The sequence below is a fragment of the Streptomyces sp. NPDC020845 genome, from assembly GCF_044334165.1.
Lineage (GTDB): Bacteria > Actinomycetota > Actinomycetes > Streptomycetales > Streptomycetaceae > Streptomyces.
The window spans coordinates 1-55,088 of record NZ_JBIRSJ010000007.1; the positions used below are offsets into that span (position 1 = coordinate 1).

Here is a 55,088-nt window from a genome sequence, read left to right on the forward strand (position 1 = left end):
ACACCGGCAACTTCACCCGGAAGCAATAGCCGACGGAACCTCCACCAGCGACCTTGCGCCCACCCCCAGCCGGAAACGGACATAGCCTTACGAACTGCCCACTGAGAGCTTCGCGGTTGGGAGTGACCGCGAGTGGGCGCCACCCGGATTCTTGGACGCCTGACGGCCCAGGCGGGTCGAGGCCGGCGACTCTCTCGCAGGACCACGGAAAACACAACGGAGCGAGGGAGCCGGGGGGACCTCGCCTCCCCGGCCCCCTTCATCCTCTTTCTCCTTCCTGCAACGTCACCTGCCTACCGCCCAAGGCCCCTAATGGGCCATCAGCGAATTCGCGGGGACCGTACGGCTCGTGCCGTCCTTCAGGGTGATGGTGAAGGTGCCGGTGAGCAGGCCGTCGGGCTTGCCGCCGGGCCACCAGGCGGTCATGCGGCCATCCTCGACCGTGGCCCGGACGGTCTTCCCGTAGTCGCGTACGACGACCTCCTGCACGTCGGCGCCCACCGCCCCGACCACGTAGTTGAACTCGCTGTCGCCGCTGCCCCGGGCGCCGTAGGTGTCCAGATCGAGCCCGTCGGCGGGCAGCTTCACCACCGGGGAGATCGCCATCGCGAAGCCCGTCCCGTCCGAACCGGCCAGGCAGTACGACGCGTCGCCGGACCGGGTGACGACCATTGAGGCCACGTCGCCACGGATATCCGCGTTGCTGATCCGGGCGGTGCCGGTACCCTGTCCGGCCGTCAGGTCGAGGCACTGGTCCGCGGCGGCGGAGCCCTTGCCCTCGGCGGTGTCGAGCGCCTTGGGCGTGCCGGTCCAACTGACCAGCTCCGCCGAGGACACCGGTCCGTTGTCGCCCTGGTCCGGCAGCCCCCCGGTGACGAAGGTGAAGGCCGCGCCCGCGGCGCACGCGCTGGCCAGGGTGAAGGTCACCCGGCGCACGAGCGGGCGGCGGAAGACGGCGCCGGCCGAGCGGGCGGGCCGGCCGGTGTCGCCGAGGATCGTCCGCAGCAGGGTCTCCTCACGGTCAATCTCGTCGGCGGTCGGCTCGGTGCGCGGGGCGGCGTCGAGTGCGGTGAGGCGGGAGAGCAGGTCGTTGTTGTTCATGGTGGTCACGGACTCCTGTCAGTGGTTCGCGGCGAGCACGGGAGAAACAGCGGTGGCGGAGCCCAGGCGGGCGGCCAGCCGCCGCCTGGCCCTGGTGAGCCGCATCGCGTAGGCGGCGCGGCTGCACCCGAGGACCCTCGCGGCGTCCTTGGCGGACAGGTGCTCCCAGACGAGCAGCGCGAGGACTTCCTGATCCGCGGCGGCAAGTGACTGCCAGGCCGCCGCGAGGTCCATACGGTCGTCCGCGTGGGCCGTCGGGTCGACCGCCTGCGGCCGCGCGCCGAAGGCCTCACCGGCCCGCTGGACGCGCACCGCGAGCGCGGACTGCCGGCGCATCCCCCGCTGGGAGTTGAGCATCGCCTTGCGGGCAGTGCCGAACAGCCAGGGCCGCGGGTCGTCGGGCAGCTCACCGCGTCGGCGCCACGCGGTGAGGAACGTCTCCCCGACGATGTCGTCGACGTTCATCGGGTGAGCGCGCCGGCGCACGAACCTCAGCACGTCTTCGTAGTGAGCCCGATACACGTCCGTGAACTGGGCCTCGGTCTCGATGGGCATGGCTTCCTTCCGTAGCTTCTGCCCTTACGTGTCCACGACGGCCACAGGTGCAACAGGCCTTTCCTGAAACGAGTTTCCCTCCGTGAGGGGCGCGGGCTAAGGGTGGTTCGGGCTTGTTGGGGTCATGTGGCGAGCACGGCGTCCTTGCGTACGCGGGATACGCAGAAGGTGCCGTCTCGGAGCATGGCGAACAGGACGCTGATGCGTTGGCGGGCGCGGCGACCTCTGGTGCGGCCTACCGCCCATCCGCTCCCGGCGCGGGTCGGCGGCCTCGCACCGCGGTAACTCGATGGCGTGCGCGAACCGGTGCTCGCCGCGCTGAAGATCGCGACGCGCGAGGCGCACGGCCCACGCGAGGGGGCCACCCGGTGACGCAGTGCCGCTACCACTGCAGGCACAGAGTGATCAACTTGCCCCAGATGCAGCTCGCAGTCGCTCGACGTGCCGTCGCGGCGAAGCGCGGAGGAGCGGATCCCGCGGCAGAGGACCTGCGCATCGTCAAGCTCGACATCGTCCACGAGCTCCGTGCCCTCTGCAGCCTGCTCGGTTGGTGGATCGTCGCCGTGGTCCTCCAGACGGCCGCCGAAGGCTGGCTCATCGCGAACCTGACGGCGGCCCACGCCACGTGGACAGCGCTGGACGGGTTCTTCGTCTGGGCCGGGACTTCCTGGGGTTTCCTGGCTCTCTGGATCCACACCTGGACGTTCCACTCCCATGCGAAGCGTTACGAAGCCACGCTACGCAAGTTCCGCCCGCCCCTCCCGGATGATCCGGTTCGCGAGGAAGCCGAGGCGCTGGTCGCCTCCTCCCGGGCTTAGAAGTCATCTCACGCGGCCCGGCCGGACAAGGCGCTTCCGTCATGCCTGGACGTCCCGAGGTCAAGACGGGCGGCGCCCGACTGCCAAGAGATGCGAGCTCGCGGCCAGCAGTTCCGGGTACGGCTCGGCCATGCGCGCAGCGGTCGGGGCCGACTTGAACAGCGGCGTATCGACCACCGATTCACCGGTGTACTGCTCTGCCGCCTTCAACATCCCCCACGTTGGGCCCTCGATGCCAAAGACCTGAGCGTCGAACCCCGCGTCCTTCACCTCTTCGAGCAGTTGCTCGCCGGTGTGGAAGTAGGCCGCCGTGAATGCCTTCTTCCCATCGTGCACCTGAGTCCGGAGGATGTTCCCGATGCTCTCCTGCATCCGCTCCTTGTACAGATGCGCGAACGCCGTGTGCTCAAAGAGGCTCGCATAGCGGTTGATCCCGGCGGCAGCAAGCAGTCCTCCGGGGCGCAGGACACGGTATGCCTCAGCCAGGGCCCGATCCCGCTGGTCGCGCTCCAGGAGGTGGTAGAGGGGGCCGAGCAAGAGGACAACGTCGTAGGACTCCCTCCCTGCTGTGAGCTCCCGGGCATCGCCCAGTTCGACCGTGCGGCCCTTGATGCGCTTCGCCTGCTCGATGTGGCGGGGGACGGGGTCGACAAGGTGGACGTGGTGGCCATCCTCGGTCAGCCAGCGGGCGTGCGCGCCTGGACCGCCGCCGACGTCGAGCGGCCGTATGGTCGTGGCGCCGGTGGCCGTCTTACTTCTGGCCGCCGCGTCTTGATCCGCCGGAGCTGGACATGAAGATCAGGACTCATCGGGTCGTCCGGGACGGCGATGAGGTGTGCCCGGACGGCGAGGGCACCCGCTTCTTCGGCGTTCCCGCGTGGCGGATCTGCCTGGCCGTGTGCGCCGCGATGCCGATAGCGCTGCTCGCGTACACGTACACGACCCGCTGACCCGATCAGCGAAGGAGGGGGCGGCACCTCCGCACAGGTGCCGCCCCCTTCGCGGTCCGGAGTCGGCGATGGGGCTGAGGGTAGGGTGCCCCGGGCCGACTCCGGTGGTCTGGCTGGCCGGTTACCGCTCCATGACCGCCGCGCGGCCGGCTTCCAGGCGGGCGACCGGGATGCGGAACGGCGAGCAGGAGACGTAGTCCAGGCCCACCTCGTGGAAGAAGTGGACGGACTCCGGGTCGCCGCCGTGCTCCCCGCAGACGCCGAGCTTGAGGTCGGGGCGGGTGGCGCGGCCGGCCTCGGCGGCGCTGCGGACGAGGGAGCCGACGCCGTCCTTGTCGATGGTCTCGAAGGGGCTGACGCCGAAGATGCCCTTCTCCAGGTAGGCGGTGAAGAAACTCCCCTCGACGTCGTCGCGGGAGAAGCCCCAGACGGTCTGGGTGAGGTCGTTGGTGCCGAAGGAGAAGAAGTCGGCGGACTCGGCGATCTGAGCGGCGGTCAGCGCGGCGCGCGGCAGCTCGATCATGGTGCCGAGGGTGAGCTTGAGGTCCACACCCCGGGCCCGCTCCACCTCCTCGATGACCCGCTCGGCCTCCTCGCGGACGATCTCCAGCTCCTGGACCGTGCCGACCAGCGGAATCATGATCTCGACGCGCGGATCGGCCTTGGCGTTGCGGCGCTCGGCGGCGGCCTCCGCGATGGCCCGTACCTGCATGGCGAACAGGCCCGGGATGACGAGCCCGAGGCGCACCCCGCGCAGGCCGAGCATCGGGTTCTGCTCGTGCAGGCGGTGCACGGCCTGGAGCAGCCGCAGGTCGTTCTCGTTGTGGTCCTTGCGGGATTCGGCGAGCGCGACGCGCACCGACAGCTCGGTGATGTCGGGCAGGAACTCGTGGAGCGGCGGGTCGAGCAGCCGTACGGTGACGGGCAGGCCGTCCATCGACTCGAAGAGCTCGACGAAGTCGTCCTTCTGGAGCGGCAGCAGCGCGCCGAGGGCGGTCTCGCGCTCCTCGTCGGTGTGGGCGAGGATCAGCCGCTCGACCAGTTCGCGCCGCTCGCCGAGGAACATGTGCTCGGTGCGGCACAGGCCGATGCCCTGGGCCCCGAACCGCCGGGCGCGGTTGGCGTCCTCGGCGTTGTCGGCGTTGGCCCGCACCCGCAGCCGGCGTACTCGGTCGGCGTACGCCATGATCCGGTGTACGGCGCCGACCAGTTCGTCGGCGTCGTCGGCGCCCGCGTGCATCCGGCCCTCGAAGTACTCGACGACCGGGGACGGGACGACCGGCACCTCGCCGAGGTAGACCTTGCCGGAGGAGCCGTCGATCGAGATGACGTCGCCCTCCTCGATCACCAGCCCGTCCTTGCCGTCGAGGCCGGGCACCGTCATCCGGCGCCGCTTGGTGTCGACTTCGAGCTCCTCGGCGCCGCAGACACAGGTCTTGCCCATGCCGCGGGCGACCACGGCGGCGTGCGAGGTCTTGCCGCCCCGGGAGGTCAGGATGCCCTCGGCGGCGATCATGCCGTCGAGGTCGTCGGGGTTGGTCTCACGGCGGATGAGGATGACCTTCTCGCCGGACCGGGACCACTTGATGGCGGTGTACGAGTCGAAGACGGCCTTTCCGACGGCCGCGCCCGGCGAGGCGGCGATGCCCCGCCCCAGCTTGCGCACCGTGCCGCCGTTCGCCGCCTCCTCGTCGAAGCGCGGGAACATCAGCTGGGCGAGCTGCGCGCCGTTGACCCGGCGCAGCGCCTCGGCCTCGTCGATCAGGCCCTGGTCGACCAGCTGGGTGGCGATCCGGAAGGCGGCCCCGGCGGTGCGCTTGCCGACGCGGGTCTGGAGCATCCACAGCTTGCCGCGCTCGATGGTGAACTCGATGTCGCACAGGTCCAGGTAGTGGTTCTCGAGGGTCTCCATGATCCGCATGAGCTCGTCGTACGAGCCCTTGTCGATCTGTTCGAGGTCGGCGAGCGGAACGGTGTTACGGATACCGGCCACGACGTCCTCGCCCTGCGCGTTCTGCAGGTAGTCGCCGTAGACGCCCTGCTGGCCGCTGGCCGGGTCGCGGGTGAAGGCGACGCCGGTGCCCGAGTCGGGGCCGAGGTTGCCGAAGACCATGGAGCAGATGTTGACCGCGGTGCCCAGGTCGTGCGGGATGCGCTCCTGGCGGCGGTAGAGCTTGGCGCGGTCGCCGTTCCACGAGTCGAAGACCGCCCGCACCGCGAGGTCCATCTGCTCGCGCGGCTCCTGCGGGAAGCTGTGTCCCGTCTCCTTGGCGACGATGTCCTTGAACTCGCCGACCAGCCGCTTGAGGTCACCGGCGTCCAGGTCGACGTCGACGGTCACGCCCTTGGCACGCTTGGTCTCCTCCAGCGCCTCCTCGAAGAGGTCGCCGTCCACGCCGAGCACCGTCTTGCCGAACATCTGGATCAGGCGGCGGTAGGAGTCCCATGCGAACCGCTCGTCGCCCGCCTGGGCTGCCAGGCCGGCCACCGAGTCGTCGGAGAGCCCGATGTTCAGGACGGTGTCCATCATGCCGGGCATCGAGAACTTCGCCCCGGAGCGTACGGAGACCAGCAGCGGGTCGTCCGCCTGGCCGAGCTTCTTGCCCATCTTGTTCTCGAGGGCGTCGAGGTGCGCACTCACCTCGTCGCGCAGGGCGGCCGGCTCCTCACCACTGGCGAGGTAGACCTTGCATGCCTCCGTGGTGATGGTGAAACCCGGTGGCACGGGGAGACCGAGATTGGTCATCTCGGCGAGGTTGGCGCCCTTCCCGCCGAGCAAGTCCTTGAGATCCTTGTTGCCCTCGGTGAAGTCGTAAACGAACTTCTGCTGATCTTGTGTTTCCGGCACGGGACTCGATCTCCTCGGCTCGGCTGCCCTGACGGCGGGGAGCGTACCCAGATCAAAGGCTTCTGAGCATGTGCACTCCCCCGTCATTCGGCCGTAACCACCCGCCTGCCACGAGTTCGAAAGTCACTCGTACGAAACAGCCCGCTTCTCAGCTACTTCAAGAACCGAACACACGCCCACGCTGCGCGCACCCGGAAGGCGATGCATGTCGCTGTGCGTAATCATTGGTTCGAGGTGTCGAACATCAACAGATGGCACGGAGTGCCATGACTTGGAGAGGTGAGCACGGCCCCCGATCGCCGGATCACCCCGAGGTGTCCGCTCATATGAGCGAGGAGGCTATCAGAGTGGCGAGAATCACGCGCCCTGACGGTCCCTCATCTCGCCTTTTGGATACAACGAGTGGGGGTCTGCTCAAATGAGCACGCCCAGATGAGCAGAGTCGGGGCAGGCCGGGACGGCGGGTCGGCGCGACGGGTCAGGGCGGCGGGCCGTGGCGGGTCGGGGCGGCTTCAGGCGAGCGCCGTGAGCCGGGCGTCCGCCCGCTCCGGGGAGTACAGCGACTCCACGACCATCGCGGCGGCCCCGACCAGGCTCGCGCGGTCGCCGAGCCGGGAGGTGACCACCTGGAGATTGGCCGTGGTGCGCGGCAGCGCCCGCTGATACAGCAGTTCCCGCACGCCGGTCAGAAACGGCACCCCGGCCAGGTCCCCGCCCACCATCAGCACCCCCGGGTTCAGCAGCGTGACCACGGTGACCAGCACCTCCCCGACCCGCCGCCCGGCATCCCGCGCCATCCGCACCGCCGTCGGGTCGCCTTCCGCCAGCAGCCCGCGCACATCCGAGCCGGAGGTGGCGGGCCGCCCCGCCGCGCTCAGGTCCCGGGCCAGCGCCCGCCCGCTGGCCACCGCCGCCAGACAGCCGTACGAGCCGCACATGCACAGCGCGTCGGGGCGGTCGTGCAGCCGGATGTGGCCGATGTCCCCGGCCCCGCCGTCGATGCCGCGGTAGATCTCGCCGCCGACGACCACCCCGGCGCCTATCCCGGTGGAGACCTTGACCAGGACGAACGCCGAGCAGTCGGGGTAGCCGGCGCGCTGCTCCCCGTACGCCATCAAATTGGCGTCGTTGTCGACCAGCACGGGCACCGGGGTGGCCCCCGCGACCTTCTCGGTGAAGGCGCGCCGGGCCCGCTCCCCGATCGGGTAGCGGTCCCAGCCCGGCATGATCGGCGGCTGCACGGCCTGCCCGCTCTCCCAGTCCACCGGGCCCGGGACGGAGAGACCGATGCCGCAGACCCGCCCCGGGTCGCTCCCGGCCCGCTCCAGCAGCGGCCCGAACCACCCGCCCACCTCGTCCAGCACCCGCTCGGGGCCGTCCGCTATGTCCAGCGGCGCGGTGTGCTCGGCCATCGGGGTGCCCGCCAGGTCCAGGACGGCGGCCCGCCCGTGCCGGGTCTCCAGATTGACGGCCAGCACCACGGCGTGGCCGGGGTCGAACTCCAGCCGGGCGGAGGGGCGCCCCCCGGTGGAGGTGGAGCCCGCGCTGCCGCGCACCCAGCCCGCCCGGAAGAGCTGGTCCAGGCGGTGCCCGACGGTGGACCTGGACAGCCCGGTGGCGACCTGCAGCTCGCCGCGCGTGGTGGCCCGCCCGCTGCGGATCAGCTGAAGCAGGTGGCCCGCACTGGCCTGGGTCCCGGTGCTGCCCGCCATCTCGCTCCTCGCGGTCGTCTGTGGTCGGCCGTATGCCTAACCCTTGTCCGCGCCGCTGGTCAGGCCCTCGGTCAACAGTCGCTCGGCGGCGAAGAACAGCAGCACCACCGGGAGGGTGAGCACCACCGATCCGGCCATCAGGACCGTCTTGGAGACCTCGACACCGCCCGCGAGCTGCTGGAGGCCCAGGGAGACGGTCCACCGGTCGGGTTCGGCAGCGAGGAAGAGCAGCGCGAAGAGGAATTCGTTCCAGGCGATCATAAAGATGTACAGGCCGGTCGCCATAAGGGAGGGCAGCACGAGCGGCAGGACGACCTTGCGGACCGTCTGCAGCCGCGAGCAGCCGTCCAGCACCGCGGCCTCCTCGACGCTGTACGGGACGGTGGCGAAGTAGTTCTTCATCATGTACACCGATACCGGCACGGTCTGCGCGACGTAGACGATCGCGAGCCCCACCAGGCTGCCCTGTAGTCCCAGCTTGGCGAACATGACGAACAACGGCACGGCCAGCAGCGTCGCGGGGAACAGATACACCGCGAGAAACAGCGCCCCGACCTGGCGGCTGCCGAAGAACCTCAGCCTGCTGACGGCATACGCGCCGGGCACCGCCGCCAGCAGGGTCAGCGCGACCGTGCCGAGCGAGACCAGCGCGGAGTTCAGCAGCATCCGCAGAAAGCCCTGGCCGCCCTCGTCGGCCGGTTTGAGGACGCTGCGGTAGGTGTCGAGGGTGAAGTCCTTCGCGGACACCCACAGGCTGCCGGGGTCCAGCAGCAGCGCGTCGATCGGCTTCACCGACAGCAGCAGCATGTAGCCGAACGGCACGATGGTGATCAGCCCGAGAAAGGCGATCACCACCCAGCGGGCCACGGCGAAGAAGCGCTCCTCGAACTGCGCACGGCTCATCGGGCGGCCCTCCCAGCGGCTCGCCGGCGGGCTCGGCGGGCTGGTCGGAGGGGTCTTCGGGCGGCTCATTTGGCTGCCTCCTCCTGGGTCTTACGGGCGAAGAAGACGAAGTAGACGCCGAGCAGGGCCATCAGCACCGCGGCGAGGACGAGCGCCTGGGCGGAGGCCGCCCCGACGTCGTAGCGCGAGGTGAGGAAGTCGTAGACCCGCACCGCGACCACATCCGTCCCGGCGCCGCCGCCGGTGAGCAGATAGACGTCGTCGAACTTGTTGAAGGTCATGATGAAGCGCAACACGCTCAGCAGCGCGATCACCGGCATCAGCTGCGGCAGCAGAATGTGCCTCAGCCGCTGGCTGGGCGTGGCGCCGTCCACTTTGGCCGCCTCCTCCAGGCCGGGCGGCACCGCCTGCAGCCGGGCCAGCAGGAACAGGAAGGCGAAGGGGAAGTAGCGCCAGATCTCGAAGGCGATGACGGTGAGCAGGGCCAGCGGCACGTCGAAGCCCACCCCCAGCAGGTGCACGGTGTACTGGCGAGTGGACAGGAAGGCGATCGGGTCGTCCCAGCCGAAGAGCTTCGCGCCCCACGCGTTGACGATGCCGTACTGCGGGCTGAGCGCGACCTGCCAGACGAAGGCGACGGCGACGACCGGGGCGACATACGGCAGCAGCATGGCCCCGCGCAGCAGCCCCCGGCCGCGGAACGGCCGGCGCAGCGCGAGGGCGGCGACCAGGCCGAGGGCGATCGAGCCGAAGGTGGCCCCCACGGTGTACAGGAGGGTGGTCCACAGGGAGGACCAGAAGCCGGGCGAGTCGAAGACGGACGCGAAGTTGTCCAGGGTCCAGTGGCCGAACAGGCCCATGCCCTGGATGTCGATGAGCCGGGCGCGCTGGAAGGCCAGCAGCACGGTCCACAGGATGGGCAGCACGACCACGACCAGCACCACCACGAAGGTGGGGGTGACAAAGGCGAGGCCCGCGCGGTTCTCGCGCCGGGCGGCGGTGAGGCGTCGGGGGCCGGGGGCCGGTGCGCGGCGGGCGGCGGGGGCGGGACTGGAGTCGGAAGCGGGGCGGGTAACGGTCATCGCAGGGACCTCCGCAGGGCGGTGACTTCCTCGGCCGCGTCGTGCGCGGCCCGGTCGGGCGGGAGTTGGCCGCCGGTCATGGCGGAGATGATTTTGGGGATGGGCAGTTCGCCGTTGAGCGCGCCGACCAGGGCGCCCTCGCCCTGCTCGATCCCCCAGCGCTTGATCCTGCCGACGCCCGCCGCGAGCTCGTCGAGCAGCGTGTCGGGAAAGACCTCGTTCATCGGCTTCCTGACATCGACGCCCATGTCGCTGGCGCGCCAGGCGCGCCGGTAGCGGTCGGGGGAGGCGACGGTGCCGGTGCGGACGGGGATCTTGCCCTCGGGCGCCATGCCGAACCAGTCCTCGTAGCCCGAGGTCATCATGTACGTGAGGAAGGTCTTCGTCGCCTCGGTCTCGGCGGTCCTGGTCACGGTCCAGGAGGTGACATCGCCGAACTGAGCGGCCTCCCGGCCGTCGGGGCCCTTCAGCGCCGTGACGATCCCGCTGTTGTCGGCGAGGAACGAGCGGTCGCCCGCGCACTGGGGACAGCTGGGCAGGGCGTCCTTGCGCAGCCCCGCGAGCTCGTCCAGAAGGAACGACGACCAGACGACCATCGCCGACTTCCCGGAGAAGTAGGTGGCGCGGGTGGAGTCGACGGTCTGGGTGCCGGGCGCGCCGTGCCGCCGGGCCAGGGTGTCGTACGTGGTGAAGGCGGTGCGGCAGGCAGGGGAGGCCAGCGCTACGTCTCCCTCGCCGTCTTCCGCGTCGTCGATGAGCCGGCAGCCGTTGGCGAGGGCCAGGCTCTCGAAGCTCTGCTGGGTGAAGACGTCCGCCGGGTCGGTGGCGGCGGAGATCCCGTCCCGGCCGCGGACGTCCAGCCGGTCGGCGGCGCGCAGCAGGTCGCGGTAGCTGTCGGGGGCCGGCAGACCGTCCCGCTGGAACAGGTCCTTGCGGTAGACGAGCAGCTGCAGCCAGGCGTCAGACGGTACGCCGAGCCGGGTGCCCCGGTCGGAGGCGAGGCGGAGGGCGTTGGCGTCGAAGGTGCCGGGGCCGAGCCGCTTGATCACCTCGCCCGGGACGCGGGTGTCGACCAGGCCGTTGCTGTACATCTGCCACATCTGGCCCAGCGGGAGGGCGGCAATCGCATCGGGGAGCCGTCCAGCGGCCGCCGCGGACATGATCATCTGGGGCAGCTGGGCCTCGCTCACCCCCACCAGCTTGACGCTGATGCCGGTCTTCTCCTCGAACCGGTCGACGATCTTCTGGGTGGCCGCCATCCGCGGCGGCAGGCTCTCCAGTGACCACACCGTGAGCTTGTTGTCGGGCTTGTCCGTCGCGCCGCTCGAGCACCCGGCCAGCAGGCCGATGCCCAGTGCCGCGGCTATCCCGGCTGCGGTCGCCTTCGACCGCCGGGTCCACAGTCGCATCTCAGTCCTCACGCGCCACTTATGCTTGTGAGCAACGCATCACAGCATCAGTTTTGCGTATTGACAAGACATAAGCCTGAGATATCTTCGCCGTAACAGCAATGACGAAGCCCAGCAAGGCGAAGTCCAGTAACGGCGAAGTCCAGTAACGGCGAAGCCACGACCCCTCGGACGGAGTCCTTCGTGGAAAGCGGCGAGCTCTTCCAACCCGCGCCGATGCGACTGCTGCGCGGCGCCCGGCGGGTGCTCCTGGAGAACTGGACCGGCACCTCCACGGTCCCCTCGCGCGGACTGTACCCGCACCAGTGGAGCTGGGACTCGGCGTTCATCGCCATCGGGCTGCGCCATCTGTCGGTGCGCCGCGCCCAGCGCGAGCTGGAGACCCTGCTGGCCGCCCAATGGGGCGACGGCAGGATCCCGCACATCGTCTTCAACCCGGCGGTGCCGCTGGACGCGTACTTCCCGAGCCCCGACTTCTGGCGCTCCTCCAGCGCGGGCGCGGCGCTCGGCGCCCCCTCGGGCATCGAGACCTCCGGCATCGTCCAGCCACCGGTCCACGCGCTCGCCTGCCGGTTGGTGCACCTGACCGACCCTCGGGCCTCGGCCCGCCGCGGCTTCCTGGCCCGAATGTACCCACGGCTCGCGGCCTGGCACCGCTACCTCGCCGAGTCCCGGGACCTGGGCGGCCACGGGCTGGTGTCCGTGGTCCACCCCTGGGAGCCCGGCATGGACAACAGCCCCTGCTGGGACGCCCCGCTGGCGCGGGTCGAGCCAGCCTCGCCCGGCACCTTCCGCCGCGCCGACCTCGACCACGGCGCGGCCGCCGACCGGCCCACCGACCTGGACTACGGCCGCTATGTGCGGCTCGCCGCCGACTACCGGGACCGCGGCTACCGCGACGACGGCCCTACGGCTGCGAAGGCGCCCGCCTTCGCCGTGGAGGACCCCGGGGTCAACGCGCTGCTGATCGCCTCCGAGCACGCCCTGGCCGAGATCGCCGCCGTCATCGGCGCCGACCCGGCGCCCCACCGAGCACAGGCACGGCGGCTCACCGCCGCCCTGGTCGAGCGCCTGTGGGACCCGGCCGCCGGGCTGTTCCTGTGCCGTGACCTGCGCGGCGGAGCCGACGTAGGCAGCGGTGCGGACATACCCGGCGGAACGAACGCAGGCGGGACGAACGTAGGTGGCGCGAACGCAGGCGGCGCGAACGCAGGCGGCGCGCTGATCCCCGAGCTCAGCGCCGCGGGCCTGCTGCCGCTGATCGTGCCCGACCTCCCGCGCGAGATCGCCGCCGCCCTGATCCGCACCGCGTCGGGCCCCCACTTCGGCCTGGGCACCTCGGTGCGTCTCGTGCCCAGCTACGACCTGCTGGGGCACGCCTTCGACCCGTACCGCTACTGGCGCGGCCCCGCCTGGTTCAACGTCAACTGGCTGATGGAGCGCGGCCTGCGGCAGCACGGCGCGGTGGACCGGGCCGACGCGCTGCGCTCCACCGCCCTCGACGTGGCCGTCTCTTCCGGTTTCGCCGAGTACGTCGACCCGTACACCGGCGAGGCACGCGGCACCCGCGACTTCGGCTGGACGGCGGCGCTGGCGCTTGACCTGCTGGTCACCTCGGGCGAGGCAGACGCGGACCTGGTGGCGTCCGAGCGGGAGATGGCGACCGAAGCGGACTGACTACGCGGACCGCGGGCTGCCGCAGCGCCACGGGCCGCGTCCGCGAGAACCGCGCCCCAGGTCAGCCGCCGGAGGTGTCCAGCTCCGCGTCGGCGCTGACGCCCGCGCAGTCGTACGGGTCGTCCAGCCAGCCGTCCGGCAGCACCACGCGGTTGCGGCCGGAGGTGCGCCCGCGCGGGCCGTCCGCGCCCGTCGGCCACTCCTGGTCCAGGTCCAGCTCGCCGAGCAGCGCGTCCAGCTCGGCCAGGGACGAGGTGATCGCCAGCCGCTTGCGCATCTCGGAGCCGACCGAGAAGCCCTTGGTGTACCAGGCGACGTGCTTGCGGAAGTCGATGACGCCCCGCTCCTCGTCCTCCAGCCACTGGGCCAGCAGCTCGGCATGGCGGCGCATGACCGCCGCGACCTCCTTGAGGGTCGGCCGAGCCGGGGCGCCGCCGCCCTCGAAGGCCGCCACCAGGTCACCGAACAGCCACGGCCGCCCCAGGCAGCCGCGCCCCACGACCACGCCGTCGCAGCCCGTCTCGCGCATCATCCGCACCGCGTCGTCCGCCGACCAGATGTCGCCGTTGCCCAGCACCGGGATCTCGGGGACGGCCTCCTTCAGCCGGGCGATGGCGTCCCAGTCGGCGGTGCCGCCGTAGTGCTGCGCCGCCGTACGGCCGTGCAGCGCGATGGCGGTCACGCCCTCCTCGACCGCGATACGGCCCGCGTCGAGGTAGGTGATGTGGTCGTCGTCGATGCCCTTGCGCATCTTCATCGTCACCGGCAGCGGGCCCGCGCCGGTCACGGCCTCGCGCAGGATCGAGCGCAGCAGGTGGCGCTTGTACGGGAGCGCCGAGCCGCCGCCCTTGCGGGTGACCTTGGGCACCGGGCAGCCGAAGTTGAGGTCGATGTGGTCGGCCAGGTCCTCCTCGACGATCATCCGTACGGCCTTGCCGACGGTCACCGGGTCCACCCCGTACAGCTGGATGGAGCGGGGCTTCTCGGTCCCGTCGAAGTGGATCAGCCGCATGGTCTTGGCGTCGCGCTCGACCAGCGCCCGGGTCGTGATCATCTCGCTCACGAACAGCCCCTTGCCTCCGCTGAACTCGCGGCAGAGGGTGCGGAACGGCGCATTGGTGATCCCGGCCATGGGCGCGAGCACCACCGGCGGGGTCACCGTGTGCGGTCCGATCTGCAGCTGCGTGGCGGTCATGGAAGAGGTGTCCTCGGGTATGGGCTCGGGTACGGGACTCGGGTACGGGGTCAGGAGGGAGGCCAGCTCTCATTGTCCCGCACGTGGCGTTCCGCGTACGCCACGGGGGATCGTCCCGACCGTTCGGCGGCCCGACCCGACTTATCGATGTAGCGTTCAACCATGCCTGAGCTGAGCCAACGGCGGCGCCTGCTCGTGCTGGCGATCTGTTGCATGAGCTTGTTGCTCGTCAGCCTCGACAACACCGTCCTCAATGTGGCGCTGCCCTCGATGCGGCGTGAGCTGCACGCTTCCGTCTCCGGGATGCAGTGGACGATTGACGCGTACACGCTGGTGCTCGCCGCGCTGCTGATGCTGGCGGGCTCGACGGCCGACCGGGTGGGGCGTAAGCGCACCTTCCAGACCGGCCTGGTGGTCTTCTCCCTCGGCTCGGCGCTGTGCAGCCTCGCGCCGAACCTGGAGGCGCTGGTGGCCTTCCGTATGGTGCAGGCGGTCGGCGGTTCGATGCTCAACCCCGTCGCCATGTCGATCATCACCAACACCTTCACCGAGCCCAGGGAGCGGGCCCGCGCGATCGGGGTGTGGGGCGGCGTCGTCGGCATCAGCATGGCGGCCGGGCCGCTGGTGGGCGGGGTGCTGGTGGAGTCGGTCGGCTGGCGCTCGATCTTCTGGCTCAATGTGCCGGTGGGGCTGGCGGCCCTGGTGCTGACCGCCCGGTACGTGCCCGAGTCGCGCGCCCCGAAGCCGCGCCGGCCCGATCCGGTGGGCCAGGTGCTGATCGCCGCGCTGCTCGGCACGCTCACGTACGCGATCATCGAGGCGCCCGACCGGGGCTGGGGCTCCCCGCTGATCGCCGTGTGCACCACGGTCTCCGCCCTCGCGCTGGTCGCGCTCGTGGCGTACGAGCGGCGCCGCACCGAGCCGCTGATCGAACTGCGCTTCTTCCACAGCGCGCCCTTCAGCGGGGCGACGGTGATAGCGGTGAGCGCCTTCGCGGCGCTGGGCGGGTTCCTGTTCCTGAACACGCTGTATCTGCAGGACGTACGCGGGCTCGGGGCGCTGCACGCCGGGCTGTGGATGCTGCCGATGGCGGCCATGTGCTTCGTCTTCGCGCCGCTGTCCGGGCGGCTGGTGGGCAGCCGCGGCCCGCGGCTCTCGCTGCTGCTGGCCGGGACGGCGATGGCGGCGAGCGGGGTGCTGTTCGCGGCGTTCGACGCCCAGGCGACCGACGCCCTGCTGCTGATCGGCTATGTGCTGTTCGGCATCGGCTTCGGCCTGGTCAACGCGCCCATCACCAACACCGCGGTGTCCGGGATGCCCCGCGCCCAGGCCGGGGTCGCGGCGGCCGTGGCCTCCACCAGCCGCCAGGTGGGCCAGTCGCTCGGCGTCGCGGTCATCGGCGCGGTGCTCGCCTCGGGCGCGGCGAGCGCGGCGGGCGGGGCGCACAGCGCCGCCTCGGCCACGGCCTTCGTGGACGCTGCCCGCCCCGCCTGGTGGATCATCGCCGGATGCGGGGGCTCGGTGCTGCTGCTCGGGGTCCTCACCACCGGCCGCTGGGCGGCCGGCACCGCCAAGCGCGCTGCCGCGCTCTTCGGCGACGAGCGCGCGCCCGCTCAGGCCTCGGCCACCACCAAGGCGTAATCCGGACCCGTTGTGTCGCATACCGGCCGAACCAGTTGCCCCACATACCCCACCCCGGTATCTTCTCCATGGTCTCTGGGACACCCCTAGGGGGTATGAGGATCGGGCGGGGGAAGCGCGGACATGAACGTCGAAGGGTTCGCCGCGGACGGCTACGACGAGGTGCGTCGGGTCTTCGAGCGGCTGGTGGACAGCGGCTCGGAAACAGGGGCCGGGCTGTCGGTCTGGCGGCAGGGCCGCGAGGTCGTCCGGTTGCACGGGGGGTGGTCCGACGCCGGACGGAGCCGTTCCTGGCGCGGCGATACGCTGGTCCAGCCCTACTCGCTGTCGAAGTCGTTCGTCACGCTCGCCGCCCTGGTGGCGGTCCGCGACGGCGCGCTGGCGCTGGACGAGCCGATCGCCAGGCACTGGGGCGAGTACGGGGTCCGGGGCAAGGAGCGGACCACGCTCCGCCAGGTGCTCACCCACCGGGCCGGCCAGCCGCGCTTCCCGGCCGAAGCCGCGGGTCTCGACCTGCTGGACGAGGACGGACTACGGAAGAGCCTGGCGCAGGCGGCGCCGGAGTACGAGCCCGGGACATCGCTCGGGGAGCATGCCCTGACCTACGGCCACCTGGTCGACGGCATTCTGCGCGCGGGCGCCGGCACGACCCTGGGAGAGATGTTCAACGATGTGGTGCGGCCCGCGCTGGGGCTCGACGCCTGGTTCGGGGTACCGGATCACGCACTGGACCGCGTCGCCGAACTCGAGTACGCGGACCCCAACTGGCCGCGGCAGCTCCACGCGGCACCGTGGCTCCAGATCCCCGCCGGGGCCCTGGACACGGCGCGGACGAACTCCCGGGCCTGGCGGCAGTCGGTCTTCGGGGCGGCCAACCTGCACACGACCGCGACCGCCATGGCGGCGTTCTTCTCCCGGCTCACCAGCGAGGACGGCCCGGTGCGCGAACTGCTGGGGCCACAGCTGCACACCGAGCTGCTCACCTCCCAAATCACTGGCTTCGACGAGGTCTTCGGCACCGACATCACCTGGACGCTGGGGTTCGTACGCGACAAGGGCAAGATCGCCAAGGGCGGGATCGGCGGCTCGGCCGCCTGGTGGTCGCTCCGGCACCAGCATGCCTGTGCCTATCTGACGCGCCGGCTGGACGATCACTCCCGGGCCGCCCAGATCGCCGCGGCCCTGGGCGACGACCTGACGGTGGTGGGCGAGGACTGAGCAAAGGCGGCGCTACGACCCTCTCCGGAAAGCGCGGTGCCGCTCAGACCTCGGCGAGCACCAGCGCGTGAAGCCGCTCCAGGCGCTCGTGGGTCTCGGCGTCCGCCGGGGTGTAGACGTGCAGCTTGGGCCCCGAGCGCGGGCCGGTCCACAGGTTGGTGCCGGTGACCCGGAGCATGCCCACCTGCGCCTGCCGGAAGACCTTGACCTTGTCGCCGGGCCGCAGCACCTCATGCCGGGCCCAGACCTCGCGGAACTCGGGCGAGGCGTCCTGGCACCGCTTCAGCAGCGCCTTCCACGTCGGCTCGGCCAGATGCTCGGCCATCGCGGCCCGGAGCTTGGCGGCCATCACCCGGATCGCCTCCTCCCGCTCGACCATGCCGGCGCGCCAGTCGTCGTGGGTGAGGGACAGCCACAGGCAGTTGCGGTCCTCCGGCGGCACCGCCTCCAGGTCGCACAGCAGCCGCCCGTAGGTGCGGTTGTACGCGAGGATGTCGAACCGCGAGTTCTGCAGGCAGGCCGGGAACGGCTCCAGCTGCTCGAGCATCAGCCGCAGCGCCGGGGTCACCCCCGTGCACTGGCTGCCGGGGTTCGGGTCGACGGCCCCTGAGAGCGCGAACAGGTGCTGCCGCTCGCTGCGGTCGAGGAGCAGCGCGCGGGCGATGGCGTCGAGGACCTGGGTGGAGACATGGATGTCCCGGGCCTGTTCGAGGGAACAGTTCACCGCCTAGGACATGACTCAGGTCACACCTAGGCCCGTTCCCTGGGAGCCCTGGTGTCAGCATCTTCGCTGGTCAGCAAGCCGAGCAATCGACTCGCTACCTCCCCCACGAACCAGGGAGGCAGCGCCATGACACCCACGAAGAGCACTCGCCCGGAGTTGGCTTTCAGTCTCCGGCTGTCCCGCTCGTCCGACGAATCATCCTCGCTTGACGTGCAGCTTCGAGCCTGCCGACTCAAGGCGGAAGCACTCGGCTTTGACGCTGAGACGATCGCTGCGGCAGAAGCCAACGCCTACATTGACGACGGAGTCAGCGGCGGCAGCGCGCTGGAGACCCGGAAAAAGGGCATGGCGCGAATCATGGCTGACCGTCCGATATGCGTGATCGCCTGGAAGCTGGACCGGTTTGCTCGCAGCGTGCGTGAGTTCCGCAAGCTTATGGATTGGGCTGACGAAAAGGGCGTGCGGCTGATCACGTCCGATGGCCTTTTGGACTCCGCCGACAAGTCCGGTACCGGGCGCCTTATCGCAACGATCATTGCTGCCGTTGCGGAATGGGAACTGGGCATCATCACGGACCGCAGCGAGGCAGCCCACGAAGAGCGCCGGACACAGGGCCGATGGATCAGCGGGAAGGCTCCGTTCCCGTACACGATAGAGCGACGCGACGGTAAGGCCTATCTCGCCGAGGATGGCGAAGCCTTTGCCCTGGTGCGGAAGCAGATTGCCGCACTCCTCAAGGGCGGGAAGGGTGGAAGCCTTGCCGCTACGGCTGAGCCCCTGCCGATTGGCCGTTACCAGTGGCGCAAGCTGCTTCGTGGCGCAGTTCTGCGCGGGTGGCGTGAGCACAACGGGGAGTTGGTCACCGAAGACGACGGAGTGACCCCCGTGCAGTTCGGCCCGGAAGTGGTCGACGCTGCCACCTACAAGCGGCTACAGGACCGGTTGAAGGAACTTGAAGCGGGCGAACGCGCAGAACGGCGTGACGCCCCGTGGCTGGCCGGAATGGTTGTCTGCGATCAGGGCTGCAAGTACAACGGTGGGCTTTCGTCCCGTAAACGTCCCCTGTACAAGTGCGAGAACGGGCACGGCTCCGTCATGGCTGACCGCATTGAGCCTCTGGTGTTCGAGGAGTTCCGAGAGAAGTTCGGCCATGAGCCCTTGTACGCAGTGACCTACTCGGGCGGTATCGACCACAGCGGGGAAATGGCAGACCTTGAGGCCAAGATCAAGCGCGGTTCCGCGAACCTCCTTCTGATGGACCCGGAAGACGCCGGAGAGTTGCGCGCCCTGGTTGCAGACCTCAAGGCCACATACGCCCGCCTGAGCGCCGAACACGACCCTGAAGTTACCGAGACACGGACGGCGACGAATACGGAGCTCTGGGAAGTGTGGGACAGCCAGGATGAGGACGAACAGCGCGTTCTGCTCACTCAGCGCGGGTGCAAGATCACGGTCTACCCGAAGGGTCACCAGGGCGGACGCGTGGTCATCGAATGGGCCGCGAAGCCTGAGCCTGCCGACTACGAAGCAGCGGCATAGCCCCCGAACCTCTACGGCTGATTGCCGTAGAAATCCATGACACCGGTCCGGCCACGACTTGGCGGAAGAGACCGGACCGGTGTCCTCAACAGAGGAGAGAACAGCATATGAGCAACGAGACTTGCGGCGCACGTAAGCCCGGATGGGAGAACGGTCCCGCGATCGGTCGTCACCGCATCCCGTGCGTACGCCTGAAGGGCCACCAGGACGCGCACCGTGACGCGCTGGGGCAGGAATGGGCGGCTACCACCGAAAGCCCTGCTGTGGTGACTGCGCGGGCAGCGCTGGCGAAGGCTGACCCGCTGGACTTCACCGACACACACGCCATGGCTGCCGCCGTTGGTTCGCTGCGTGAGGCACTGCGCATGGTTCTGGAAGGTGCCGAGTCATGAGCGATGCCGAAGAGCTTGCCTGGTATCGAGAGTGCGAGTGGCGACGCATCACGCGCATGCTGGAAGCCCTGTACGTCCGTCAGACAACCGAAGGGGAGTCGATCCTACTCCGGCAGCACATGGGACGCCTTGAGGCGCTGCAACAGGCACTCATGGGATTCCCTGAGTCTCTTGCCGGATAGAGCGCCAGGGAAACCCTGAGCGCCCCCCCCTGAGCGCCTTCTAGCCCCGTCTGCCCCAGTGGTCCGGCGGGGCTTTCGCATGCCCTCACAGGGCCGCCGAGGGCTTCCCTGGTGCGCTGGCACGACAGTGAGCCGGTAAGGTCCACCGACGGCCAGTCGAAGGGGAGTGCGGCATGAGTGAACAGCCTTTGAGCCATGGCAGGGGAGCACCATGCGCCACGTGCGGTATGACAAGTCATGAGACCGACCAACATGAAGCGGCAAAGGAAGCGGCGGGGGAATTCGCGCTACGGGCATACCGGTTCCACACGGACCACCTTCCGACGGACGCTGCCGGGTGCCGTGCCGCCGGACACTGCGAGCACTACTACGAGTGCTGCAACTGTTCCGGACTACTGCCATCCGAAGAACGCAGGTTGGACGTTCTAGAGCTGTACAGGGAGGCAGGGGCCAGTAACGCACTGAGTGGCCGCCTGAGAGCCTTCTAGCCCCGTTGGACCCCCGGCCCGGCGGGGCTTTCTCATACCCTCACAGGGGCATGCGGAAGCTTCGGAACACACCCTTCCGCTTTAGCCGGTAGCGCACCTGACACCCCGTCGGATTGGTCACACTCTCCGGTCGCCCCGTGGCGCGGTCAGCGCAGAACGGGCGAAAAACCAGTTCCAGTGTAGGTAGGTTTCTGACACATCGCCAGAAACCCCGCCTGACCTGCCTAAATGTAGAAGTGTAGAAGTGACCCCCACCTTCAATACTTCTCGCGATATATAGCAGAGATACCCGGACCAGCCCTCAAATCTGCACTTCTGCATTCTCGCAGGTCAGGGAGGGATCCGAAGCCCCTCCCCCTGCCGCCTGCCCCATGAAACTGCATTTCTCGCGATTTCCAGCCGTCGGGGATTGCGAAATCCGCATGATTCCACGCGTGACACACGTCACATAAATTCCCTTGTCCGCCATGTCTGAATTGCAATGCTTTGCGGGCACTCCACTCCCTAGATAAATTCTGAGGGCGGGAAACGTCCTTAGCGGGTGGCAGCCACCACCAGACCCGCAAACATGAGCACCCGGCTACGGGGGTCTAATTCCGTAGCACAACCAGCCCCCGGGCATGGGTTGAGTAATCAGAAGACGCGTGGCTGCCTCTTCGATTGCTCCCCGTGTCTGGGGGCTTTTTTCGTATCCGCGCGCAGAGACGCGGGCAGCCACATAGAAAGACTTCCACCATGACTTCTGCACGTTCTGAATACAAGGCAGCACACGCACGCGTGGTTGATGCCCATGGGCCAGCCATACTCCATCCCTGCGACTTCTGCGGGCGGGGTGCAACTGAGCATGCCTACGACCACCAGGACCCGGCAGAGATATTCCGTGATGGCTTCCTGTGGAGTGAAAGTACGGCGCATTACCGGCCCCTCTGCGTGCGCTGCCACAGGGCTTATGACCGCGCATTTCGAAAGCACGGCAAGACGGCTCTTCCTGCTGTCGCTGAGGCCCTACGTGAAGCCGCTGGGGAGTTCTACGAAGGGCGCCGCAAGGCTTTTGAAGCCACAGCCGATTCCGCATGGCGTGCCTACGAACGCGCGATAGCTGGTCGCAAAGAACGGCGCTCCGCCGCCGAGACTGCCGCAGCGAAGATCGCTGGGGAATTGATGAGCCGGGCCTACGCGAAGCGGCCGTCTGGGATTTCCCCGGAGGAACTACGGGCTTCCTGGGTGCGCTGGGCTGGTGACCACCCGGCATAAAGACCAGGGCAGGGGGCTGTGATTGAGCCATGCGCAACCCCCTGCCCTCCCCTTATTGAAAATCCACCAAATCCCAGCCGACTGACCCCCTTACCCACGAAATTCGGAGTAATTCCAATGGACGCTATCGGGGCCTCGCAGGCCATAGCCATTCTCGAAGAACACGCAATCGTGCCAGCGGATGAGTTTCCGCGCGCTGAGCTGTTTGCTGCTTTCTCAGCGCTCCGCCTTCTGGCTCTGGATGGTGACGATGCCGAGACTGAGTGAGGCTGACCGGGCGCATGTCGCTGTGTTTGTAGCCGTTGTGGGCGAAGCCCTCGAAGAGTCGCTGGGGGCGGATGCAAGTCTCGGGCTGCTTTTCGATGCATGCAAAGAAGTCACCGGCCTTAGCTTCATTCCTTTGGGTACCTTCGACCGGCTTCTACGCGCCACGGGCTACAAGCGCGCTGAGCGACGCTACGGCAACCGATTGAGAGAAATCTGCCCGAAAGACCCGGCATGGAACAACCGGGTTTGGTACTGGTGACCACCTACCAGTTTTGGTATGTGACCCATCCTGAAAGGAACATCACTGATGACTGACAACACCCCCTGGTACATGCGCAGCACGGATACCACTTGCACCGATAAGGGAAGCCCGGAGCGCAACCGGCGACACCTTGAGTCTCTTGCTGAGCTAGCCAGCGAAGAGGCGGATTCCGTGGCTTCCCACCTTCGGAGCCTTGAGGCTAAGGGCGTGGCCATTCCGGCTGAGTCGCGTATCTCTATGGGCTATTCCGCAAATGCCCGCAAGGCTGCCGCTCAGCTTGACGCACTGCCGTCCGATTCTGCCCCTTCGGCATCTGCCGCTGACCTGACCCCCGAACAGCGCATTGCGCGCGGATACGGAGCCTGAGCATGAGTGCCCTTGAGAACGCCCGTGCTGCCGCACAGAAGGCCGCTGAGGAACTAGCCGCCCTTGAGGCGCAGGAAGCCGAGAAGGCCGCCCAGAAGGCGGCTGAGCGCGCCGAGAGGCAGCAAGAGAAGGACACGGCGTTTCTGGCTCAGTGGGAGAAGCTAGACGCCGACCTACAGGCAGTCGGCTCGAAGTCTGCCGCTGAAATCATCTACGAAGGCGGAGACGTGATTCAGGCTGTCGCCCTCTTTCATATTCAGCGTGCGAAGCGCAATGCTGTTCGGGCACATGCGCGGGCAGCATATTTCCGGCTGCATGGTGAGCACCCGGAAGACCGTTCTGCAATGGAGCTGACGCAGCGAGACATGATGATCGCTGACCGGCTCGAAGAGGCGATTACTCGCGCTGCCGGTATGCATGCCGCTGACCTAGTAGGCGCACTTGAAGCTGAGTGGATGGTGCCCGATGGCGAGTGACGCACTTGACCCCGGACCTAGCGGGGATTACCCGCAATTCCCGCGCGATGCTCAAGGTTTCCCTTGCTGGCAGGGCGACGGACGTACGCCGGTAAATGGCGCGCCTATGCCCCGTGGGCTTAAGCGTCAGCGCAACAGTCAGTCCGGTGAATCGGTGCTCATTGACATGACTCCGCGCGACAGTGAAGGGAACCCGGTCAACCCGCCCGTAATTCCGCCGCAATAGTAGGAAGCGCCCTGTGTCTCACCCGCACGGGGCGCCTACTTTCGACTGCCGTCATCGTCTAGAGCAACTTGTGCCCGAATTACAAAATCATTCAAAGATTGTCCAAATTCCCTAGACTCTTCAAGTAGCTTTCGGCGAATATCATCGCGGAGAGCATTCATGTCTGTGGGTCCCCATTCCTCCGTGAGCACCCTGTGATATGCCCCAATCGTGTAAGCGAGTTCATGGCTCAAATGCTCAATCTTGCTGGCGTTTTCTGAGATTTCCTTCGGTCCGGCAAGCGCAGCGTCTATGGCCTTCTGTCTGACTGTATCGGCCACTTCAAGGCAGCGGCTGACTAACGCTTCGTTGATATGATCTGTCGGAGCCAGGTCGAAGTCAAGGGAGAATAGGCCAGTCAGATCACGCATTCTAGAAGCCTCCGATATAAATTCCTTGTATATCGCGTGTCGCGGCTCCCGTCTTTCTCGGCGATGCTCTGATCGAGCTGTAATGCGAGCGCCTTCCCGCTGAGCCCAACCTGTTGCCAGCGCTGCGCCAATCGTCGCTATCGAACCTGCCAGCGCCCCGAGCACTGCGGCCAATCCTGCATCCATGCCGCCAACCTTCCCGGCCTACAAGGCAGAGGGTCAAGGGTGCCCACCCGGGGGATGACCCCCACCCGGCCCTGAAAACGGTCGGCAGGGAGGGAAAAAGCTAGCGCCGCAGCTTGGAGCGTTTGCGCGGGGGGCGAACCCTGCACTTAGGTCCCGGCCTCGCGGGGATAAGGGGTGCCATTCTCGTCTGTGACCTCTGCCAACGATGCGGGCTGCACTTCGACTCTGAGCATGGGCCATGGGGTTGGACTCTCAGCGCTCCCACCCGTCAAAAGCATGTGGCGGACGAAGGCACCCACCAAGAATTCGCGCTCAGCTAGGCGGCTAATGTACTGCTGAACGGTCTTCTCTGCGTCCCGATTCTCTCGGACGCTTACTATTTCCCCGGCAATGTCAAGGTAATCACGCAGCAGATCCATGAATTCGATGATCAAGTCTTCGTCGTCATCATTCAGATGATCCGGCATGGCGTACTCAAACGTGACGCTTTCTTTGACCATATTCCAGAGCGGGTTTCCACGCGTAATTAGTTGCAACACCTTGGACTGAGGGAACAACGGATCAGGAACCAGCCTCAATCGGGTTTCTTCGGCTTCCACCCTGGACCGCACCCACGTTTCGTGTTCCGATTTGATTAACCGGAGCCGCTCCACCGTGAAGTGGTTCGGCTGATCATCCACCCGCTTGTGATCCTTGCTGCACAGGAGAATCAGATTCGAATGGTGGTTAATCAGTTCCTCTGCGATTCCTCCTGCCCTGGGGCCCCCCTCCGAGCGTGCAACTATGTGCGCTTCCTCGCCAAATACAGAGGGGTCATCCGATGCGGTCCCAGATGTGATCACCTGCTCTTTACAGATGGCACAGAGGCCGCCAGCCTGAACCCACAGGATCTTTCGGGTCTTCTCGGAGACGCCCATTTTCAACCTCGCAAGGAATGAGTGACTGTCGGCCCCGTACCCGCTGCCTTCTTGGTGGCCGGTACGGGGCTTTCGGTGTTTCCCTGGGCCTATTACACCCAGCTACTTACGATGCGCTAAGCCAACGCCCTAGTAGTAGTCTTCGCCACTGAGGATTGCATTGCCCTGATTGATGAGCGAGCTGGTCTCCGCTGCGGCGCAGCTCCCGCAGAATTCGCCTGCACCGTACCTTTCATCGTAGTAGTCAGGGTCTCCGTCGAACTCGGCGTTGTACTCCTTTCGCGCGTCTGCGACCTCGAATGTTGTTCCACACTCAACGCATTTCGCCATGCCCGCATGTTACCCGCTGCCAGGGTGCTGACTTTCGCTGTTGGCGGCTGAAAATGTGCACCTTTCGCCGGCTGCGGGTACCTGATGCCTTGACCTGCGAGTTCCTTGACTGACGCCTTTGCGCTCGCGTGCACTGCTGCGAACCTGGCTAAGCCGCCGGGTGCTCAGTGAGTAGGGCGGCGACTTCCGGCACGTCTGCGTACTCCTGCAACCTGCCCAGAATGATGCGCACCCGTTGCACCACTCTTTCTGACGGGGTATCAGATGCCCAAGGAAATCACCCGCTCGGCTACGCCTGCTGCCTCTTCGGGTTCATTGGCGTCCACCAGCGCCACGGGCAGCCAAGAGAGATACAGGGCCATTTCCCGGGTGTGCGTGGCGTCATAGCCGCTGAGGACTTCCTGAAGCAAGGGCACAGTGCGCAAGCTTAGGTCCCACACGCGCTGACCGTCTGGTGGTCGGTACGGGGCTTTTCGTATATCCGGAACACTTGATTCCGTTCTGGCTAGTTGATCATTACCCTTACGGGCCGTCAAGTCATCTGCGTGGACACCTCCTTGACGAACCCGCGTTGTGCAGCTAGGGCGTGGGCATACCCTTGATGGTGAGGTGATGCCGATGTCTACGGGGTTGGCAGACAACGTCAGGAAGTACCGGCGCACGGCCGGACTGAGCCAAGAAGGGTTGGCCGAAGCGGCTGATCTGTCCCTCAGCACGGTCCGCAAGGTCGAGCAAGGCGGACACGTCAGCATGGACACCCTTGCCGCTCTTGCTGGCGCGCTGGGGCTCTCGACTTCCGCCCTGTTCGCCAGCGAGGCACCCAAGCCGGTTGTTGGTCCGCAGGATGAGGCGAACCGTCGCTCCCTGGCTGAGTTGAGGCGTGCTCTCATGCCCCCTATTGGGCTTGCTGCGCCCCTGTCGGAGCCTGGTGAGGCTGCGGAGCCGTCCAGCATCCGACAGCGCGTCCAAGACAGTCACGCGCTCTACCAGGCTGACCGGTACACGTCCGTTGCGCGGAAGCTCCCCAGCCTGCTGCGTTCCTCTGAGGCTGCCGTGTCCACTCTTGAGGGTGAAGAGCGGCAACACGCAATGATCGCGCGGGCTCATGCGCTGTTGCTCACGGGGAAGTATCTGACGCAGGTTCGGCAATACGACTTGGCTTATCACGCACTCGCTGAGGCCATACGGCTTGCCCGTGAGACTGGCCAAACCCAATTGGCCGCAACTGGAGTTGCGGGGCTGTGCTGGTTGCTGCTCCGACAAGACCGATTTGACGAAAGCGAGCAGCTTGCCGCGCAAACAGCAGCGGAAATCGAACCGCGCATGTCTGAGGCGACACCCGCGCAGCTTGCTGTCTGGGGCGAACTGTGGCTCAGGGTCGCTGCTGCTGCCCGGAGGAACAACCGACTGGATGAGGCCAAGCATGCCCGCCGAATGGCGGCTACCGCTGGTGGCGCACTTGAGCGGGAACACACCGAATTCCCCTCGCATTGGGGAGCATTCGGCCCTGTGACCGCTGAAGCAAAGGCTGTTGAGGATCTTGCCCTTGCGGGTGATGCCCGTGGTGTTATCCGGCGCGCTGACGAAGGTCCGCTCAGCCCCAAAGCGGTGAAGAACTTCGGTCGCTTGAGTACGAACAACTGGGGTCGCCATCGGCTGGACGTTGCCCACGCTCACGTCCTACTTGGGTCCCACCAAGACGCCATGGATGAGCTTGTCGGTCTTCGCGAAACCGGCGATGTGTGGATTACTCATCAGCCCATGGCTCGGCGCGTGATGAAAGACATCCTCGAGACCCGCAAGCGGACGCTGACGGAAGAGATGCGGAGCATGGCGGCTCATCTTGGTATCGCTGGCTAGCTACTGCGGAGCGAGGTAGTTCTGCGCGCGTTTCTGCTGAACTACTGTGCTGCACGTGTGGATTGATGGACTGCCTGGACCTACGGTCCCCCTTACCGACAGACGGATAAGGGGGCCGAATCCATGCAGAGGACGGAAGGCGACCGACAGCGACGGCATAATCTTGCCGACATTGCGACGGGACACGCACCCCGGTTACTCCCCTGGACGACGGACGACGGCAAAGCGTGCTTGCTGAGTACGGATGATGAGGGCGGGTACATGTCTCGACTCGCCGACCGGATGGAAGCCGTGCAGCTTGGTATTGGGGCGGAAGTCCTTGAGCATGCCCGTGAAGTACTGAAGGACACGAAGGCAGCCCACGGAGAGTTGAGGTACGTCGGGACCCGTCTCGCTGAATGCCTCAGTGACGCACTCAGGATCGCTGAGTCGCGCGGAATGCGGCTACCGGTGTCAGACACCGAAGATGACACGAAAAGTCCCGCACCGGCCGCTGAGACTCCCACATGAGTCGCAGCGTCATGCGCTTCGTTCCGCACACGATCCGGCACGAGCCAGCGGGCGGAGTGACCTTCGAAGCCTTCTGCGTCACGGTCGGATGTAGTGAGGAATCCGGACCGCAGGAAGAACAGGAATCGGCTCAGAACTGGTGCCTTCGCCACACTGGCCGGACTGGTCATGATCTCTTCCGTCGTGTCACTACGGATCATGCCCGCGTGACGCGAGACGAATGACCCCGGTCCGCTGAGGGCGGCAAACAAGGCTCAGCGGATCGGATGAGCCCCCGTCGCGTGCTCCCCCCGTGGCACCGGACGGGGGCTCTTAACTTCTAGGAGCACTGAACATGCTGCAATGCACTCGGGTATCAACACTGCCCGTAGGCGAACTGGCCGCCGAGTTACTGGCCGCCGGACATCAGCCGGTAGAGCAATTCCGCACGTACACAGGGGCATGCCTGTACGTATGGTGTGAGCTCGGAGAGCACAGCGACGGGAAACACGCTGACCTGATCAGCGAAGAAGACGTCAACGGCGAGTATCTGTGGTTCCTGTGGGACGACAACGGCGGGCACAGGTTCGAGTACCTTCCCGCGTGTGTGGCTGACGCGCCCGACGGAGATGACGTGTGCCACTTCTTCCGGCAGCACCCTGGCGACCACTCGTGGAAAGTCACGGACCCGGTAATGGACGCCATGAGGAGCGAGGTTAAGCGCCAGATGCGCGGCTGGCAGAGCGACGGCTAGCCCCGAGGTTGGCATTGGGCCCCGTTCGGATGATGACTCCGAGCGGGGTTCTGTGCTGCTCAAGCGCATGTCTGTTGACGTGTATCCCGACGGGTGTACGGTTCGAGCCAGGTGTACCAGGTGACCCCGACCGCGGCGAGCTGGGCGACCTCCTCGCGGCGCAGCCCCGGCGTACGCCGGCGCCGCCCACGCGGCAGACCTACCTGCTCGGGGGTGATCCGCTCGCGCCGGCTGCGCAGGAACGCGGCGAGCTCGTCGCGGCGTATGCCGTCGGTCGCGGCGGTGGCTGCGGTGGCGGCGGTGGCTGCGGTAGCGGCCGTCGCGCTCTCCTGGGCCATGGTGGTCATGGGACCAGGGTGCCTGAGGGCTCAGCCGGTTTCCAGGTAGTTCTTGTACCAGGATAAGAAGACTCTGGTACCCGGCTGAGCCGGGCGCGAGGGTCATATCCGTGAGCCAGACAACCATCCGTACCCAGACACCGGCCGCCAGGGCGGCCGGGGCTTCCGGTCCCGCCGGGGCCGCGCACGACGCCGACGAGGCCGACGGGGCCCTGAACGCCCTCGGCCTGTTCACCGTGCTGCTCGGCGCGGCCCTCCCTCTCATCGACTTCTTCATCGTCAACGTCGCCCTGCCCGCCATGGACCGCGATCTGAACGCGGGCCCCGCCCTGCTGGAGCTGGTCGTCGCCGGGTACGGCGTCGCGTACGCCGTACTGCTCGTCCTCGGCGGCCGGCTGGGCGACACCTTCGGGCGGCGCAGGCTCTTCCTCGCCGGTATGGCGGCCTTCGGGCTGACGTCCCTGGCCTGCGGTCTCGCACCGAACGCCTGGAGCCTGGTCGCGGGCCGCGTGGCGCAGGGCGCCTCGGCGGCCCTGCTGCTCCCCCAGGTGCTCGCCACCATCCACGCCACCACCTCCGGGCCGCGCCGCGCCCGCGCGGTGAGCCTGTACGGCGCCACGGCCGGCCTTGCCATGGTGGCGGGGCAGATCCTCGGCGGCGTACTGGTGGCCGCGGACCTCGCGGGCACCGGCTGGCGCGCGGTTTTCCTGGTCAACGTCCCGGTCGCGCTGGCCGGCCTGGCCCTCGCCGCCCGCGCCATCCCGGAGACCCGCTCCGACCGCCCCGCGCCCGTCGACGTCCCCGGCACCGCGCTGCTGGCCCTCGCCCTGATCGCGCTGCTGCTCCCGCTGACCGAGGGCCGCGCGGCCGGCTGGCCGCTGTGGACCTGGCTGCTGCTGGCCGCCTTCCCCCTCGCCGCCGTCGCCTTCTACGCCATCGAACGCCGACTGGAGTCCTCCGGCCGCACCCCGCTGCTCCCGCCGAGCCTGTTCGCCCTGCCCGGCCTGCGCCGGGGCCTGCTGATGCTCCTCCCGTTCAGCGCGGGCTTCGGCGGCTTCATGTTCGTCATCGCGGTCGCCCTCCAGCAGGGCCTCCGCTACGGCCCCGTCGAAGCCGGCCTGGCCCTGACGCCCATGGCCACGACCTTCTTCATCGCCTCCCTGATGGGCCCACGCCTGGTCAGCCGCTACGGCAACCGCGTCGTGACCACGGGCTCGGTGATCCAGGCCGTCGGCATCGCCCTGCTGATCCTGACCGTCCACCAAAGCTGGACCGACCTCACCCTCGCCGACCTGCTCCCCGGCATCGCGATCGCCGGCTTCGGCCAGGGCCTGCAACTGCCCGTCCTGATCCGCGGCATCCTCGCCGAGGTCCCCGCGGAACGGGCGGGGGTCGGCAGCGGCGTCATGGTCACCACCCAACAATCCGCCCTGGCCCTGGGCGTGGCCACCCTCGGCACCCTCTTCCTGACCCTGACCCCCTCCATGGGCATGGGCGACGCGATGGTCCGAACCCTGGCCCTCCAGCTCGCGGGCATCGTGGTGACCGGGCTGCTGAGCCTGCGGTTGCCGCGGATGCTGGGGTGAGCGGCCTTCACTCCAACCGGGCGACGAGGCAGCCCGGATGCCCCCTGCGGGGCCCGGCTGCGGCCCCCGGGCACGGCGCGGGGCGAAGCCCCGGGCGGAGCCCCCATGCGGCGGAGCCGCACATGGGCAGGGGTTGGGAAGCCATGGGACGGGATGGGGGGAAGTCAGCCCACGCCGAGGAAGCGCAGGACCGCCAGGACCCGCCGGTGGTCGCCGTCCGCGACCGGCAGGTCCAGCTTCGCGAAGATGCTGTTGATGTGCTTGGCCACCGCCGACTCGCTGATCACCAACCCCTCCGCGATCCCCGCGTTCGACCGCCCCTGGGCCATCAGCTCCAATACCTCCCGCTCGCGCGCCGTGAGTCGGTCCAGGGGGTCGCGGTGGCGGCGGACGAGGAGTTGGGCGACGACCTGGGGGTCGAGGGCGGTGCCGCCGGACGCGACGCGGTGGAGGGCGGCGATGAAGTCCTCGACGTCCGCGACGCGTTGCTTGAGGAGGTAGCCGATCCCGCTGGTGTGCGTGGTGAGCAGGTCCGCGGCGTAGCGCTCCTCCACGTACTGGGACAGCAGCAGCACCGCCGTGTCCGGCCACTGGCGGCGGATCAGCAGCGCGGCCCGTACACCCTCGTCGGTGAAGCCCGGGGGCATCCGGACGTCGACCACGGCGATGTCCGGGCGGTGTTCCTCGACCGCCGCGAGCAGACCGTCCGCGTCGTCCGCCTCCGCCGTGACCTCGAAGCCCGCGGTCTGGAGGACCTTCACCAGGCCGATCCGCAGCAGGATCGAGTCCTCGGCGATCACAGCACGCACGGCAGCTCCACGGTGATGACGGTCGGGCCCCCGCGGGGGCTGCTGAGGTCGAAGGTCCCGTCCACGGAGCCCACGCGCCCCACGAGCCCCGTGAGGCCGCTGCCCTGGGCGGGGTCGGCGCCGCCGACCCCGTCGTCGGCGATCACCACGCGCAGTATGTCGCCCGTTCTGACGACCGTGACATCGGCCCCCGTGGCCTGTGCGTGTTTGGTGGTGTTGGCCAGGGACTCGGAGACGACGAAGTAGGCGACGGCCTCGACGGTGGGCGCCGGGCGCTCGGGGATGTCGATGTGCAGCCGTACCGGCAGTGGGGCGCGGGCGGCGATGCCGGAGAGGGCGGCGTCCAGGCCGCGGTCGTCGAGGACGGCCGGGTGCAGGCCACGCACCAGGTTGTTCAGCTCTTCGATGGCCTCCTTAGCCTCCCGGTGCGCCTCGTCGATGACCTTGCGGGCCTCCTCGGGCAGATCTCCGAGCGTGGCCTTGGCCAGGCCGAGGTTGACCGCCATGGAGACGAGCCGCTGCTGGGCGCCGTCGTGCAAGTCGCGTTCGATGCGGCGGCGTTCGGCGTCGGCCGCGTCGACGGTGCCCGCGCGGCGCTCGGTCAGGTCCTCGACCCGGCGCTTCAACTCCTTCGCCGGGTCGGGGCCCAGCAGCGCGGTGGCGGCGCGGACGTCGAGCCGTACGAGGGCGCCGGTCAGCCAGTACGCGAGGGCCAGCAGAGCCAGGCCGACCGCGGTGACATACGTGGTCGCCATGGCGGTGGGCAGGAACTTCAGCCGCCCGGCCGGCGCGCTCCAGACGAATACGGTCGAGGCCGCCAGCCCCATCAGCAGAGCGAAGCCCCAGACCAGCACCCCGCCGCAGGCGATCGCAGGGGCGACCAACAGGTTGTAACGCAGTTCCCGCCCCCAGCGGGCCGGGCCGGGGATGTCGACGTTCAGCAGGCCCTTGAAACGGCGCCGCTGCATGCGGGTGAACACCGGGCTGACGGCGGCCAGGGCGGCGACCGGGAGGGCGACGGCGACCAGGACGCCCGGCAGGGACGAGATCTGGTCGTCGACCAGCCACGGCACGCTCAACACCAACAGGGCCAGGAACTGCACGGATATGCCCGCGAGCCCGAATACCGCGTCGCGCCGCAGCCGGGTGAGCGCTGCTCGCGGCGCGGTGGGGAGTCTCATGCGCCGACCTTAGACCGCCGCCTCGGGGCCGGTCGCTGACGCCCGTACCCGGATCGGGGGTGCAACTAGTGCCACCCCCATTCGGCAACTCGCGTTACCGACAGGCGCGATCGTGCCGGGGAGGCTGGTGAACGTGCCCGAGGAGCAGCCGAGCCGAGTCGGGCCGGAAGGAGATCAGCCCCGATGAGCGCCCTGTACGCCCCCACGGCCCGCCCCGCACGGACTGCCCGCCCTGCCCGCTCTGTACGGGCCGTCCGGACCACCCGGGCCGCCCGCGCGACCCGGGCCGGGCTCGGCGGCCCCGCCCGCCGCAGCCGCCGGGGCCCCCGGGCCGTGGAGTGCGTGCTGCTCGGCAGTGGCGTCGCGCTCGTCCCCTGGCTCGTCGTCCTGGCGACGACGCTGCCGCCCACCGCCCAGGTCGGTCACTGGAACGTCGCGTGGGTGGGCCTGGACGCGCTGGAGGCGGTTGGGCTGGTGGCCACCGGTCTGCTGCGGCGGGGCGACGACCGCCACCGGCTCACCGCGGCGGCGACCTCCGCGCTGCTGGTGGTGGACGCCTGGTTCGACACCGTCACGGCGGCCCCGGGCGCCGAACTGGCCGCGGCCCTCGCCATGGCCGTGGGCGCGGAGCTGCCGCTGGCGGCGCTGTGTGCCGTGCTGGCCCTGAAGACGGCCCGCGAGACGGACCATGAAGACACCACGAACCACGCCGACCTCACGTCCGGGACGTGGCCCACCACAGGATGACCGCGGCGATCAGAAAGCAGACCGTCATCGCCCACAGCACCTGCCGCCGCGCCCGCGCGTCGGCCGTCATGGTCGGGCTGCCGACCGCGCCGTGTGCCTGCGCGAGGTGATCGAGGCCCTTGTGCCGGGCGCCGCCGTAGGTGATCTGTTCTTCCCAGTCGCAGTGGAGGCAGCCGAGCATCCGCCGCTGCCGGGCGCCGTATCCGTAGCTCACCTCGAAGACGGTCCCGTCCTCGCGGGTGGCCGTGATGTGATGCGTCACACCTCGCAGCACGATTCCGGAACCCCCCCGGTTCTCCGCAGAGCCACAAAGCTGTGCCCTGGCGCCGCGGCAGTCTACCCGCGGCGCCAGGGCCCGTCTTGGCCTGATCGCCTTATGAAACGCCCTGATCAGCAGCCGATCAGCAGCCGATCAGTCGGCCGCCCAGGTACGACTGGATCTGGTCGAGGGAGACCCGCTCCTGCTTCATCGTGTCGCGCTCACGCACGGTCACCGCGTTGTCCTCGAGGGTGTCGAAGTCGACGGTGACACAGAAGGGCGTGCCGATCTCGTCCTGGCGGCGGTAGCGGCGGCCGATCGCGCCCGCGTCGTCGAACTCGATGTTCCAGTGCTTGCGCAGGTCCGTCGCGAGCCCCTTGGCCTTCGGCGAGAGCTGCGGGTTACGGGACAGCGGCAGCACGGCGACCTTGACCGGCGCGAGGCGCGGGTCGAGGCGCAGCACGGTGCGCTTCTCCATCTTGCCCTTGGCGTTGGGCGCCTCGTCCTCGATGTACGCGTCGAGGAGGAAGGCCAGCATGGTGCGGCCCACGCCCGCCGCCGGCTCGATGACGTACGGCGTCCAGCGCTCGCCGGCCTCCTGGTCGAAGTACGACAGGTCCTGGCCGGAGGCCTGGGAGTGGGCCTTCAGGTCGTAGTCGGTGCGGTTGGCCACGCCCTCGAGCTCGCCCCACTCCGAGCCGCCGAAGTTGAAGCGGTACTCGATGTCGGCGGTGCGCTTGGAGTAGTGGGAGAGCTTCTCCTTGGCGTGCTCGTACCAGCGGATGTTGGCCTCCTGGAGGCCAAGGTCGCGGTACCAGTTCCAGCGCTGCTCCATCCAGTACTCGTGCCACTCCTCGTCTTCGCCCGGCTTGACGAAGAACTCCATCTCCATCTGCTCGAATTCGCGGGTGCGGAAGATGAAGTTGCCCGGCGTGATCTCGTTACGGAACGACTTGCCGATCTGGGCGATGCCGAACGGCGGCTTCCGGCGCGAGGTCTGCTGGACGGCGAGGAAGTTGGTGAAGATGCCCTGGGCGGTCTCGGGGCGCAGATAGGCGACCGAGGCGGAGTCCTGGGTGGGGCCGAGGTGGGTGGAGAGCAGACCGGAGAACTGCTTGGGCTCGGTGAAGCTGCCCTTGGTGCCGCAGTGCGGACAGTTGATGTCCGCCAGCCCGTTCTCGGGCAGCCGGCCGTGCTTGGCCTCGTACGCCTCCTCCAGGTGGTCCGCGCGGAACCGCTTGTGGCAGGAGGTGCACTCGGTGAGCGGGTCGGTGAAGGTGGCGACGTGGCCGGACGCCTCCCAGACCTCGCGGGCGAGGATCACCGATGAGTCGAGTCCGACCACGTCGTCGCGCGAGGTGACCATCGAGCGCCACCACTGGCGCTTGATGTTCTCCTTCAGCTCAACGCCGAGCGGTCCGTAGTCCCAGGCAGCTCGCTGCCCGCCGTAGATCTCGCTGGACGGGTAGACGAAGCCACGGCGCTTGCTCAGGCTGACGATGGTGTCGATCTTGTCGGCGGCCACGGTGCTCTCTTCATTGATGACGGCTGATGACGACTGTGTGAGACGACTGTGTGTCGCTGATGGCGGCTTTGCGGACGGCGTGCGGACGACAAAGCGAATGCTTCAGGTTACCGGCGGCTCCACCCCTCGGATCAAATCGGTATGCGAAACGATCGACAAAACGATCAAGAAGAGGCCCGTTGTTGACAATCGTTTCCATCTTTGTTGAAAATGAGAGTCATGAACATACGCCGCTCCATCATCCCGGCCGCCGTCGCCGGAGCCGCTGTTCTCGGTCTGGCCACGACGCTCACAGCCTGCTCCGCCAATGCGACAGACGGCCGTACGGACGGCAAACTCGATGTGGTGGCGTCGTTCTACCCCATGCAGTTTCTCGCCGAGCGCATAGGCGGCGGTCACGTCCATGTGTCCAGTTTGACCAAGGCCGGCGCGGAACCACACGACCTGGACATCAGCGCCCGGCAGACCGCCGACCTCAGCAAGGCCGGACTGGTCGTCTACCTCAAGGGTCTGCAGCCCGCCGTCGATGCCGCCATCGGCCAGGCCGAGCCGAAGCACATCGCCGACGCGGCCTCGTTCACCACCCTGGAAGACCACGGTACCGAGGTGGACGGCGACCACGAGCACGGGGACGACGAGCACGAGCACTCCGGCGAGGACGCGGGCTCCGACCCGCACATCTGGCTGGATCCGGTGCGTTACGCCCAGGTCGCCGAGGGTGTCGGCAAGGCGCTGCAGAAGGCCGACCCCGACAACGCGGCCGCCTACAAGAAGAACACCGCCGTGCTGGTCAAGCAGCTCGGCACGCTGAACGACGACTTCAAGACGGGCCTGAAGAGCCGCACCTCGGACACCTTCATCACCACCCACGCCGCCTTCGGCTATCTCGCCGAGCGCTACGGCCTGCGCCAGGAGGCCATCTCCGGCATCGACCCGGAGTCCGAGCCCAGCCCGGCCCGGATGAAGGCGCTGCACTCGGTCGCGAAGAAGGAGAAGGTCGGCACCGTCTTCTTCGAGACGCTGGTGAGCGACAAGACCGCCAAGACCCTGGCAGGCGATCTGCATCTGCGCACCGATGTGCTCGACCCGATCGAGGGCATCAGCGACCAGTCCAAGGGCGACGACTACTTCGGGGTCATGCGCGCCAACCTCAAGGCGCTCCAGACGGCCCTGGGCGCCAAGTGAGGCGCGAAACGACGAGCGGAGGAAGCCGCATGAAGCCGGAACCACCCGCCACAGCCCCCGCCACAGCCCCCGGCGAGACCTCAGCCCAGACCCCCGCCACGACCCCCGCCGAGACCTCTGCGGAAACCCACGACGACGAGTCCCCCGCCGAGACCTCCACCGACGCCCCCGCCGTCATATCGCTGCGCGGCGCCACCGCCTCCCTCGGCGGCCGCCCCGTCCTGCGCGGCGTCGACCTGACCGTACGGCGCGGCGAGGTCGTCGCGCTGCTCGGCGCCAACGGCTCCGGCAAGTCCACGGCGGTGCGCTCCGTCGTCGGCCAGGTGCCGCTGTCCGGCGGTGAGCTGAGGCTGTTCGACACCCCCAGCCGCCGCTTCCGCGACTGGGCCCGCATCGGCTACGTACCGCAGCGCACCACCGCCGCCAGCGGCGTGCCCGCCACCGTCCGCGAGGTGGTCTCCTCCGGGCGGCTGGCCCGCAGGCGGCTGGGTCCGCCGCGTGCGGCGGACCGGGCGGCGGTGCGCCGGGCGCTGGAGCTGGTCGGGATGGCCGACCGGGCCAAGGACTCGGTGAGCGCGCTGTCCGGCGGCCAGCACCAGCGGGTGCTGATCGCCCGCGCGCTGGCCGGTGAGCCCGAACTGCTGATCATGGACGAGCCGATGGCCGGGGTCGACCTGGCCAGCCAGGAGATCCTTGCCGAGACGCTGCGCGAGCAGGTCGCCCAGGGCGCCACCGTGCTGCTGGTGCTGCATGAGCTGGGCCCGCTGGAGCCGCTGATCGACCGCGCGGTGGTGCTGCGCGACGGCTGCGTGGTCCACGACGGCCCGCCGCCCAAGGCCGTGGGCCAGCACGCGCTGCCCGGCCACGACCACGTACATCCGCATGCGGCGCACGACGCCGAACCGATCCGGACGGGATTGCTGACCTGACATGTTGGAAATCCTCGACTACGCGTTTATGCAGCGGGCCCTGATCGCCGCCGTCCTGGTCGGCATCACCGCCCCCGCCGTCGGTATCTACCTCGTCCAGCGCCGCCAGGCGATCATGGGCGACGGCATCGGCCACGTCGCACTCACCGGCGTCGCGCTCGGCTTTCTGACCGGCACCAACCCGGTGTGGACGGCCGTCGCGGTCTCCGCGCTCGGTGCGATCCTCATGGAGCTGATCCGCTGGTACGGCAAGACGCGCGGCGACCTGGCCCTCGCGATGCTCTTCTACGGCGGTATGGCCGGCGGTGTGCTGCTGATCAACCTCTCGCCGACCGGCTCCAACGCCAACCTCACCACGTATCTCTTCGGCTCGATCACCACCGTCTCGCGCGAGGACGTGACCGTGATCAGCTGTCTGGCGGCCTTCGTCGTGCTGATCACCCTCGGGCTGCGCCGCCAGCTGTTCGCGGTGTGCCAGGACGAGGAGTTCGCGCGGGTGACCGGCCTGCCGGTGCGCACCCTCAATCTGCTGCTGGCCATCACCGCCGCCGTCACCGTCACCGTCGCCATGCGCGTCGTGGGCCTGCTGCTGGTCAGCGCCCTGATGGTGGTCCCGGTCGCGGCCGCCCAACAGGCCACCCGCGGCTTCGCGATGACACTCGCGCTCGCCGTCGCCATCGGCGTCGTGGTGACGCTCTCCGGCACGGTCTTCTCCTTCTACGAGGACGTTCCGCCCGGTGCGAGCATCGTCGTGCTCGCCATTGGCGTCTTCGCCGTGATCACCGCGCTCGCCGCCCCGTTGGCCAGACGCCGCGCCCGCAGAGCAGCCGCCGTGGCCGAGGAGCGCTGCACCCTCCCGCTGCCCGGCGCCCGCGCCGCCGTTCCGGGGGCGGGCTCCCCCGGAACGGGCGAAGCGGACGATGTCCTCGTCTGACCGGGCGTCTCATCGGGCGTCCAGCTGTCCAGCCCGTTCGCTCAGCATTCCCTGGCACAATGGCCACGCGGATGCGCGACGTACGAGCAGGCGACGAGCAGGCGATGTTGAGGAGGCAACTGTGGTGACCGCGGGTCCCCCAGTACACGGCCGGTCCACCAGGCAGCGGGCGGCGGTGGCTGCGGCGCTGGACGAGGTTGACGAGTTCCGCAGTGCGCAGGAGCTGCATGACATGCTCAAGCACCGCGGCGACTCCGTCGGCCTGACCACGGTCTACCGCACCCTCCAGTCCCTCGCCGACGCGGGCGAGGTCGACGTCCTGCGCACCACCGACGGCGAGGCCGTCTACCGCCGCTGCAGCAGTGGCGAGCACCATCACCACCTGGTCTGCCGCACCTGCGGCAAGGCGGTCGAGGTCGAGGGCCCGGCCGTGGAGAAGTGGGCCGATGCGATCGCGGCGGAGCACGGCTTCGTGGACGTCGCCCATACCATCGAGATCTTCGGCACCTGCGGGGACTGCGCGACGGCGCCCGAGGCGTAACCCCCGGGGCTGACGGCCGCCTCAAGCGCTGCCGCCTCAGCGCTTGAGGTAGGCCAGTACGGCCAGGACGCGGCGGTTGTCGTCGGCGGACGGTTCGATCCGCAGCTTGTCGAAGATGCTCGCGGTGTGTTTGGCGACCGCGCTCTCGCTGAAGTGCAGGGTGTGCGCGATGGCGGCGTTCGACCGGCCCTCGGCCATCAGCTTGAGGACGTCGTGTTCGCGCGGGGTGAGGCTGCCGGTGCGCCCCCTGGCGTCGCTGCGGGCCAGCAGCTTGGAGATGACCTGCGGGTCCATGACCGTACCGCCGGCCGCGACCGTACGCACCGCGTCGATGAACTGCCCGGTGTGGGTGACCCGGTCCTTGAGGAGATAGCCGATACCGCCCTCGCCCCCGGCCAGCAGCTCATGGGCGTAGAGCTGATCCACGTACTGGGACAGGATCAGCACCGGCAGCGCGGGGCGGGTGCGACGGGCTTCCAGGGCCGCCTGAAGGCCCTCGTCGGTGTGGGTCGGCGGCAGCCGGATGTCGACCACGGCGACGTCCAGATCCTCCTCGCGCAGCGCGCGCAGCAGGGCCGGGCCGTTGTCCACGGAGGCGATCACCTCGCAGCCGTGCTCCCGCAGGGCGCGCATCAGCCCGTCCCTGAGCAGGAAGAGGTCTTCGGCGAGGACGACGCGCACGGGATCTCCAAGGTCACGGTGGTCGGGCCGCCCAGGGGGCTGTGCAGGGCGAGACTGCCGTCGAAGGTACCCAACCGGCGCTGTACGCCGCGCAGTCCGGTCCCCCGCGCCAGGTCCGCGCCGCCCCGGCCGTCGTCGGTGACCGTGACCCGCAGCCGTGCGCTGTCCTCGTGTGTCAGGTCCCCGTGTGTCAGGTCCTCGTGTGTCAGGTCCCCGTATGTCAGGGTGATGCGCACCTCCTGGGCGCCGGAGTGCTTGGCCGCGTTGGCGAGCGCTTCGCTGATCGCGAAGTAGGCGGCGGACTCGACCGGCGCCGGGAGCCGTCCGGGCAGCCGGACCTCGACATGGACGTCGAGGAAGCTGTCGAGCGCCAGCGACCGTACGGCGTCGCCGAGCCCCCGGTCGGCGAGCACCGGGGGCTGGATACCGTGGACCAGGTCGCGCAGGTCCTGGAGCGCCCGCGCGGAGGTATCGCGCACGTCCAGCAGCAGCCCGCGAGCGGCGTCCAGGTCGACGTCGAGGAGCCGGGTGGCCTCGTCCAGCGTCATGCCGAGGGCGACCAGCCTGGCCTGTGCGCCGTCGTGCAGATCCCGTTCGATACGGCGGAGTTCGGCCGCCTGCGCGTCCAGCGACTCGTCGCGGATGTCGGTGAGCCGTTCGACGCGGCGGGCGAGTTCGGTGCTGCGCGGCGCGGACAGCAGGCGCCGGCTCCAGCGGCCGTGCAACCCGAGCACGACGGGGGCCAGCCGCACCCCGGCCGCGATGAACGCGAGGCCGAGGGCCAGTGCGGCGAGCATCGTCGGGGTGGAGCGTACGGGGATGAAGGCGTACCAGTTGCCGTCGTCGAGGAGCCGCCAGATGAACGGCTGCACCAGCGCGCCGAACGCCCCGTACTCGACGAGGGCGAGCGGTACCGCGACCAGCAGCCCCCCGAACCACGGCTCCAGCCAGGCCCACCGCAGATCGCGCCAGAACCCCTCGTCCCCGAGAACCGCGGCCGCCCGTCGGCGCGGGCGCTCGGCCCGGTCCGGGGCGAGCGGGTCCGGCGGGCTGATCGCCGTACCCGTCCAGCGGGCGGTCCATGACCGGTACCGGTCCGAGAGCCCGCGCAGGGCGCCCGCGGCGGGCGGCAGCAGCCGGAACCCGAGCCCGATCGGGAGCAGCAGCAGCGCGCCGATCACCAGCCCGCCGACGGCGACCACCGCCAGGGCCACCAGCCCGAGCAGCTGACACCTGACGAGGGCGCGCAGACCGCCGGCCCCCAATCCCCCCATGACCGCCGCCCATCGCTCCCGCCGGATCAGCGCGCCGAGTGCGCCATGGCGGGGATCCTAGCCACGGGGGTCCGCCACACCCACGGCACCGCCGCCACCAGGCACGCGGCCCCGAAGAGCACCATGGGCAGCACCGCACCGGACTCCTCGTCCATGAACAGCAGCATGCCCAGGTTGATCAGGGTGTGGAAGCCGCCCGCGAGCAGCAGCCGGTTGGCCCGTACGCGCTCAAGACCGAGCCCCAGGACCACCGACATCGCCACCGTGCCCAGCAGAAACCCGGCCGCGTACGCCGGGGCCTGCGCGAACACCTGCACATGCCACACCCCCCACACCGCGCCGATCGAGGTCGACACGGCGAGCGGGCCGAAACGGGTCCGCAGGAGCGGCTGGAGGAAGCAGCGCCAGCCGATCTCCTCACCGCACGCGCCGATCAGCTGCGCCACCACGATCAACGCGAAGGGGTGGTCCAGGGAGCGTGGATCGGTGGCGTGGGCGTCACCGGTCGCCAGGGCGTACGTGCCCGCGCTGAGCGCGGTGATCAGCAGCGCCGTGGCGAACAGCGGCGCCGTGGCGAACAGCGGCAGGGCACGGCCCGCCCGTCCCGGCCGTCCCCCCGGCCGCGCCGAGGGGGCGGCCGCCCTGCCGCCCGGCCACGCGCCGGCGAGCAGCGCCCGTACCGGCGAAGGCCACAGCAGAGCCACCGCCGCCACCCCCAGCGCGGGCCCGAACTGGGTCAGCTGGATGACCTCCGTCGGTATCCCCGTCGCGGGCTGCGCCGCGCCCAATATCCCCGCCGTCACGAACGTGACCGCGAGGAACACCCCTGCCTTCGCTTTCCACTTGTTCCACTTGTGCATACCGCCAGGCCCCCGATCGGGTCGAACCGGATCTCGTCGCCGTCGACGATGCCGGTCGGGGAGCCCGCTGCCTTTGCACGTAGCTGCCGAGCAGGGGTGTACCTATGTACAGCTCACCGCCTGCCCCGGCGCAGCCAGTCCCGCACCTTGCGGGGCTCGGACACCTTGCCCGGGGCCGGGATGGGCGCCGTACCCGGGACGGGCGCGACTGCTGGTGCCGACGCCACCGGGACCGGCATGGGCGTGGTGGGCGGCGCGCTGTGCGGCTGCAGCCCCTTCAGCCGCGCCTGCCAGGGCCCGTCCGCCATCTCCAGATGCACGATGACCGGCCCCTCGGGCAGCGGCACGGTCTCCCGCCGCTTGCCGATCTCGTTGACGGCGTTCTCGTAGCTGGGCAGGGTCGTGGGGTCCTCGTGCCCCGCCAGTTCATAGAGGTGGACGATGAGGTTGTCGTCGCCTCGGTAACGGATGGCGAGGTCGGCCGTGCCCGCCGTGTGCAGCAGGACGTCGGGGCCGCCCCACTCCAGCCACTCCTCCGTCAGCCGACGGCCCGCCGCCAGCGGCAACACCCGTAGCTGCCAGGGGCCATCGGCCTGCAACCGCAGCCGCAGGGGCCCGCGCTCGGGGACGACCGTGAGCAGCCGTCCCCGGAAGGCGTGCTCGGTGCTGTTGACGAGGTTGTCCTTCTGCTTGTTCCGCTTGTCGAGGGTCCACAGGCCGGTGTATCCCCCGCCTTCGAGGGTGAGTTCGACGATGACCGGTCCCGGCGGGAGCCCGTCCACGGTGATCACGTCGTTGTCCCGGCCGTGCTGCTCGTACGGCTCGAAGACCGCGCCGAACGACCAGTCCGCGACCGGCTGGGCCACGGGGGGCGCCGGTACGGGGTGCGGCACCGCGACCGTGGGCGTCGGCACCGCTGCGGGGGCCGGTACCGCTGCGGGGGCCGGTACCGGTACGGGGGAAGGCTCCGGGCGCGGGCCGTCCTCCGCCGCCACGTCCACACCGTGGTCCCCGGCCAGCCCGGTGAGCCCGTCCAGATACCCCTGGCCCACCGCGCGGAACTTCCAGCCCCCTGCCCGCCGGTACAGCTCCGCCAGCACCATGGCCGTCTCGCCGCCGCCGTCGGTCACGTCGTACCGGGCGACCGACGTCCCGTCCGGCGCGAACGCCTCCACCGACGGCCCGGCCACGTCCCGTATCGCGCCACCGTCCGTCGACCCGACCACGAGGACGCGGACGATCTCCTCCTCGACCGTGGTGAGGCCGACCTCCAGCCACACCGTGCCGTCCTCACCCCCGGCCAGCCGCACGGCGCCCGACGGATGGGCGGGCGCGCCGTGGAACACGACGTCCGCGTCGCCCCGGACCCGCCCGTCGGCCGTCAGCAGCCACGCCGAGGCGTCCAGCCCGTTCCGTACGGCGATCCGCAGCGGGACGGACGGCACGAAGGCATTGCCTCCCTTGACCACTTCCCCCATCGTTACTCCACCTTTTCTCCACACCCAGGGACCGGGAACGGATCATGACACAGGTCCCTGAGAGCGCGAAGGCCGGTGCCGCGCCCAGTTGAGGCGACGGCACCGGCCAGAGAAGAGGATGGTCGGTCGGCGTTACTGCGGACCCGGCTGGGAACCGTCCTTCTGCTGCACCTCGTTCGGGATCGCGCCGCCGAAGCGGCGGTCACGCGAGGCATACTCCAGGCAGGCCCGCCACAGGTCGCGGCGGTCGAAGTCCGGCCACAGCACGTCCTGGTAGACCATCTCCGCGTAGGCGCTCTGCCAGATCAGATAGTTCGACGTGCGCTGCTCGCCCGAGGGCCGCAGGAAGAGATCCACATCCGGCATATCGGGGTAGTAGAGGTACTTCGCGAACGTCTTCTCGTTCACCTTCGACGGGTCAAGACGGCCCGCCCTGACATCCTCCGCCAGCGCCTTCGCCGCGTCCGCGATCTCCGCCCGGCCGCCGTAGTTCATGCAGAAGTACATGGTCATGGCGTCGTTGTCCTTGGTCTGCTCCTGCGCGACCTGGAGTTCCTGCGCCACGGACTTCCACAGCTTCGGCATCCGCCCCGCCCAGCGGATACGGATACCCATCTCGTCCATCTCGTCGCGGCGGCGGCGGATGACGTCCCGGTTGAAGTTCATCAGGAAGCGCACCTCGTCGGGCGAGCGCTTCCAGTTCTCGGTGGAGAAGGCGTAGAGGGAGAGGTTCTTCACCCCGATCTCCAGACACCCCTTGAGCACATCGAGGACCACGCCCTCGCCCACCTTGTGCCCCTCGGTACGCGGCAGCCCGCGCTCCTTGGCCCAGCGGCCATTGCCGTCCATGACGACGGCCACATGCTTGGGCACCAGCTCACCGGGGATCTTCGGCGGACGGGCACCCGAAGGGTGCGGGTCCGGGGCCCGGTACTCGCGCCGCTGTCGGCCCAGAATCCCGCGTCGTGCCATGTGCCTGCCGTCTCCCTCTCTCAACTGCTTCCGCGCTTTATTTCTCTACATACCGAAGCGACCGGAGCCCCCGCTCCAGGTGCCAGTGCAAATACGCCGCCACGAGCCCACTGCCCTCCCGGGCATGCCGAGCCTCACACGCGTCCGCGGTCTCCCAGTCCCCGGTCAGCAGCGCCCCCAGCAGCATCAGCGCCTCCGCCGAGGGTACGACGCTTCCGGGCACCCGGCACTCCCCGCAGATCACCCCGCCCGCGCCGACCGAGAAGAACCGGTTCGGCCCGGGCATGCCGCACTTCGCGCAGTTGTCGAAACTCGGCGCGTAGCCGTTGACGGCGAGGGAGCGGAGGAGAAACGCGTCCAGGATGAGATGCGGCTCATGCTCCCCCGAGGCGAGCGTGCGCAGCGCGCCGACCAGCAGTAGGTACTGCTGCATGGCGGGCTCGCCCTCGTGGTCGGTGAACCGCTCGGCGGTCTCCAGCATCGCCGTACCGGCGGTGTAGCGGGCGTAGTCGGTCACGATGGCGCTGCCGTACGGAGCGATGGTCTCACTCTGCGTGCACAGCGGCAGCCCGCGGCCGACCAGCTCGCCGCCCCCGCGCGAGAAGAACTGCACATCGACATGGCTGAACGGCTCGAGCCGCGCCCCGAACTTCGACTTCGTCCGCCGCACCCCCCGGGCCACGGCCCGCACCCGGCCGTGACCACGGGTGAGCAGCGTGATGATCCGGTCCGCCTCGCCCAGCTTCTGGGTGCGCAGCACGATGCCGTCGTCGCGGAACAGACTCATGGCGCTTATTGTCCCTCAGCGGGACACATGATCGAACCGCCCGGCCTTCACGGCGCGAGTGAGGGCGCGGAGGGCGGCGGGGGTGGTTGTGATCACGGTGTGCGGTTCGTCGCTCTCCCGCAGGAGGATGCTGTCCGGGGTGCGAGCGAGCTCGACGCAGGCATTGCCCTCGGCGTCCGCCGAGTACGAGGACTTCCGCCAACCGTCAGCTGGCCACGAAATCAAACTCACCGGCCTTGATCCCCTTTATCAGCCCGCGGAGAGCGGCCGGCGTGGCCGCGATGATCACGTGCGGGTCGTCGCTCTCTCGAAGCAGGATCGCGGCGCCAGAGGTGTGAGCCAGCTCGACGCAGGCGTTGTCTGGGGCGTCCGCCGAGTAGGAGGACTTCCGCCACTGTATGTGGGACATCTCCATGCCTTCAGAGTCGTTGTGCGATGGCGAGAATGAAATCGCGCGTGTCTTCTGGCGTGAGGGACAGCTCTTCCGTCCGGTCGAGGATCCGCCGGTAGTTGACGAGGTGGGTCTCGCCATCGAGGAACATCACACCGGTGGGCGCGTCGAGCTGAACCGTATCCAACTGCGGAACCACTCCGTACATGTACGTCACGGAGGCTCCCGCATGCGGAAATCCCCCAGCGGAGAAGGGGATGGCTCGCACGGTGACATTGTCCCGCTCCGATGCCTCAAGGACGCTCTCCAGCTGGCCACGGGCCACCTTGGCCCCACCGAACTCCATCCTCAGGGCTGCCTCGTGAATCAGGAAGGTGCACGACGGCGGATCGTCGCGATCCAGGACATCGCGGCGCCGCAACCGGAAGGACAGACTGACTCGGAGCTGGGCGGGAGTGGGCTCCGGCTCGGCGATCGAGAACACGGCCTTCGCGTAGTCCTCGGTCTGCAGGAGTCCCGGGATGTGCATGATCTGCACAGCGCGGAGACTCACGGCCCGGAGTTCGAGTTCGGCCAGGTCCAGTGCAGTGGCGGCCATCTTTCCCTCGTACTCGTCCCACCAGCCTCGGCCACGCTCTGAGGCCATGGCCGCAAGCGCATCAACGTACGCCTGGTCACTGCATGCGTAGATCCCGGCCAACATCCTGATGCGCTCATCGCTCACGCCGAGGCGACCGGCCTCCATGTTGCTGATACGGGTACGGTCCGCGCCCAATTGCTCACCGGCGCGGGCCACGTTCATCCCGGCATGCTCGCGCATCTTGCGCAACTCCGCGCCAACGCGGCGCTGTCGCGCGGTTGGGGCTGCCTTCTGCGGCATGTGCGGACCCTCCCCTTACCCACTCCGTCACACACTGTCCCAGCGACACTACTCGAATTCAGATCCGGATGCACAAGCTCATCCGACATGGATGCACGAGTGCATCCCGAGGCAATAAGGTTCGGATAGCACAGCGCATCGGAACCATCACGCATCGCGTTGGGAGAACCCGCCATGCCCGAAGTCGCCGAACCCGCCTACGCCTACCGGCTCAGCGCCCCCAACTCCCCCAGAAGCCCCAAAGCCTGCCGCGACGCGATCGCCGCCCTCCTCCAGGCCAACGGCCTGGACGTCCTCGCGGACACGGCCCGCCTCCTCGTATCGGAGGCGGTCACCAACGTCCACCAGCACACAGCCACCCCCGTCATCCACATCGACACCCTCGTACGGGACCGCATCGCCACCATCGCCGTACGCGACAGCTCCCCGGACGACCTCCCCCGCCCGCGCAGGGCGGAGGCCGACGAGGAAGGGGGCCGCGGGCTCTTCCTCATGAAGCAACTTGCCCACGCCTGCGGTGTCACCTGGGAGAGCGGCACGCAGCCCACCGGCAAGCACATCTGGTTCGAGCTGCGCGACCCGCTCACCGAATGACGCTACCTACGCCGGATCGGCCAGACGCCCCTCAACGCGGGACCGCACGGCCACGGCCCGGGGGTCGGTGTACGCGGCCAGGTGGGACAGGGCCTCGGCCCAGTGAGCGCGGGCCGCTTGGGGGTCCGCCATATCCACGGCGGCGGCCAAGTGGTCGAGCTCCAAGGCGTGCTGCCACGCATCGCCGAGCTGACCGTGCACGACGGCGGCCCGGCGATGGAACGCGGCGGCTTCGTCACAACGCTCCATTGCCGCATAGGTCTGCCCGGTGCCCCGCCAGGCGAGGGCTTCTCGGCTGCGGTCGCCGAGACGGCGATGGAGCTTGGCGGACCGCTGGTACGAGGTCAGCGCATCGCCGTATTGCCCAGCGACCCGCTGGATATCGCCCAGAGTGAGCAGCCAAAAGCCTTCCAGGACGTGACTTCTGAGGTTGAGCGCGATGTCGAGGGCTTCGTCAATCGCATGGCGTGCCGCAGCGAGTTCGCCTTGCTCGCGGCGGAGCTCGGCGACGATATACAGGGCATTGCCCACGCTTCTCTCGTTGCTCAGGGCTCGGTGGGCGGCGAGCGCCTGTTGGACGGCCTCCTCTGCCTCGGACAGGCGGCCCGCGTCGAGACGGGTGCTGGCGATGTTGGACAGGGCCATGGCCGCTCTGCGGGGTTCATCCGCGTCGCGGAAGATCGCAGCGGCCCGCTCGAAGTGTTCGGCGGCGGGGTCGAATTTGCGGAGCTCGAGGTGAATCAGGCCGATGAGATTCAGCGCGCGCGCCTCTTCGAGGGGCATGGCCGTCCTGTGTGCGAGTTCCCTGGCTCGTCGGTGACATTCCATGCCCTCGTCGAGGCGTCGGTATTCTCGATAGGCCATACCGAGGAAGTTGAGCAATCGGATTTGGGCACCCGGTTCGCCCGCCCGTTCGGCTGCTGCCAGACCGGCACGCATCGGTTCGATCCAGTCACTGCCTGGCGCTGACGGGTAGCGGGCACTCCACAACGCCTCGGCCAGGCGCCAGGCGAGAGGGTCGAGCCCGGCTGATACGGCGGCCGGAACCAACCGGAGCAGAGTCGTGTGCTCGCGGTCCGCCCAGTCCGCCGCCGCGTCGTAATCGGCGAAGACCAGAGGAGGCACGGAAGCCGTAGATGCCGTCAGGAGGGAGCGCTGCTCGGCAGGCCTGAGCCAACTCTGCGCCGCAACAGCGGTATGCAGATCATGGAGAACCTGCCCGACCTGACGCTGCGCTGGATACCGAACAGCGCGAGGTAAACCGGCTCACCCCGCGGTGGTCCGGCGACCGGTTCGGTAGCGGCCCGGGGTCGTTCCGATGATGTTGGTGAACGCCGCGATAAAGCCGCTGGGGTTGGCCCATCCGCAGGCGTAGGCGGTTTGGGTGATGTCGTGGCCGTCGGCGAGGAGCACGAGTGCGTGGTAGATGCGTAGCTGTGTGCGCCACTCGTAGAAGGTCATGCCGAGTTCGTTGCGGAACAGTCGGCTGAGGGTGCGGGTGCTGGCTCCGATCGTCTTCCCGAGTTCGGCCAGCGTGGCGTTGTCGGCCGGCGTCTCGTACAGCATCCGGGCAATGGCTTGCAGTCGGTCGTCCCGTGGCTCCGGCAGGTGCAGTGGCTGTTCGTGTGCTTCGCGGAGTTCATCGACGAGGACTCGAAGGAGGCGAGAGCGCGCGGCGCGGCTGTAGTCAGGCGCGGCGTCGTCGTAGTTGCGGGGACCGGTCAGGGCGAGCAGGACCTCGCGGGCGAGGTCGGAGGCCAGGAACACGGCGGGATGGTCGGGTATGAGCCGGGCCAGGGATGGCGCGAGAAAGATGATCCGCATGTCGGTGTCGCCGTGGGCGCGGTGATAGTGCGTGAACCCGGCGGGGGTCCAGGCGACCCGGTTGGCGGGAACGATCGACGTGCCGCGCTCGGTGTGAACCGTCAAGACGCCGCTGGCCGCGTATACCAGGTGTCCCCGTGCGTGCGACTGCACTGCGCTTGTTTCGCCGGATGGCCAGAGGTGGCGTCCGCCGGACGGCCACACATGTGATGTCACACCGGCGGTCGGGGAAGGTTGGCGGCGAACAGGCATCAGTTGGCATCCTATCGTTAGCCAGCCACGCCTTGATCTGGTGAAACTTCCTCCATGCGGAGTGTCATCGAGGCAGCGTGCCTCGATGCCGCGGCTTGAGAGATGGAGAAGAAGCGCATGGCGACGTTCGTCCTCGTGCCCGGCGGTTGGCACGGCTCCTGGTCGTTCGAGGCGGTGGTTCCGCTGTTGGAACGTGCCGGTCATGCCGTTCACGCCCTGACCCTGACCGGTCTGCGGCCGGACGACGACAACGCGACGGTCGCGACCGCCAACCTCGACACGCACGCCGACGACGTATTGCGGCTCCTCGATCGCGCTCACATCACCAGCGCGACGCTGGTCGGCCACAGCTACGGCGGGATGGTGATCGCCGCCGCCGCCGATCGCGCCCGTGGCCGGGTCTCGCGACTGGTGCATCTCGACGCCTACGTACCACGCGATGGCGAATCGTGCTGGTCGTCAACGACCGAGCGCTACCGAGAAGTGTTCGCTGCCGGCGCTGCGACCACCGGCTATGCCGTCCGACCGCCGGACGGCGGCGATCCCCGCCGCCGTCCCCATCCCCTCGCCTCGTTCCTGCAAACGATCCGGCTCACAGGCACGCTGGCCCAGGTCCCCCGTCGGGAGTTCATCTACTGCTCGGGGTGGGAAGACCGGACGCCGTTCGCTGAACTCCGCACCCGGCTCCAAGCCGATCCTGAATGGCAGGTCCACGACCTCCCCACCGGCCACGACGCGATGCATGAGGCCCCGGAGGCGGTCGCTGCGCTACTGCTCGGCGAATGCGTCGCGGATGCGTCGACGCTCGGACGACAGGCTTGCCATTGACGGCCGCACAAGCGCAGTTCATCCGGCCTCCGATTCATTCATGCCGTCGTCCGGGGCCACGGGGTCCCCGGGGGCCACTTACTCCGCGCGCATGGCTGAGATCGGTTGCTCTCGTAGACCTCGTCGCCGACCACCCAGGACACGAGTCATCGACGACCAGCACCGCGTCGTCGTCCTCCAGTTGCTCGATGACGAAGCCGCGGAGGTCGTCGCGGACTGCATCGGCATCCCACCTGGCCCTGGACGGCAGATGCCGCAAGCCGTCCGGGGTCGCGTTCCCGGCGTGCTCGGCGAGCGTCCAGCAGTTCTTGCGCGGCAGGTCCGACAACAGGCCAAGGACGAACTCCCGTGCCCGGCGGCGCCGCGGTTCCATCCGCGCGAACCGCGGCGCGATCCGGCCCGCCAACACGATCATGATCTGCGGGCGAAGTGAGGCCCGGCCCAACCGGTGGCGGCCACTACCTCCCGCGCGATGTCAACGACGAGCCGTCCGTCCGTCGCCACTCGCACGGTCCCTGCGTGGGCCCGCTGGTCCAGGAGCCGTGCCTTGCGGACACTTCCTTCCAGCTCCTGCTCCAGCTCTGAGCCGAGTTCTCGTCCCACGAGCCGCTCGCGGGCGGTGGCGTCGGAGGCGGTGAGCAGGACTCGTATGATCCCCACCCCAGCCCCCATGGCACGCTCAAACATGCCCGTCGTCTCCGGCAGCACACTCAGGGTGTTCGTATAGATCAGGCGTCGGTAGCCGCGCTGGGCAAAGTTCGCCCACACGGCAGTCAGATTGCTCTCGGTGATCTCCGCGCGGTGAGGGTCTCCCTCCGGTGCCGGATGTACCTGCCCCATGAAGTCACCATCGATGATCGCGTGAGCAACCTCCTCGGAGCGCAGCAGCGCCGAAACCTCCCACCCCACCGTCGTCTTGCCGACACCAGCTCGTCCTCCGATGAGCAGTACTTCTGCGTGATCCATGGGGGCAGCGTGCCAGCGGGCGACCACCTCACGCGATCGGATATCGATCCGGCTGCTGAAGCCGGCGCGTTGTCCGCCTCCACCACCGGCCCGGTATGCCCGCCGCGGGGAAGCGCCGTTGTCGCCGTGTCAAGGATCGCCATGTCCCCCGAACGCGGGTCATGCCTTCAGCACGCGCTTTCCGTAGTTTTTTCCTCAGCAAGACGCCGGACGACACAGGAGAAGCCCGGTAACGCACTGGAAGTAGCAGCTTGAGCGTGGGCACGAATATCCGCCGTGGCGTCCGGAACATTTGTGCCCGGGGTTTCCGGGTACTGATTCCGACCTGTCGAAGGAGATGAATCGCACATGAACGCTGAACTGGATTACCAGACGCCGATGCTGATCGAGATCGGTGACTTCACCGAGGTCACCCGGGCGGTGCGGGACGGCTACTGGATCGACTTCTTCGGTGCCTGGTGGTTCTGACCGAAGTCAGCGACTGACGGTCTAATTCTGTAATGACCAGGCGATCGGCGCAGGGAAGGATACTGCGCCGATCGCCTGCCATTGCCCAGACACAGGAGAATTCGCCGTGGAATTCTTGGTCTTTCCGGATCACTCCGCAGGAATCCCCGTGGCCGCGGAGCTGTCGCCGGATCCGCACCGCAGGATGATCACACACGCATCGGGACGGCCCTGGATAGTGGGCCGCTGGTCCGACGGGGATCTGACGTCGGCCTCAGCCGGCGGCGACAAGGTGGTCCTGCTGGGCCGCACCACGTTGAGTACCACGGAACTCTCCGGCTATATCCGAAGGGCGCGGACGGTAGGAGACCTGGATCCGCTGGCCCGATCGCTGCCCGGTTGCGTCCATCTGATCGCTTCGGTCGGCGGTCACGTACGTGTCCAGGGAACTCTCGCGACGGTGCGTCAGGTCTTCCACGGGCTGGTGGGTGGAGTGACGGTGGCCGCTGCCCGGCCGCAGAGCCTGGCCGCTCTCACCGGCTCCGGCATCGACGAGGAGTCCTTGGCCCTGCAGTTGCTGTCTCCCGGTGCCCCGTGGCCACTCTCGGACGAGTGCCCGTGGCAGAGGATCGCCGCTTTGACGACCGGTCACTACCTGCACATCCGGGGCGACGGCACGGCGCGTCCGGTGCGCTGGTGGACGCCGCCGGAGCCGGACCGTCCGCTCGCCTCAGGGGCCGATGTCCTGCGCCAAGCGCTGACGACCGCGGTCAGGGCCCGCACATCCCGGCAGGGCACGGTCAGCGCGGACCTCTCCGGAGGGATGGACTCCACAAGCCTGTGCTTTCTCGCCGCCTCCCAGAGGGCTCGGCTGGTGACGTATCACCATCGGCCCCTCGACCCGTCGAACGACGACCGCGCGTGGGCCGCTCGCTGTGAGAGCGAGTTGCCCGACGCCCGGCATGTGACCGAATCGCCCGACGAGGCGCCGCCCTGGTACACCGGGGCGTTGACCGCGAGCACCGATCTCGAGGGGCCCTATCCACTGATACGGACCCGGGCGAAGCTGGAACATCTCGCCAGAGCGATGTCGGAGCAGGGGTCCACCTGTCACCTTCAGGGCATCGGCGGGGATGAGTTGTTCCACGCCCGCGCGGCAAGCGTGCACGCCCTCGCACGCACCCATCCGCTGCGGTCCATCAGGCCCGCCCGGGTCATCAAGAGCATGCATCGGTGGAGCGCGGCCACCCTCCTGCGCTATCTCGCGAGCGAATCCTCGTACCCCGCCTGGTTGGCCGGCTGCGTCAACCGGCTCCCCGGGGGCGGGCCGAGTTCGGCTGCTCCCCGCGCGGCCCCGGGGCCCGACTGGGAAGTGACACCCGCGATGCCGCCCTGGGCGACCGCGGACGCGGTGGAAGCGGTGCACCGCCGGATACGCGCGGCGGCATCACTCGGCCCCGACCCGCTGGCCCCATTACCGGTTCACCATGAAATGCTGCGCGCCGCGCAGGTGTGCGGCACGATGACGCGACGGGCCTCCCGCGTCACCGAGGAATCCGGAGTCAGCTACGAGGCTCCGTTCCTGGACGACCGGGTCATCGAGGCGACCATGGCGATCCGCCTGGAGGACCGGATCGCAGCCGGTCGCTACAAGCCCGTGCTCACCGCCGCGATGAGCGGCATCGTTCCGGGCCACACGCTGGGCCGCGGTACCAAGGGCGACTACAGCGAGGAGCTGTACACCGGGCTCCGGCACAACCGGGCCGAACTGCTCGGACTCTGTGAGGACTCGCGGCTGGTACGGCTGGGCCTGGTGGACGGCACCGCGCTGCGGTCCCTGCTGACCGGACTGCACGCGGACACCCGACCGTTCATGGCCTTCGACCCCACGCTCGCCTGTGAGTCCTGGCTCCGGTCGCTGTCCGCGAGCAGCGTGCCCACGGCCACGCTCACCACCGCTAGGAGACACCCATGACCTTCTCCCTGGCCACCCATGTGACCGTCACCGACACCGAGCACGGCGTCGTACTCCTGGACGAGAACACCGGCCGGTACTGGCAGATGAACCGCACTGCCGCCGTGGTGCTGCGCTGCCTGCACGAGGGCGGCACCACCGCGACGGCGATATCCGAGCTGGTCGACAGCTTCCCCGACCTGCCCGACGTGCGGACCCGGGTGACGGAGGACGTGCACCGGCTGCTCGACGCCCTGCGCGCAGCGGAGCTGGGCTCATGAGCGGGGCCGTCGTCACCGAGACGTCCCCGGCGCCCCCGCTTCACCTCCGGATCGCCGCTCGAGGCGCCATCGGTGTCGCACGAATACTTGCCCGGCTGTCGCCGCGACGGCTGCGCGTGACGATGGAGTTCCTGCGCCGGGGAGCCCGCCCGGCCGGCCATGCCGCGGCCCTGCGGGCACGCGGCGCCGTGGTCGCCGTCAGCGTCCGGTGCGCAGGCCCGTGGTGCCTCCAGCGGTCGATCGCCACCGCCCTGTTGTGCAGGGCAGGCGGGTCCTGGCCCGACTGGTACACCGGGGTGCGCACCCAGCCCTTCCGTGCCCACGCGTGGGTGGCGGCCGACGGCGAGCCCGTCGGCGAAGACGCCGAGTCGCTACGGCTGTTCCATCCCGTCATCGTGGTGAAGGCCGGCCGATGAGCGCCGGCGGTACGCCGACGGCGGCGCCCCGGGCAGGCGGCAGGGATCGACCGGCGCACCGGAACGAGGCGCCGGCCGTGTACGCCAGAGGACTTCGCCGGACCTACGGCAACATCCAAGCGGTCCACGGTCTCGATCTGACGGTGGCGGCAGGCGAGACATTCGGCTTCCTCGGTCCGAACGGAGCCGGAAAGTCGACCACGATCGCCATGCTGTGCACGCTGCTGCGTCCCACCGCGGGGCACGCGGAAGTGGCGGGCGTCGATGTGGTGCGCCACCCCGACGAGGTGCGACGCAGGATCGGGGTGGTCTTCCAAGAGCCCACAAGCGACCGGGACCTGACCGCCGAGCAGAATCTCCGCTTCCATGCCGAGCTCTACGGGATGCCGCGCCGCGATGTCCGTACGAAGGCCCGGTTCCTGCTGGACCTCCTGGGGCTGGGCGACCGACGGGATTCGCTGGTGAGCACCTACTCAGGCGGGATGCAACGGCGGCTGGAGATCGCCAGAGTACTGATGCACCAGCCCCGGGTGCTGTTTCTGGACGAACCCACGACCGGCCTCGACCCGCAGAGCCGGGCCCAGGTCTGGCAGAGCCTGAACGACCTCAAGCGACAACAGATGATCAGCATCTTCCTCACCACCCATTACTTGGAAGAGGCCGAGCACTGCGATCGGATCGCCATCATGGACCGCGGACGGGTGATGGCCGAGGGGACACCACACCAGCTGAAGTCCGGGGTCGGCGCCGATGTCGTGCGTCTCCGCACCGATGACGACGAAGAGACTGCCCGGTCCGTGCGCGACATCTTCGGCCTGGATGCCGCCGCCGGACCGGACGGGGTACGCGTCCACGCCGCCGACGGGGCCACATGGGTGCCCAGGCTGTGCACCGGGCTGACGGTCCGGATCCACTCGGTGACGGTGACCCGGCCCAGCCTCGACGACGTCTTCCTCCACCACACGGGCCGCGCCATCCGGGGTGCCGCACGCGCCACAGCGGGCGCGGAGCCGTCGGACCGGCTTCCGCGGATCAGGAGCTGACATGCTGAACTCGAAGCCCGCCCGGTCATCCGGTGCGGCACCTGGCCTCCGTCTCATCGGCGGGTTCCGCGCTCTTCGCGCCCTTTGGTGGCGCGAGGTGATCCGGTTGGCCGCCAACCGGTCCCAGGTGGGACTGATGCTGCTCAACCCTTTGCTGTTCCTTCTCGTTCTGGGCACCGGCCTGAGCACGATGCTGGGAGCCACGTCCGGCACCCACGGCTATCGCGCCTATCTCTTCCCTGGAGTTCTGCTGATGGCGGTTCAAATGCCCGCCCTGAGCGCTGGGATGTCGATCGTTCGCGACCGAGAGGTCGGATTGCTACGGGCTGTGCTCGTCGCCCCGGTAGGCCGGAGCACTCTGTTGGTCGGCAAGTGCCTGGGAAGCGCCACGGCGGCGGCCCTCCAAGGCGCTTCCTTGTTGGTCTTCGCCGGTTTCGCAGGCCTTCCCTATGAGCCTGTGCTGCTTCTCGCGCTGCTCGGGGAGCTGACTCTGGTATCCCTCACCATGACGGCACTGGTGGCGCTCGCAGCGGTCTGGATCAAACGGATCGAGACCTTCCAGTCCGCCCTCAGCCTGGCCATGCTGCCGCTCTTCTTCCTCTCCGGCGCACTCTTCTCGGTGACGGGCCTGCCCGTGTGGCTGACCGCGCTGACCCTCGCCAATCCGCTGACCTACGCAGTGGACGCGTTACGGCAGACCGTCGCCCGCAGCCTCCCTGCGGACATGGTCACAGCCGGCCCGGAATGGGCCGGCTGGGCTCCGCCGCTGGGGCTGGAACTCCTCGTGATGTGCGCGCTCGGTCTGGCGGCGCTCGCACTCGCAGCCCGCCGCTTCTCCCGAGCGAGCTAGGGTGGTCCAGCTAGCGGTCCAAGGCCGCCGCCGACTGGTAGCCGG

55 protein-coding genes and 4 pseudogenes (1 of these 59 running past the window's edge) are annotated in these 55,088 nt (G+C 68.6%); 27 read left to right on the top strand and 32 right to left on the bottom strand.

Annotated elements, in window-relative coordinates; all coding sequences use genetic code 11:
* Positions 1-309: 309 nt before the first annotated feature.
* Complete coding sequence (locus tag ACH4U7_RS18535; protein ID WP_398529403.1) at positions 310-1,101, bottom strand: hypothetical protein; 792 nt, start codon at positions 1,099-1,101, stop codon at positions 310-312.
* 18 nt (positions 1,102-1,119) lie between these two features.
* Positions 1,120-1,656 carry an RNA polymerase sigma factor gene (locus ACH4U7_RS18540; RefSeq protein WP_398528972.1) on the bottom strand — a complete coding sequence of 179 codons (537 nt, stop codon included), beginning with the start codon at positions 1,654-1,656 and terminating at the stop codon, positions 1,120-1,122.
* Between the two features lie 419 nt (positions 1,657-2,075).
* Here ACH4U7_RS18540 and ACH4U7_RS18545 point away from each other — a divergent pair, with 419 nt between their 5' ends.
* On the top strand, positions 2,076-2,474 hold the full coding sequence (locus tag ACH4U7_RS18545) for a hypothetical protein (protein ID WP_398528973.1): 399 nt from the start codon (positions 2,076-2,078) through the stop codon (positions 2,472-2,474).
* A gap of 60 nt (positions 2,475-2,534) precedes the next feature.
* On the opposite strand, the pseudogene ACH4U7_RS18550 reads toward ACH4U7_RS18545, so the two are convergent.
* Positions 2,535-3,200: pseudogene (locus tag ACH4U7_RS18550) on the bottom strand (class I SAM-dependent methyltransferase); the annotation flags it as partial.
* Positions 3,201-3,265: 65 nt separating this feature from the next.
* Here ACH4U7_RS18550 and ACH4U7_RS18555 point away from each other — a divergent pair.
* Positions 3,266-3,424: a hypothetical protein gene (locus ACH4U7_RS18555; RefSeq protein ID WP_398528974.1), complete on the top strand. Its 159-nt coding sequence runs from the start codon at positions 3,266-3,268 to the stop codon at positions 3,422-3,424.
* Between the two features lie 121 nt (positions 3,425-3,545).
* Here ACH4U7_RS18555 and ppdK read toward each other — a convergent pair whose 3' ends face one another.
* The 5 genes from ppdK to ACH4U7_RS18580 form a co-directional block, all read right to left on the bottom strand.
* Complete coding sequence (gene ppdK / locus ACH4U7_RS18560; protein WP_398528975.1) at positions 3,546-6,272, bottom strand: pyruvate, phosphate dikinase; 2,727 nt, start codon at positions 6,270-6,272, stop codon at positions 3,546-3,548.
* Between the two features lie 512 nt (positions 6,273-6,784).
* Positions 6,785-7,984, bottom strand: coding sequence for an ROK family protein (locus tag ACH4U7_RS18565; RefSeq protein WP_398528976.1), 1,200 nt, complete (start codon positions 7,982-7,984; stop codon positions 6,785-6,787).
* Between the two features lie 36 nt (positions 7,985-8,020).
* Entirely contained in the window at positions 8,021-8,887 is an 867-nt protein-coding gene (locus ACH4U7_RS18570; protein ID WP_398529404.1) for a carbohydrate ABC transporter permease, read from the bottom strand.
* Positions 8,888-8,952: 65 nt separating this feature from the next.
* Positions 8,953-9,969 (bottom strand): carbohydrate ABC transporter permease, encoded by a 1,017-nt coding sequence (locus ACH4U7_RS18575; protein ID WP_398528977.1) that lies wholly within the window; start codon positions 9,967-9,969, stop codon positions 8,953-8,955.
* Positions 9,966-11,378: an ABC transporter substrate-binding protein gene (locus ACH4U7_RS18580; protein WP_398528978.1), complete on the bottom strand. Its 1,413-nt coding sequence runs from the start codon at positions 11,376-11,378 to the stop codon at positions 9,966-9,968. Before ACH4U7_RS18580 ends, ACH4U7_RS18575 begins: the two co-directional genes overlap by 4 nt.
* Before the next feature lie 216 nt (positions 11,379-11,594).
* On the opposite strand from ACH4U7_RS18580, the gene ACH4U7_RS18585 reads away from it, so the two are divergent.
* On the top strand, positions 11,595-13,055 hold the full coding sequence (locus ACH4U7_RS18585) for an MGH1-like glycoside hydrolase domain-containing protein (RefSeq protein WP_398529405.1): 1,461 nt from the start codon (positions 11,595-11,597) through the stop codon (positions 13,053-13,055).
* A gap of 61 nt (positions 13,056-13,116) precedes the next feature.
* On the opposite strand, the gene dusB is transcribed toward ACH4U7_RS18585, so the two are convergent.
* The gene (gene dusB / locus ACH4U7_RS18590) at positions 13,117-14,250 is read right to left on the bottom strand and encodes a tRNA dihydrouridine synthase DusB (protein ID WP_398528979.1); all 1,134 of its coding nucleotides are present in this window, start codon (positions 14,248-14,250) and stop codon (positions 13,117-13,119) included.
* A 162-nt stretch (positions 14,251-14,412) separates the two neighbouring features.
* Here dusB and ACH4U7_RS18595 point away from each other — a divergent pair, with 162 nt between their 5' ends.
* Both ACH4U7_RS18595 and ACH4U7_RS18600 read left to right on the top strand, forming a co-directional pair.
* Entirely contained in the window at positions 14,413-15,891 is a 1,479-nt protein-coding gene (locus ACH4U7_RS18595; protein ID WP_398528980.1) for an MFS transporter, read from the top strand.
* A gap of 123 nt (positions 15,892-16,014) precedes the next feature.
* Positions 16,015-17,109, top strand: a complete 1,095-nt coding sequence (locus tag ACH4U7_RS18600) for a serine hydrolase domain-containing protein (RefSeq protein WP_398528981.1) — start codon at positions 16,015-16,017, stop codon at positions 17,107-17,109.
* 43 nt (positions 17,110-17,152) lie between these two features.
* Here the strand turns inward: ACH4U7_RS18600 and ACH4U7_RS18605 are convergent.
* Positions 17,153-17,821, bottom strand: a pseudogene (locus ACH4U7_RS18605) (XRE family transcriptional regulator); the annotation flags it as partial.
* A gap of 138 nt (positions 17,822-17,959) precedes the next feature.
* On the opposite strand from ACH4U7_RS18605, the gene ACH4U7_RS18610 reads away from it, so the two are divergent.
* The 6 genes from ACH4U7_RS18610 to ACH4U7_RS18635 all read left to right on the top strand — a co-directional run bounded on the left by ACH4U7_RS18610 (position 17,960) and on the right by ACH4U7_RS18635 (position 23,059).
* A complete protein-coding gene (locus ACH4U7_RS18610; RefSeq protein WP_398528982.1) occupies positions 17,960-19,372 on the top strand; it encodes a recombinase family protein in 1,413 nt (470 codons plus the stop codon).
* 107 nt (positions 19,373-19,479) lie between these two features.
* Entirely contained in the window at positions 19,480-19,764 is a 285-nt protein-coding gene (locus ACH4U7_RS18615) for a hypothetical protein (RefSeq protein WP_398528983.1), read from the top strand.
* A complete protein-coding gene (locus ACH4U7_RS18620; protein ID WP_398528984.1) occupies positions 19,761-19,946 on the top strand; it encodes a hypothetical protein in 186 nt (61 codons plus the stop codon). The genes ACH4U7_RS18615 and ACH4U7_RS18620 overlap by 4 nt, the downstream gene beginning before the upstream one ends.
* A gap of 1,923 nt (positions 19,947-21,869) precedes the next feature.
* The gene (locus ACH4U7_RS18625; protein ID WP_398528985.1) at positions 21,870-22,214 is read left to right on the top strand and encodes a hypothetical protein; all 345 of its coding nucleotides are present in this window, start codon (positions 21,870-21,872) and stop codon (positions 22,212-22,214) included.
* A 48-nt stretch (positions 22,215-22,262) separates the two neighbouring features.
* Complete coding sequence (locus ACH4U7_RS18630; RefSeq protein WP_398528986.1) at positions 22,263-22,583, top strand: hypothetical protein; 321 nt, start codon at positions 22,263-22,265, stop codon at positions 22,581-22,583.
* 2 nt (positions 22,584-22,585) lie between these two features.
* Positions 22,586-23,059 (top strand): hypothetical protein, encoded by a 474-nt coding sequence (locus ACH4U7_RS18635; RefSeq protein WP_398528987.1) that lies wholly within the window; start codon positions 22,586-22,588, stop codon positions 23,057-23,059.
* Positions 23,060-23,320: 261 nt separating this feature from the next.
* Here the strand turns inward: ACH4U7_RS18635 and ACH4U7_RS18640 are convergent, their stop codons facing one another.
* The 3 genes from ACH4U7_RS18640 to ACH4U7_RS18650 all read right to left on the bottom strand — a co-directional run bounded on the left by ACH4U7_RS18640 (position 23,321) and on the right by ACH4U7_RS18650 (position 25,544).
* Entirely contained in the window at positions 23,321-23,881 is a 561-nt protein-coding gene (locus ACH4U7_RS18640) for a hypothetical protein (protein WP_398528988.1), read from the bottom strand.
* A gap of 146 nt (positions 23,882-24,027) precedes the next feature.
* Positions 24,028-24,798 carry an HNH endonuclease gene (locus ACH4U7_RS18645; RefSeq protein WP_398528989.1) on the bottom strand — a complete coding sequence of 257 codons (771 nt, stop codon included), beginning with the start codon at positions 24,796-24,798 and terminating at the stop codon, positions 24,028-24,030.
* A gap of 590 nt (positions 24,799-25,388) precedes the next feature.
* Positions 25,389-25,544, bottom strand: coding sequence for a hypothetical protein (locus tag ACH4U7_RS18650; RefSeq protein WP_398528990.1), 156 nt, complete (start codon positions 25,542-25,544; stop codon positions 25,389-25,391).
* A 202-nt stretch (positions 25,545-25,746) separates the two neighbouring features.
* Between ACH4U7_RS18650 and ACH4U7_RS18655 the strand changes: the two genes are divergently transcribed.
* Both ACH4U7_RS18655 and ACH4U7_RS18660 read left to right on the top strand, forming a co-directional pair.
* Positions 25,747-26,988 carry a helix-turn-helix transcriptional regulator gene (locus tag ACH4U7_RS18655; RefSeq protein ID WP_398528991.1) on the top strand — a complete coding sequence of 414 codons (1,242 nt, stop codon included), beginning with the start codon at positions 25,747-25,749 and terminating at the stop codon, positions 26,986-26,988.
* An 844-nt stretch (positions 26,989-27,832) separates the two neighbouring features.
* Positions 27,833-28,231, top strand: a complete 399-nt coding sequence (locus ACH4U7_RS18660) for a hypothetical protein (protein ID WP_398528992.1) — start codon at positions 27,833-27,835, stop codon at positions 28,229-28,231.
* A gap of 101 nt (positions 28,232-28,332) precedes the next feature.
* Here the strand turns inward: ACH4U7_RS18660 and ACH4U7_RS18665 are convergent.
* A pseudogene (locus tag ACH4U7_RS18665) lies at positions 28,333-28,578 on the bottom strand (XRE family transcriptional regulator); the annotation flags it as partial.
* A 101-nt stretch (positions 28,579-28,679) separates the two neighbouring features.
* Here ACH4U7_RS18665 and ACH4U7_RS18670 point away from each other — a divergent pair.
* Positions 28,680-30,155: an MFS transporter gene (locus tag ACH4U7_RS18670; RefSeq protein ID WP_398528993.1), complete on the top strand. Its 1,476-nt coding sequence runs from the start codon at positions 28,680-28,682 to the stop codon at positions 30,153-30,155.
* A 164-nt stretch (positions 30,156-30,319) separates the two neighbouring features.
* Here ACH4U7_RS18670 and ACH4U7_RS18675 read toward each other — a convergent pair whose 3' ends face one another.
* The gene (locus tag ACH4U7_RS18675; RefSeq protein ID WP_398528994.1) at positions 30,320-30,964 is read right to left on the bottom strand and encodes a response regulator; all 645 of its coding nucleotides are present in this window, start codon (positions 30,962-30,964) and stop codon (positions 30,320-30,322) included.
* The gene (locus ACH4U7_RS18680) at positions 30,952-32,145 is read right to left on the bottom strand and encodes a sensor histidine kinase (protein WP_398528995.1); all 1,194 of its coding nucleotides are present in this window, start codon (positions 32,143-32,145) and stop codon (positions 30,952-30,954) included. The genes ACH4U7_RS18675 and ACH4U7_RS18680 overlap by 13 nt, the downstream gene beginning before the upstream one ends.
* Positions 32,146-32,328: 183 nt before the next feature.
* Between ACH4U7_RS18680 and ACH4U7_RS18685 the strand changes: the two genes are divergently transcribed.
* Complete coding sequence (locus tag ACH4U7_RS18685) at positions 32,329-32,892, top strand: hypothetical protein (protein WP_398528996.1); 564 nt, start codon at positions 32,329-32,331, stop codon at positions 32,890-32,892.
* Here ACH4U7_RS18685 and ACH4U7_RS18690 read toward each other — a convergent pair.
* The gene (locus ACH4U7_RS18690; RefSeq protein ID WP_385626292.1) at positions 32,861-33,154 is read right to left on the bottom strand and encodes a hypothetical protein; all 294 of its coding nucleotides are present in this window, start codon (positions 33,152-33,154) and stop codon (positions 32,861-32,863) included. The genes ACH4U7_RS18685 and ACH4U7_RS18690 overlap by 32 nt on opposite strands.
* A gap of 139 nt (positions 33,155-33,293) precedes the next feature.
* Positions 33,294-34,676: a glycine--tRNA ligase gene (locus tag ACH4U7_RS18695; RefSeq protein WP_398528997.1), complete on the bottom strand. Its 1,383-nt coding sequence runs from the start codon at positions 34,674-34,676 to the stop codon at positions 33,294-33,296.
* A gap of 219 nt (positions 34,677-34,895) precedes the next feature.
* On the opposite strand from ACH4U7_RS18695, the gene ACH4U7_RS18700 reads away from it, so the two are divergent.
* The 4 genes from ACH4U7_RS18700 to ACH4U7_RS18715 all read left to right on the top strand — a co-directional run bounded on the left by ACH4U7_RS18700 (position 34,896) and on the right by ACH4U7_RS18715 (position 38,265).
* Complete coding sequence (locus ACH4U7_RS18700; RefSeq protein WP_398528998.1) at positions 34,896-35,861, top strand: metal ABC transporter substrate-binding protein; 966 nt, start codon at positions 34,896-34,898, stop codon at positions 35,859-35,861.
* A 29-nt stretch (positions 35,862-35,890) separates the two neighbouring features.
* Complete coding sequence (locus tag ACH4U7_RS18705; RefSeq protein ID WP_398528999.1) at positions 35,891-36,790, top strand: metal ABC transporter ATP-binding protein; 900 nt, start codon at positions 35,891-35,893, stop codon at positions 36,788-36,790.
* Positions 36,791-36,794: 4 nt separating this feature from the next.
* Positions 36,795-37,724, top strand: a complete 930-nt coding sequence (locus ACH4U7_RS18710) for a metal ABC transporter permease (protein ID WP_398529406.1) — start codon at positions 36,795-36,797, stop codon at positions 37,722-37,724.
* A gap of 121 nt (positions 37,725-37,845) precedes the next feature.
* Positions 37,846-38,265 carry a Fur family transcriptional regulator gene (locus tag ACH4U7_RS18715; protein ID WP_385626287.1) on the top strand — a complete coding sequence of 140 codons (420 nt, stop codon included), beginning with the start codon at positions 37,846-37,848 and terminating at the stop codon, positions 38,263-38,265.
* 36 nt (positions 38,266-38,301) lie between these two features.
* Here the strand turns inward: ACH4U7_RS18715 and ACH4U7_RS18720 are convergent, their stop codons facing one another.
* From ACH4U7_RS18720 to ACH4U7_RS18760, 9 genes are all read right to left on the bottom strand, one after another.
* A complete protein-coding gene (locus tag ACH4U7_RS18720; RefSeq protein WP_089506681.1) occupies positions 38,302-38,946 on the bottom strand; it encodes a response regulator transcription factor in 645 nt (214 codons plus the stop codon).
* Entirely contained in the window at positions 38,898-40,220 is a 1,323-nt protein-coding gene (locus ACH4U7_RS18725; protein ID WP_398529000.1) for a sensor domain-containing protein, read from the bottom strand. Before ACH4U7_RS18725 ends, ACH4U7_RS18720 begins: the two co-directional genes overlap by 49 nt.
* A 26-nt stretch (positions 40,221-40,246) precedes the next feature.
* Positions 40,247-41,080: a lysostaphin resistance A-like protein gene (locus ACH4U7_RS18730; protein WP_398529001.1), complete on the bottom strand. Its 834-nt coding sequence runs from the start codon at positions 41,078-41,080 to the stop codon at positions 40,247-40,249.
* A 113-nt stretch (positions 41,081-41,193) separates the two neighbouring features.
* Positions 41,194-42,558, bottom strand: a complete 1,365-nt coding sequence (locus ACH4U7_RS18735; protein ID WP_398529002.1) for a TerD family protein — start codon at positions 42,556-42,558, stop codon at positions 41,194-41,196.
* 132 nt (positions 42,559-42,690) lie between these two features.
* Positions 42,691-43,530, bottom strand: coding sequence for an isoprenyl transferase (locus tag ACH4U7_RS18740; RefSeq protein WP_385631771.1), 840 nt, complete (start codon positions 43,528-43,530; stop codon positions 42,691-42,693).
* Positions 43,531-43,567: 37 nt separating this feature from the next.
* Positions 43,568-44,317, bottom strand: a complete 750-nt coding sequence (recO, locus tag ACH4U7_RS18745) for a DNA repair protein RecO (RefSeq protein WP_014179800.1) — start codon at positions 44,315-44,317, stop codon at positions 43,568-43,570.
* 15 nt (positions 44,318-44,332) lie between these two features.
* Positions 44,333-44,548: a DUF397 domain-containing protein gene (locus ACH4U7_RS18750; protein WP_398529003.1), complete on the bottom strand. Its 216-nt coding sequence runs from the start codon at positions 44,546-44,548 to the stop codon at positions 44,333-44,335.
* Positions 44,523-44,732 carry a DUF397 domain-containing protein gene (locus tag ACH4U7_RS18755; protein WP_398529004.1) on the bottom strand — a complete coding sequence of 70 codons (210 nt, stop codon included), beginning with the start codon at positions 44,730-44,732 and terminating at the stop codon, positions 44,523-44,525. Before ACH4U7_RS18755 ends, ACH4U7_RS18750 begins: the two co-directional genes overlap by 26 nt.
* 4 nt (positions 44,733-44,736) lie before the next feature.
* A complete protein-coding gene (locus ACH4U7_RS18760; RefSeq protein WP_398529005.1) occupies positions 44,737-45,588 on the bottom strand; it encodes a helix-turn-helix domain-containing protein in 852 nt (283 codons plus the stop codon).
* Positions 45,589-45,762: 174 nt separating this feature from the next.
* Here ACH4U7_RS18760 and ACH4U7_RS18765 point away from each other — a divergent pair, with 174 nt between their 5' ends.
* Entirely contained in the window at positions 45,763-46,182 is a 420-nt protein-coding gene (locus ACH4U7_RS18765; RefSeq protein WP_398529006.1) for an ATP-binding protein, read from the top strand.
* Positions 46,183-46,188: 6 nt separating this feature from the next.
* Here ACH4U7_RS18765 and ACH4U7_RS18770 read toward each other — a convergent pair whose 3' ends face one another.
* Both ACH4U7_RS18770 and ACH4U7_RS18775 read right to left on the bottom strand, forming a co-directional pair.
* Entirely contained in the window at positions 46,189-47,307 is a 1,119-nt protein-coding gene (locus ACH4U7_RS18770; RefSeq protein ID WP_398529007.1) for a tetratricopeptide repeat protein, read from the bottom strand.
* Between the two features lie 141 nt (positions 47,308-47,448).
* Entirely contained in the window at positions 47,449-48,159 is a 711-nt protein-coding gene (locus tag ACH4U7_RS18775; RefSeq protein ID WP_398529008.1) for an AraC family transcriptional regulator, read from the bottom strand.
* A 216-nt stretch (positions 48,160-48,375) separates the two neighbouring features.
* Between ACH4U7_RS18775 and ACH4U7_RS18780 the strand changes: the two genes are divergently transcribed.
* Complete coding sequence (locus tag ACH4U7_RS18780; RefSeq protein ID WP_398529009.1) at positions 48,376-49,086, top strand: alpha/beta fold hydrolase; 711 nt, start codon at positions 48,376-48,378, stop codon at positions 49,084-49,086.
* Between the two features lie 142 nt (positions 49,087-49,228).
* On the opposite strand, the pseudogene ACH4U7_RS18785 reads toward ACH4U7_RS18780, so the two are convergent.
* Together ACH4U7_RS18785 and ACH4U7_RS18790 are read right to left on the bottom strand one after the other, a co-directional pair.
* Positions 49,229-49,501 (bottom strand): annotated as a pseudogene (locus ACH4U7_RS18785) (transposase); the annotation flags it as partial.
* Complete coding sequence (locus tag ACH4U7_RS18790) at positions 49,498-50,052, bottom strand: hypothetical protein (protein WP_398529010.1); 555 nt, start codon at positions 50,050-50,052, stop codon at positions 49,498-49,500. The pseudogene ACH4U7_RS18785 and the gene ACH4U7_RS18790, both read right to left, overlap by 4 nt.
* A 348-nt stretch (positions 50,053-50,400) precedes the next feature.
* On the opposite strand from ACH4U7_RS18790, the gene ACH4U7_RS18795 reads away from it, so the two are divergent.
* From ACH4U7_RS18795 to ACH4U7_RS18820, 6 genes are all read left to right on the top strand, one after another.
* Positions 50,401-50,520, top strand: coding sequence for a lasso RiPP family leader peptide-containing protein (locus ACH4U7_RS18795; RefSeq protein ID WP_398529011.1), 120 nt, complete (start codon positions 50,401-50,403; stop codon positions 50,518-50,520).
* Between the two features lie 148 nt (positions 50,521-50,668).
* On the top strand, positions 50,669-52,474 hold the full coding sequence (locus ACH4U7_RS18800) for an asparagine synthase-related protein (RefSeq protein ID WP_398529012.1): 1,806 nt from the start codon (positions 50,669-50,671) through the stop codon (positions 52,472-52,474).
* A complete protein-coding gene (locus ACH4U7_RS18805; protein WP_398529013.1) occupies positions 52,471-52,734 on the top strand; it encodes a lasso peptide biosynthesis PqqD family chaperone in 264 nt (87 codons plus the stop codon). The genes ACH4U7_RS18800 and ACH4U7_RS18805 overlap by 4 nt, the downstream gene beginning before the upstream one ends.
* Entirely contained in the window at positions 52,731-53,150 is a 420-nt protein-coding gene (locus tag ACH4U7_RS18810; RefSeq protein ID WP_398529014.1) for a lasso peptide biosynthesis B2 protein, read from the top strand. The genes ACH4U7_RS18805 and ACH4U7_RS18810 overlap by 4 nt, the downstream gene beginning before the upstream one ends.
* 77 nt (positions 53,151-53,227) lie before the next feature.
* Positions 53,228-54,193: an ATP-binding cassette domain-containing protein gene (locus ACH4U7_RS18815; protein WP_398529015.1), complete on the top strand. Its 966-nt coding sequence runs from the start codon at positions 53,228-53,230 to the stop codon at positions 54,191-54,193.
* Position 54,194: 1 nt separating this feature from the next.
* Positions 54,195-55,043, top strand: a complete 849-nt coding sequence (locus ACH4U7_RS18820; RefSeq protein WP_398529016.1) for an ABC transporter permease — start codon at positions 54,195-54,197, stop codon at positions 55,041-55,043.
* Between the two features lie 10 nt (positions 55,044-55,053).
* Here the strand turns inward: ACH4U7_RS18820 and ACH4U7_RS18825 are convergent, their stop codons facing one another.
* On the bottom strand, positions 55,054-55,088 hold the end of the coding sequence (locus ACH4U7_RS18825; protein WP_398529017.1) for a response regulator. It continues 658 nt past the right edge of the window; the window shows 35 of its 693 coding nt (coding positions 659-693); the start codon falls outside the window, past its right edge; the stop codon is at positions 55,054-55,056.

Coding starts and splice junctions, on each gene's coding strand:
- ACH4U7_RS18545 (WP_398528973.1), top strand. CDS start 2,076: ATGCAGCTCGCAGTCGCTCGACGTGCCGTCGCGGCGAAGCGCGGAGGA.
- ACH4U7_RS18685 (WP_398528996.1), top strand. CDS start 32,329: ATGAGCGCCCTGTACGCCCCCACGGCCCGCCCCGCACGGACTGCCCGC.
- ACH4U7_RS18635 (WP_398528987.1), top strand. CDS start 22,586: ATGAGTGCCCTTGAGAACGCCCGTGCTGCCGCACAGAAGGCCGCTGAG.
- ACH4U7_RS18810 (WP_398529014.1), top strand. CDS start 52,731: ATGAGCGGGGCCGTCGTCACCGAGACGTCCCCGGCGCCCCCGCTTCAC.
- ACH4U7_RS18805 (WP_398529013.1), top strand. CDS start 52,471: ATGACCTTCTCCCTGGCCACCCATGTGACCGTCACCGACACCGAGCAC.
- ACH4U7_RS18565 (WP_398528976.1), bottom strand. CDS start 7,984: ATGGCGGGCAGCACCGGGACCCAGGCCAGTGCGGGCCACCTGCTTCAG.
- ACH4U7_RS18760 (WP_398529005.1), bottom strand. CDS start 45,588: ATGCCGCAGAAGGCAGCCCCAACCGCGCGACAGCGCCGCGTTGGCGCG.
- ACH4U7_RS18610 (WP_398528982.1), top strand. CDS start 17,960: ATGACACCCACGAAGAGCACTCGCCCGGAGTTGGCTTTCAGTCTCCGG.
- ACH4U7_RS18820 (WP_398529016.1), top strand. CDS start 54,195: ATGCTGAACTCGAAGCCCGCCCGGTCATCCGGTGCGGCACCTGGCCTC.
- ACH4U7_RS18780 (WP_398529009.1), top strand. CDS start 48,376: ATGGCGACGTTCGTCCTCGTGCCCGGCGGTTGGCACGGCTCCTGGTCG.
- ACH4U7_RS18645 (WP_398528989.1), bottom strand. CDS start 24,798: ATGGGCGTCTCCGAGAAGACCCGAAAGATCCTGTGGGTTCAGGCTGGC.
- dusB (WP_398528979.1), bottom strand. CDS start 14,250: ATGACCGCCACGCAGCTGCAGATCGGACCGCACACGGTGACCCCGCCG.
- ACH4U7_RS18680 (WP_398528995.1), bottom strand. CDS start 32,145: ATGAGACTCCCCACCGCGCCGCGAGCAGCGCTCACCCGGCTGCGGCGC.
- ACH4U7_RS18725 (WP_398529000.1), bottom strand. CDS start 40,220: ATGGGGGGATTGGGGGCCGGCGGTCTGCGCGCCCTCGTCAGGTGTCAG.
- ACH4U7_RS18700 (WP_398528998.1), top strand. CDS start 34,896: ATGAACATACGCCGCTCCATCATCCCGGCCGCCGTCGCCGGAGCCGCT.
- ACH4U7_RS18660 (WP_398528992.1), top strand. CDS start 27,833: ATGCTGCAATGCACTCGGGTATCAACACTGCCCGTAGGCGAACTGGCC.
- ACH4U7_RS18630 (WP_398528986.1), top strand. CDS start 22,263: ATGACTGACAACACCCCCTGGTACATGCGCAGCACGGATACCACTTGC.
- ACH4U7_RS18735 (WP_398529002.1), bottom strand. CDS start 42,558: ATGGGGGAAGTGGTCAAGGGAGGCAATGCCTTCGTGCCGTCCGTCCCG.
- ACH4U7_RS18540 (WP_398528972.1), bottom strand. CDS start 1,656: ATGCCCATCGAGACCGAGGCCCAGTTCACGGACGTGTATCGGGCTCAC.
- ACH4U7_RS18615 (WP_398528983.1), top strand. CDS start 19,480: ATGAGCAACGAGACTTGCGGCGCACGTAAGCCCGGATGGGAGAACGGT.
- recO (WP_014179800.1), bottom strand. CDS start 44,317: ATGAGTCTGTTCCGCGACGACGGCATCGTGCTGCGCACCCAGAAGCTG.
- ACH4U7_RS18640 (WP_398528988.1), bottom strand. CDS start 23,881: ATGGATGCAGGATTGGCCGCAGTGCTCGGGGCGCTGGCAGGTTCGATA.
- ACH4U7_RS18585 (WP_398529405.1), top strand. CDS start 11,595: ATGCGACTGCTGCGCGGCGCCCGGCGGGTGCTCCTGGAGAACTGGACC.
- ACH4U7_RS18570 (WP_398529404.1), bottom strand. CDS start 8,887: ATGAGCCGTGCGCAGTTCGAGGAGCGCTTCTTCGCCGTGGCCCGCTGG.
- ACH4U7_RS18575 (WP_398528977.1), bottom strand. CDS start 9,969: ATGACCGTTACCCGCCCCGCTTCCGACTCCAGTCCCGCCCCCGCCGCC.
- ACH4U7_RS18755 (WP_398529004.1), bottom strand. CDS start 44,732: ATGGAGATGTCCCACATACAGTGGCGGAAGTCCTCCTACTCGGCGGAC.
- ACH4U7_RS18535 (WP_398529403.1), bottom strand. CDS start 1,101: ATGAACAACAACGACCTGCTCTCCCGCCTCACCGCACTCGACGCCGCC.
- ACH4U7_RS18655 (WP_398528991.1), top strand. CDS start 25,747: ATGTCTACGGGGTTGGCAGACAACGTCAGGAAGTACCGGCGCACGGCC.
- ACH4U7_RS18600 (WP_398528981.1), top strand. CDS start 16,015: ATGAACGTCGAAGGGTTCGCCGCGGACGGCTACGACGAGGTGCGTCGG.
- ACH4U7_RS18620 (WP_398528984.1), top strand. CDS start 19,761: ATGAGCGATGCCGAAGAGCTTGCCTGGTATCGAGAGTGCGAGTGGCGA.
- ACH4U7_RS18790 (WP_398529010.1), bottom strand. CDS start 50,052: ATGGATCACGCAGAAGTACTGCTCATCGGAGGACGAGCTGGTGTCGGC.
- ACH4U7_RS18795 (WP_398529011.1), top strand. CDS start 50,401: ATGAACGCTGAACTGGATTACCAGACGCCGATGCTGATCGAGATCGGT.
- ACH4U7_RS18765 (WP_398529006.1), top strand. CDS start 45,763: ATGCCCGAAGTCGCCGAACCCGCCTACGCCTACCGGCTCAGCGCCCCC.
- ACH4U7_RS18625 (WP_398528985.1), top strand. CDS start 21,870: ATGAGTTTCCGCGCGCTGAGCTGTTTGCTGCTTTCTCAGCGCTCCGCC.
- ACH4U7_RS18580 (WP_398528978.1), bottom strand. CDS start 11,378: ATGCGACTGTGGACCCGGCGGTCGAAGGCGACCGCAGCCGGGATAGCC.
- ACH4U7_RS18730 (WP_398529001.1), bottom strand. CDS start 41,080: ATGCACAAGTGGAACAAGTGGAAAGCGAAGGCAGGGGTGTTCCTCGCG.
- ACH4U7_RS18595 (WP_398528980.1), top strand. CDS start 14,413: ATGCCTGAGCTGAGCCAACGGCGGCGCCTGCTCGTGCTGGCGATCTGT.
- ACH4U7_RS18555 (WP_398528974.1), top strand. CDS start 3,266: ATGAAGATCAGGACTCATCGGGTCGTCCGGGACGGCGATGAGGTGTGC.
- ACH4U7_RS18705 (WP_398528999.1), top strand. CDS start 35,891: ATGAAGCCGGAACCACCCGCCACAGCCCCCGCCACAGCCCCCGGCGAG.
- ACH4U7_RS18740 (WP_385631771.1), bottom strand. CDS start 43,530: ATGGCACGACGCGGGATTCTGGGCCGACAGCGGCGCGAGTACCGGGCC.